The sequence below is a fragment of the Bacillus nakamurai genome (assembly GCF_001584325.1).
Classification (GTDB): domain Bacteria; phylum Bacillota; class Bacilli; order Bacillales; family Bacillaceae; genus Bacillus; species Bacillus nakamurai.
This window is the reverse complement of record NZ_LSAZ01000008.1, coordinates 1-57,671: the sequence shown is the minus strand read 5'-3', so window position 1 is coordinate 57,671 and position 57,671 is coordinate 1. Positions and strand designations below refer to the sequence as shown.

The window sequence follows — 57,671 nt, the reverse complement described above, 5'->3', positions numbered from 1 at the left end:
TCTTTATTCACTTGCATTCATGTAAGATAAAAAGATTTAGATCATTTAGCATATATAGAGAAGAAAGATATCGAGAACGAATAATACCAAATAAAGGTTTACCATAATAAAAAACGTTGGTCAACAAAAAGTTTCATTTTGTTAAACATTCTACAAAGGAATTATTTTTTCCTTTCTTCACACCTTTTCACACAGTTTCCATTTTAACGCAACGCATATTGAAAAAAAAGACCGGAACGTGCCGGGATATGTTCAAAATAAAAAAACGGCAAAAAGAACATTCACATGTTTAATATAGACAAAACTAAGGAAACATATAGGCAAAACTTTTAAAAAATAGGAAGTGATATTTATGGGTTTTATCGTATCTCTGATTGTCGCCATTATAATTGGCTGGCTCGGAAGTTTATTTGTAAAAGGAAATATGCCCGGAGGAATTATCGGTTCAATGATCGCCGGTTTGATCGGCGCATGGATCGGACACGGCCTGCTGGGCACATGGGGGCCTCACCTCGCCGGCTTTGCCATCATTCCGGCAGTTATCGGCGCGGCGATTGTGGTATTCCTGTTCAGCCTGCTCACCAGAAACAGAGGATAATTCAAAAAAGCCTCATCCCTTAAGGGATGAGGCTTTTTTCCGGTTTGGCGTCCAATCGGCTGATAAATCGGCGGAAAGCTGCCCTGCCGTCGGCCGTCTGTTTAAAAACGCCGGCGTGCTCCAATATCTGCGCAAAGATATGGCCGATCTCTTCCTTCAATACCCGGCCGGCATTTTCCTTTGTCACCGTCCGCTTTTGAAGCACACTGAGCGCCCATTCTTTGTGTTTTGCGGTGGATGAATGACTGGCTAAAGCCGCCTCGGGATCGGGAGAGCAAAGCGCTTCCGCCGTTTCCCTCATCTCGTGTTCCAGTCGTCCCGGCAAAATCGCAAGCCCCATCACCTCAATCAGACCGATATTTTCCTTTTTCAGATGATGGACTTCTTGATGAGGATGAAAGATTCCTGACGGATGCTCGTCTGAAGTGCGGTTATTTCTCAGGACGAGGTCTAATTCGAATAACCCGTTTTTCCGCCTTGCAATCGGTGTGATCGTATTGTGCGGAGTTTCCCCCGTATAGGCGATAATGTCTGCGGCTTCATCGGAATAGCCGCGCCACGCACGTAAAATGTAATCTGCTGCGCCAGATAGCTCAGCCGCGCTTCCGCCCTGAAGACGGAGGACCGACAGCGGCCACTTGACAATCCCCATCGTCACCTGCGGATAGTCCCGCAGCTTGTAACAGCTTTCTGTCTCCGCTTGCGCCATCGGAAAATCATGCTCTCCGCCTTGAAAATGATCGTGGCTTAAAATACTCCCGCCGACAATCGGCAAATCGGCATTGGAGCCGAGAAAATAGTGCGGATACTGGCTGACGAAGGACAGCAGCCTGTCAAATGTTTTTTTACTGATCTGCATCGGCTCGTGCCTGCCTTTTAAAACGATGCAATGCTCCCGGTAATAAACATAGGGGGAAAATTGCAGAAACCACTGCTCATCGCCGAGGATCACCGGAATGACGCGGAGATTTTGGCGTGCAGGATGATCCGGCCTGCCTTCGTAGCCGACATTTTCTTTACAGAGAACACAGCGCGGGTATTGGGACTGCGGATTTTCCTTGGCCGCCGCAATCGCTTTCGGATCTTTTTCCGGTTTTGAAAGGTTAATCGTCATTTCCAGCTTCCCATAAGCCGTATCAGCCTTCCACCCGATAATTTGTTTCATTCTGTCTGAACGGATATAATAGATATCTTCGGCAAACTGATAAAATGCCCTTGTCGCCTGCCGTGAGCCGCGAACGGCCTTTGTTTCTTCAAAGCGCCGGACAATCTCAGACGGCGGAGGGGCGAAGCAGCCCATCAGCTTAGCGCTCAAGAGGTCACGATAGGTGTCTGTATCGTCTGCCATCCGGCCTGTTTTTGCCGCCCACTCATAAATCGGGTTTAAAAGCTCCGGCAGCGGCTTTAACGGTTCATTTTCTTTGCAGTCAGCCGGCTCGGGATGTGTAATATGCAGCGCTTCATACAGCCTGTTTCTTATGTATTCAATATCAAGGAGTGAAATCAGTTCTTTTTGCAGGCCGTATCGGATCAAACGTTCCACATGTTCCTGAATCGCCATAATCATCCTCCTTCAGTTCTCTCGCTCCCGCTCCGATGTCCGCCGTATAAAAATCGGCTTTCCTCCCTGTCTGCTCCTTATACCGGGCTCCGGCTGTTTCAATAAAATCCTGAACCGCGTCTTCCTTTACGATACTGATCGTGCAGCCGCCAAAACCGGCTCCCGTCATTCTTGACCCGATAACCCCGCCGTGGCTCCAGGCCGCTTCTGCCAGCGCATCAAGCTCCGGGCTTGTCACCTCATAATCATGCCGTAACGAAAGATGAGACTCCCTCATCAGCTCACCGATTTGCCCGAGCTCATTTTTGCTGAACATTTCGGCTGTCTTTTTCGCGCGGTAATTTTCATAAACGGCGTGTTTCGCCCGCCGCCTGTTTGTTTCGTTCTGAATCAGCCCGGCGCGGGTGTCAAAAGCGGAAGGAGCGAGTTCTCCCAGTGATTGAATAGAAAGGTGCTTTTGCAGATCCTGAAGTGCTTCCCGGCATTCCTGCCGCCTCTTATTGTAGCCTGACCCTGCGAGAGAGCGTTTTTTGTTCGTATTCGCGATCACCAGAGACAGCCCCGACATATTGAGCTTCGCATATTCATAGGAAAGCGTGTCACAATCCAAGAGCATGGCATGATGTTTCTTCCCCATTCCGATTGCGAATTGATCCATAATTCCGCAGTTTACCCCGATAAAGGAATTTTCCGCCGCTTGGGCCATCTTCACCAAATCAAGCATGTCCGCCTGAAGATGATGGCTTTGATTAAAGATCACCGCCGTTACAAGCTCTATCGAGGCCGAGGATGACAGCCCGGCGCCGTTCGGAATGTTTCCCCAAAATACAATGTCAAAGCCGTGAGGAAGGGAGAAACCGCTGCCGAGGTATTCAGCCATTACGCCTTTCGGATAATTGGCCCACCCGTCTTCTTCTTTATAACGAATATCATCGAGACTGCATTCCTTTATGCCATCTTCCTTAAAATTCTCTGAATACATCCTGACGAGTCTGTCCCCTCTTTCTCTGACAGCCGCGTATGTACCGATTGTCAGCGCACATGGAAACACGTAGCCGCCGTTATAATCCGTATGCTCCCCGATAAGGTTCACCCTTCCCGGCGCAAAGAAAACACGGAGCTCCTCCGTTTTTCCAAACACATCAGAAAACGCTTTCTTTATATCTTGTCTCATACGCATCCCCTTCCCGTTTCTCATTCCCCCAGGGCGGCAAAAGAAATCCCTATGATACGCCTTCTTCCTTTGTTTTTCTGAATACGATCCACTTGCTCGCAACATAGTTGACGACTACGATAATCACGTTATCGGCAATTTTGGCCAATGTTTCATTCATATGAAATTGGCTGACTAAAAGAATCATCATGGCCAGATCAATACCGAGAGACAGTACGCGCACACTGAAAAAGGCAGCCAGTTCTTTCAGCAGGCTCCGCATTCCGGCTGTTTTTTGCTGAAATACATACAGTTTATTCGTGACATATGCAAATAGAACGGATAAAACCCAAGCGGCGACCGTTGCCATCTTATAATCCATTTGAAACGTTTCAGCCAGCACATAAAAACTCACGATGTTCACGATCGTCGTGAAGACACCCATAATGATATACATCATAATTTCTCTATAACGCATGTCAGTTCCTCGCTTTCTGAAAAACTTTTCTAAACCTTTTGTCAAATGAAGATGATCGTTAACCTGATTTTCTGTTACTGAAGAAAACAGAGAGCGCGTCAAACAGGCTGCGGAAGGTGACGGGGCGCCCCAGCACGTTTGATTGCTTAATTATGCCGTCAATGAGCGCGCACATCATTCTGGCGGTGTATTCCGTATCAATTTGTTCTTCTATTAAATTTCTCGATTTGAGCCAATTTATGTACAAGCAGCTTTCTTCAATCCATAGCTCGTAAAGACGGATATAGGCTTCATATTCCCGTACCACCTTGTAATTGGGCATGTGAAGGGCAAAGGATACGATGTTCCATGCTGGTTTGCTGTTAATAAGATGCATCAGCAAGTCAGCCGCGCTTCTTGCCGCTTCATAAAGTGTCAGCGGCCTGGCTGATTGCCGTTCTATTTCGTCGAGATAGCCGGTAATGATTCTTTTTTTGATCTGACGCCTGTCTAACAAATGCTTCAGGAAATCTTCTTTGCTTTCAAAATGAACGTAAAACGCACCTTTGCTAAAGCCCGCGGCTTTGCTGATTTCATCTATCGATACTGTATCGTAAGCTCGGTCAATTAACAAATGAAGGCCTGCGTCAATAAAACTTTCAAATGTTTCTTCTCTCTTAATTTGAAATTTGTTTTTTTTCATTTTTTACTCCAGCTATTTGATCTTCACTTTATCTTACACCGAATCATTCTTTAGCGGTATTTTTTCTGCAAAAAGATTGTGCTAGTCGGCGTTTAAAGGGTAAATCTTAATAGGTCGGATGATTTATTTTTATTTACATACTATCCAGTCAGTATTTATTTGTTTATTATTATATGTAAGAATTCTTGAAGGATTTTGGGTATTTCAGTAAGTTTTTTAGGGAATAGGTAGGTGAAAACATCTTCATTTTGGGATTACCGGGAAACTATGTGTGAAATTTGTTATACATTGCTGCTTATTGCTGGGCAAAACAATTTTTCAATTGGAGGTTCTTATGAAAACTCATGCACTGAAGGATGTAGATCAAGATTGGCATTTGTTGATTCAAGAAGCTAGAATCATGGGTTTACACATTGACGATGTGAGGCGATTTTTAAATGCTGAAAAAGCGGTGAAGAAAAAAACACTAATGAAAAACACCATCCGCCAGCCGTAATATTTGAGGCGGATCCTTTTAATTTATGCTTTTAACCGCCAGCCGCACCTGAGTTTTCACAAAAACCGCAGTCTCAGGGGAGACATCTGCACAGAGAACGCCGGACAGCCATTCCCGCCATATTCCGCTATCGAACGCCAAACATGGTTATACACGATCCCCCCGCTACATATCTTGTGTATTATGAGGTGATACACAGATGAATACGAATCCCTTTTATGATGAAAAGAAACAGCAATATTATGACGGCCTGAACCCTTATTTATTGAAAAAAATAAACGGAAGCTGGCAAACCGTGCTTGATGTCGGCTGCGGCGCGGGGAATTTAGGCGCAGCGCTTGAAGACCGGGGAATAACGGTTTACGGTATTGAGGCGTTTCCTGAAGCCGCTCAAAAAGCAGAAACAAAATTGAGCCATGTGCTTTGCGGAGATATTGAATCCGCCGTTCTGCCGTACAATGACGAGCAATTCGACTGCATTCTGTTCGGGGATGTGCTGGAGCATCTTGTCGATCCTTGGTCAGTGCTTAAAAAGCTTCGTCCCTATTTAAAAAAAGACGGCACAGTTCTCACATGCGTACCGAACGTCGGGCACATGTCAGTGGTGCTGAGCTTTTAGCCGGCAAATGGACATACAGAGACGCCGGTTTAATGGATCAAACCCACTTGCGTTTTTTTACCCGCGAAGAGCTCGTCTCGTTATTTAAAGCTGGCGGCTATGAGATAAAAAGCATTGAGGCCATTCGCGTTGACCACCCCTCCTATCAGCAGGCCATTTCTTCATTGCATGAAGTTTGTGTGCAGCTTGGCATAAGGCATGACTTTCTGACAGAAGCATCCGCCTATCAATATGTGATTGAGGCGGGAAGGAGCTTGTAATGGATCAATACTCGTTCCTGTTTGTCGTCTGTGTTAATGATGAATCGCTTTACAGCCGGTGCAAAATCCATATTATGCAGCTTACCGTTCCCCCTTCATACTCCCTTGACATTATGCCGATATATGATTCACAAAGCATGGCATCCTCTTATAACAAAGCATTGAAACGTCCTTCCACATATAAAATCTATTTACACCAGGATACATTTATTATTCATCGCGATTTTCTGTCTGACATGCTTCACATATTTCAATCCCATCCGGAGCTGGGGCTTCTCGGTGTGGCGGGCTGTGAGACACTGCCGGCGGGCGGCATATGGTGGGAAAGCGGTCAGCGGGCGGGAAAGGTCATTGAATATCGGGGTCATTCCTATCACACCCTTCAATTCGATCACGGCAGCGGGACAAACAGCCTGTTTACGCCTGCTGCAGCAGTAGACGGTTTATTAATGGCAACTCAATACGATGTGAAGTGGCGGGAGGATCTGTTTGGCGGCTTTCATTTTTACGATACGTCGCAATCTCTTGAATTTCAGCGCCGCGGCTATACCGTCGGAGTGGCATGCCAAAAAGATCCTTGGTGCCTTCACTTTTGCGGTGATTCATTTGACGCTGAGGCTTATGAAGCGGACAGACAAACATTTGTGAGGCACTATATCACACCCGGCTAAACGGAAAAGCCCTCTGCGTCAGAGGGCTTTTTGTTCGTTTATCGTTTATTCATTTCCTGCTCAATGATTTGTTCAAATGTTTCCTTGCTTGCGGCGCCCGGGACTTTTTCATCACCAATGACAAAAGTAGGCACTGCTGTGATGCCCGCTTCTTCATATGCATGGCGGAGCGCTTCCTGCTGTACATGCTTGTAGGCTCTCGTGTCGAGCGCCTCTTTGAATGCCTCGGCGTTTAGCCCTATTTCTTCTGCGAGCTTTGTCAAGACGGCAATGTCGCCGATATTTTGTTCTTCCTGAAAGAAAGCATGGAAAACCCGTGTATGGTATTCGCTGCCTTTCCCTTGTTCTTTCGCAAAATGAAATCCTTCAAAGGCCAAATCTGTGTACGGATGCGGTGATACGCGGGGAAACGTGATATCCACCCCTAAAGATTTTGCCATCGGTTCAATCGCGGTTTTCCACATCTGCTGCTTGGCGGGTTCATTTACGGGATCAAGCTTAGGCGACGGACTTGGGCGCAGCTCAAACGGCATCCATTCCACCTCCACGTCCTTTCCCTTTATCGCTTCCTCAAAAGCCGCTTTGCCGACGAAGCAAAACGGGCATACATAATCTGAATATACTTTTATCTGTATTGTCATACTCAATCTCCTTTCCTATCCTTTTCATCATAAGGTGTAACTTAAAAAGTTACAAGTGTTTTTTCAAAAAAAACACCCTCCATAGGGAAGGTGTTATGATTCCAGCAGCCGCTGGGCGATATATTCTCCTTTTTTACAGCCGCCGGGGCAGGCAAATAAGGCGGAGCCGATCGTCTGCGTGTATTCATTAAGCGCATCCTTTGCCGATAAAGCTTTCAGCATCGGAACAAATTGGCGGTCGGGGTCTTTTTGAAAGCTGATAAACAGCAGGCCTGCATCGACATAGCCAGTTTTCGGATCGATTCCGTCCGTGTAGGAGAACGCCCGCCGTAAAATCTGTCTGCCCGTTGATTTCGCAACGCTGACATGTGAGTCGGCGGGAATCTGGTTCAGCTTGACAGGGTCGGTTTCCTTTTTTTGTCCGAAAGGAGCGCCTGAACTTTTGATCCGTCCGAACGTATCCTCTTGATCTTTAAGAGAAGAACGGTCCCATATTTCCAGAAACATCTTGATTTTCCGATAGGCCATGTACGTGCCGCCCGTCATCCAGTCCGGCTCTCCAGATTGAACCCAAACAATGGAATTCATCAGATTCTCATCCTTGGTGCTTTGGTTGCCGGTGCCGTCCTTAAAGCCGAATAGGTTGCGCGGTGTTTCCCCGTTTTTGCCGCCGCTTAAAAAGCCTTTGTTCAAATAGCGCACTTCGCACACGCCGATTGATTGCTTAATCAGATTGCGCATCGCGTGGAACGCGGTCTGTTCATTATCGGCGCATACTTGAACGGAGATGTCTCCGCCTCCTTGTTTCTTATCAAGGTTGTCGTTAGGCATTGCCGGCAGGTCGGCGAGATGCTTCGGTTTCTTATCTTTCAGCCCGAAGCGGTCCTTTCCGTCCTTTTCGAAAAAACCCGGTCCGAAGCCGAATGTCACCGTTAAGTTAGCCGGTGCCAGATCCTGTGACTCTCCTGTATCCTGAGGAGGCATATATTTATTTTTCTGTTCGCCCGACAGAGTGGCGCCTGAGGTCAAGAGCTGCGTCAGGCTGGTCCAATTTCTGAAAAGGGAGATGACATCAGCTTTGTCGCTTGACGTCACATCCAGCGCCGCAAAGTACACATACGTTTGATGCGCTGTTGTAATGCCGGCCTGATGCTTCCCGTAAAAGGGCACGATTTGTTCATTTTTATCTTCACTCTGTTTCGAAGCAGTGGCCGCGGGCTTGAAGAGCGGCGCCAGACCTCCGAGGCCGCTCGCTCCGACCGCGACGGCCGCCCCTGCCACGGCGCCCCACTTTAGTACATCCCGTCTGTGAATCTGTTTATCCTTGTTTTGTTCATCGCTCATGCTGTGTCAAACTCCTTTTAAAGCACATCGGCAATCTTCGACATGGTTTCAGAAAGAGCCGTCAGCTTTGTGCTTATCTCTCTGATTTGGTCTTTACTTAATTTATCATAAGATGTATACGATTGATCGCCTGTTTTGTATTTCGACATCAAAACTTCAAATTCGCTGAATTCTGTATCAAGCTTTTCCGTTACGTCAGAATGATCTTTGACGAGCGCGCTTTTCACTGTTTCATAGACGGCTTTTGAACCTTCGACATTCGCAGCCAGATCCACTAAATCAATACGGGAGTAACGCTCTTCTTCCCCGGTGATTTTGGAAATGCCCGCTTCATTCAGAAGCTCCATGGCGCCCGCAACGATTTGTTCAGGCGTCAGTTTGAGAGAAGCGATAGAGCCGTCCAGCTCTTTTACATCTTTTAACAAGACAGCCGCTGTTTCTTTTTCGTCAGAAATCTTTTTGTCCTTCCATAAAGCTTTCTCCAGCTTGTGGAAGCCCGTCCATTTGTCTCCTTCTTCCACGTCGTTTTCTCTGGCGTCGATTTTCGGATCAAGCGTTCCGAGGCTTTCGGCGATCGGTTCAATTCTTTCGTAATAGACGCGCGCCTTCGGATAGAGTGCTTTTGCTTTATCTATGTCGCCGGTCTTAATGGCGTTTGTGAAAGCTTCAGTCGCCTTCACAAGCTGATCGCTTTGGTCTTTTACATAGGTTTTATATTCACCAGCTGCTTTTGTAAGCTGGTCACTGGCTTTTTTGCTGTCTTTTTTAGCGCCTGTCAGCTCCTCTAAAGAGGCTGTCAGCGATACGGATTCCGATTTGATTTTATTTGTATCAGGCTTATCTTTTTGCGCCTCTGTGTAAATCGGCTGCAAGTGCTTTTCGATTTCCGTATATTCAAACGGATAATCGGTGCGGATTTTGTTTTCAAATGAGAGCCAGTAGCTGTTTAATTCTTTCCCCTTTTTTTGAATGCCTTTTTGATCTTCTTTTTTGACGGACTCATTCAGTTTGGTCAGAATGTCTTCCATTTTGTCTACTGATGTTTTGATCTCCTGATTTACGCTGCTTTTTTCGGCTCCTTTATCAGCCGTTGACTGCTGCGCTCCGCAGCCCGAACATAGGGCGAGGAGCAGGCCGGCTGATACAGCCGCTTTTTGGATATGCTTCATTTTGCAACTTCCCTTCTATTTGATTTTAACTTGATGATTTCCATAACGAGTGCGATGGCTAAAAAGCCGAAGATGAACAGCTGCGGAATCGTGCTGTAAATCGACGGATAAATGCCGAGAAACGATACTGACGGCAGCCAGCTTTCTGTGTCAGACGGAAGAATATCCGCCAACTGAAGGCTGTGCACGCCCGTGCCGAGAAACTTCACGCACATATACAGCACGACGGCCATTGACAGTAAAAAGAACGGCTTTAACGGTATCCGCATTCCGAGCTTAATCATGAGAAAGCCGGCAGCCGCAAGAATCAGAAGACCTGCTGCCGTTCCCCCTATTAATTCCGTAAGAGACAGCTTTCCGACGAGGCCGATAAAAAAGATCACCGTCTCAAGCCCTTCCCTGACGACTGCCAGAAAGGCGATCAGCGCAAAGGAGAGCAAGCTTCCTTTTTTCAGCGCTTGCGCTTTTTGGGTGTTGATTTTTTCTCTCCATTTATCCATCGAAGCGTTTCGGTGAAGCCATACGCCTACATAGAGGAGCATAACTGCTGACAGAATGCCCGTCACGCCGCCGATCAGGAAATTGTTTTCTCCAAATACGTTTGAGGAAAACAAAAGTGTGACACCGATTCCCGCACAGAGAGAAACGAGCATGCCGAGAGACGCACCGCCCCAAATCCAAGCGGTCGAATGAGTGACGCGCGCTTTTTTTGTCATTGTCAGCAGCGCGCCAATGACAAGCAGCGCCTCCATTCCTTCCCGCACCGGAATGAGGGCGGCGTCCCACCAGCTGTAGCTGCTTGAAGCAATCGGCTCAAGGAGCTGAATCATTTCGTCAATATGCTTGATGGCCTGATCCGGGTGCATTTCGGCTTCCGCCTTCATCAGCGCCAGATTTTCCTCTGAGGTCGTGTACGCCGTTTTTGATTGGGAAACGACGTCACCTTCCACCGCCAGCCAATTCGTGACAAGCTGATCGATTTTTGCTGACGCCTCAGCGGTTTGACGGCTCTTTATGAGCTGTTTTGTTTCTTTTAAGCTTTGAATATAGGCTGAGAGTGAAAGCCTTGAGTTCCCATTGGCAGCGTCCTTTAACGTGACGGCCTGCCGGTAGGTTTCTAAATGGGAAGCAAGATCTGAAAGCTCCGCCTCTACTTTATTTGTGTCTTTATTAATCAGAGAAAGAGAAATCATTGCGATATTGGAGTTCATTTTCGAATAGGAAGAGGTATTTTCTTTTTTGATGTTCGGTTCTTCCTTTTTCCATACAGTTTTGAATTGCGAAAATGTTTTTTCGACAGAGTGTATGTCTCCGTCCTTTGCAGATTGAATCATTTGCTGATTCAGATTGATAAGTGAAGCGATGGGATCAGCGCCTTTCGCCACAGCTGAAGAGCTGAATATGACGAGCAGGCTGAATAACATGAAAGCAATCTTCCTCGCCATCATGCACCTCCTGTAGTTGAAAATGATTATCATTGTATATTATAATCATAGTCAGTTACAGGCCTTTGTCAATAGAAATTTGTGAACGCCGAATGGGGCTGTCCTGACAGAACAGCCCTTAACCCGCATGAGATCTAGCGTTTTGCTTTATGACGTTGAATTTCTTCATGAAATCCCCGGGCGGCGGCTTCCGGATCTTCGGCTTGGCTGACTGCGCTGATCATGCTGACGCCGTCTGCCCCGGCCTCAATGACGGGCGCCGCATTTGCAATCGTGATGCCGCCGATTCCTACAATCGGAATGGCGATGCCCTGCCTCCGAACCGCTTCAATCAATGAAACGCCCTGCACGGCTTGGGCATCCTTTTTCGTTTCTGTCGGATAGATGGGCCCAAGGCCGACGTAATCCGCTCCGTCTGCTTCCGCTTGCTTCACCTCGGATATGTTATGTGCAGAAACTCCGAGAATCATATCGCCGATTGCGGCTCTCGTTTCTGCTGCGTTTGCATCTTCTTGACCGATATGCACTCCGTCCGCTTCAAGTCGCAATGCCAATTCCACATCATCATTTATAATGAAAGGGATTCCCGCTTGTCTGCAAACGTCCTGCACTTCCTTCGCGAATACGAAACGGTCTTCTCCGTTTAAAGAACCGCTTCCCTTTTCGCGAAATTGAAATAGTGTAGCGCCGCCCTGTACGGCTTTTCGTACAACAGAAACGGGATCGGTGCTTGTATTATTTGACCCCATGATAAAGTAAACCGATAAAACATCCTTCATCATTTCCCGAGAAATACGCGTCATGCGTTTGTCACCCTTTCAATTGAAGCAAGCTCAGCCGCTTCTTTTTCTGATATGAATGAAAGCTTGTTCAAGAGTTCAATCTGAAAGCTGCCCGGCCCCTTGTGAGATGCGGCTGCGGCGGCAAGCTCAGCTGCGCTTCCATATACAGAAACGGCTGCGGCTGCGGCGCTGAGAGCGTCTTGTCCGACTGCGCAGAAGGCCCCTGCGACTGACGTCAGCAGACAGCCGGCGCCTGTTACTTTTGTCAGCATCTTGTCGCCGTTATGGATGGCATACGTCACGGTGCCGTCAGAGATAATGTCGGTTTTTCCTGTAATCGCAATCACCGTGTTCAGCTTGTTTGCAGCGGTCTTTGCCAGCTGAATGATGTCACCGCCTGCTCCAGCGGCATCCACACCTTTGATACTCCAATCGCCGGCGCCGACGATATTGGCAATTTCCGCGGCATTGCCGCGAATGACGGACAGATGGACCTCATCTATAATGCTGCGGGCTGATTCAATGCGAAACGGTGTAGCTCCGGCGCCTACCGGGTCAAAAATGACCGGAACGCCGTTTTCATTGGCTGATTTCCCGGCGGCGATCATCGCCTCAACGGAAGCTGCACTGAGCGTGCCTATATTCAGAACAAGCGCTCCGGCGATTTTTGCCATGTCGGCAGCCTCCTCTATCGCATAGGCCATGACTGGCGACGCGCCCAGCGCAAGCAGGCCGTTAGCGGTGAAATTCGTCACGACATTGTTGGTGATACAGTGAACGAGCGGGTTCTGCTCCCGGACTTTGCCTAAATATTGAGCTGCGGTTTGTGCGTCCATGCTTAATCATCCTTTTCTTTCTTTTTCGGATTCCATAAATACGATTTTGTATGTTCCAGCCATGCTCTGGCTGCAAACGACATATAGCGGTCCTTCCTCCAAATGATCGCAAGATGCCAAGGAATGACCGGATGAACGAGCGGAATCGTTTTGACTTTCTCAGGGTCAAGGCCGCGGCAGATGCGTTCCGGCAGAAGGCCGATGCCGAGATTGGCCGATACCATCTCGCTGATAAAGTCCCATTGTGACGTCTCGTAAATGACATGCGGGCTGAACCCCGCTTTCACGCATTCCGTCATAATTCGATTATGAAGGACAAAATCCTCCCTAAAGAAAATGAACGGCTCGTCTTTCAGTTCGTGCAGACTGCACTCTTGCTCATCCGCCAAACGATGTGACGGATGGACGACAAGCATAAGGGTTTCCTTTACAATAGTAAACGTATGAAAAATCTCTTCATTTGCGGGAAGAACAACAACGCCGATATCAAGCGAACCGTCCTCCACCCCTTCTTGCACTTTAATAGAGCCGTCCTCAACGAGCTGAAAGGTCACATCAGGATACGTGACACGGAAGTCACCGAGCACCCTCGGGAAAAAGCCCGACCCGATCATCGGCGGAAGGCCGATGCGGACGTGCCCTTTCTTCACCTCCATAATATCATTCAGCTCAGACGTCAGGTTTTGAAACGCCTTCGTGATCTCCTGGGCCTGCACATACATGCTCTGCCCGGCGTCAGTCAGCTCAACCTGCCTGCCATTGCGGTAAAACAGCTTAATCCCAAGCTCTGTTTCCAGGTTTTTTATCATCTTTGAAATGGTCGGCTGTGAGACATAAAGCGACTGGGAAGCCTTCGTGAAGCTTTTTAAACGGGCCACTTCTAAGAAATAAGTTAGGTGCCGAATGTCCATCTATTTCATCCTTTCTATAGACAAAAGGAATACATATTATTCTTAATATATATTTTACCTATAACAAAACCTTATGTACAATATAAATATAAGGGAGGCATCATGATGAAAAAATTGCTGCTTACCGTCATTCAAATCGCTCTGTTGTTTATATTCGCGCGTCTGATCAATTGGGTCACGGCGGCTCTTCATATAAATATTCCCGGCAGTATAATTGGGATTGTGATTCTTTTCACATTATTACACTTCAAAATCATCAAGCTCGAATGGATTGAGCTTGGCGCAGCATGGCTTCTCAGCGAGCTGCTGTTATTTTTTATCCCGTCTGCCGTCGGAGTGATTGAATACGGAGATATCATGTCTAAATTCGGCGTAAGCATATTACTTGTCGTCATCCTCAGCACATTTGTTGTGATGGTATCTACAGGTACGCTTACACAGCTTATAGCGAAAAGAAAGGAGAAAAAACAAACGTGTTCATCGGAATCTTAAGTTTGATCTTAACTGTTTTGGTGTATGTAGGCGCAAAAAAACTATATATGCGTTTTCCGCGGGTTTACACCTCGCCGCTTTTGATTACGCCGGCTGTTTTAGTCGGTCTGCTGCTGCTTGTCAATGTCCCGTATAAGACATACAATCTCGGCGGAGGAATGCTGACCGATATGCTTCAGCCGGCCACTGTGGCTTTTGCCATCCCGCTTTATAAATATTTCCCGATTTTAAAGAAATACGCCGTGGAAATTATTCTGAACGTGGCGGTCGGCTCATGCATCGCCATTCTTTCAACGGCATTTATCGCAAAATGGTTCCACCTTGGCAGCAGCTTAGTCGACAGCCTCGTGCCGAGATCCGTAACAACGCCGATTGCCATGAACGTATCGGAAATGATCGGCGGAATGCCTGCGGTGACAGCGGTTTTCGTCATTTTAACGGCATTATTCGGAACGATCATCGGGCCGATCGTGATCCGCTATTTCCGCATTGATAATGAAATTGCCAGAGGTGTGCTGCTCGGCACAAGCGCACACGGAGCGGGAACGTCTAAAGCATTCGAGCTCAGTTCCGTATCAGGGACGATTTCAAGCGTGTCCATGATTCTTGCTGCGATTATGACGCTATGCGCCGCGCCTATTTTAATTTCGTTTATGTAGCAACAGAGACCGCTCCTTTTGGGGGCGGTTTTTTAGTATTGAATTTATTGTAAATCAAAATACAATAGAAGGAGGAATTTAAAGGAGGAGCATACATGCAGCAATCACAGATTCGCGCCCATTATACAGCGTTAAGGGGTTTTTATTTATTCGCCTTTTTAGGAACCGGCAGCATCGTTCCTCTGCTCAGTATGTTTTTAACAAAAGAACAGCATTTGGACGGATCACAAGTTGGGCTGATTATGTCACTCGGTCCCATTGTAATGATTTTCTTTCAGCCGATTTGGGGGATGCTGAGCGACTATACACAGAAAACAAAAACCCTGCTGGCCTCATGTACGGCGCTGACGGGTATCATTGGACTGACTTACCTCGCAGCTGACCGTTTTCCTATGTTTATTGTCATTGCCGCTTGTTTCGCAGCTTTTCAGAGCACGATCATCCCTTTGTCAGACAGTATCTCACTGCGCTATACCCAACAGACGCAGGGCAATTACGGAGGCATCCGGCTGTTCGGTTCACTTGGTTTTGCGGTTGCCGTTTTGGCAATGGGACAAGTGACTGACAAGCTTTTTCCAATCCATGCAATCTTTCTGTTCGGATGCGCCTTTCTTTGTATTGCGGCAGGGCTTGCCGTACGGATGCCCGGTCAGCAAAAGGCGAAAATGAAGCTTAACCTTCGGGGCGGCTTCAGTGAATTAATGAAGAACAAAACCTTTCCCATTTTTATGATCATTACCTTCACCATCTTTGCTCCAAACTTAGCAAACAATACATACTTCAGTTTATTCCTGGATAAAAGCGGGGCTTCCCTTTCTGTCATCGGCCTCTTATTTTTTATTGCGGTCATGTTTGAAATACCGTTCATGAAATTTGCTCAGCGCTTTATCAATAAAATGGGCCTTCTCCGGGTCATTATGCTGTCGGGCATCGTCTCTCTTTGCCGCTGGCTGCTGTATTTTACGGGCCCGCCGATGTGGGTCATTTATGTTACTGTGTTTCTCCAAGGCGTGGCGATCGGTCTGTTCATTCCGGCTGCGCTGCAATATGTGAAAAAAATTACCCCGGGCCGCCTCGAAGCTACAGCCCTGACACTATACGCCGCCATCGGCAACGGTCTCGGCAACTGGTTTTGCACATTTGCCGGCGGCTACATCTTTGACTATGTGTCGATCTTTGCCGTCTATTTGCTCTTCGCCGCCTTGAGTGTCATCGGGGTGACGCTGACCGCATTTCTGCTGAAGGCAGAAAAAAGAGAGGCGCTGCGCAGGCCGGCAGCCGCTTTTCCATCCTCTCCTTCATAAAAGAAGAGATTCGCGATATGATAAGACTGTCACAAATAAAAAACAGAAGAACGGATGTGTCATATGAACGGCCAACAGCGAAGCAGCATCTCCAAAGGTCTTGAGGTAGATATCGTCCTGAAGGCGGATCAGCGGACAGGAAAGCTGACAAGGGGCATAGTGAAAGATATTTTGACAAACTCAAGCTTTCATCCCCGCGGGATCAAGGTTCGCCTTGAAGATGGGCGAATCGGCCGGGTGCAGCAGATCATTACATAAAAAAGAGGCCGGGATTACACGCCCGTGCCTCTTTTTTCACATTATTTTTTTTGCAGAAAGACGACTTTTAAATAATTGCCTTCTTTAAAGGCAGGAATCGTTTTAAAATCCTCCGGCAGTGTAAATTCTTCCAAGATGGTGTAGCGTTCGTTCGTTTCTTTAAACGCCGCGTCTATAAAGCCTTTGAATTTCTTCATGTTGAAGGCGCTGCTGTTTGTGGATGCTGCGATGACCCCGTTTTTTGCGGTGATCGCGATCGTTTCCTTCAGCAGATTTTTGTAGTCCTTTGCCGCGCTGAAGGTGCGTTTTTTTGTGCGGGCGAAGGAAGGCGGATCAAGAATAATCAGATCAAACTGCAATCCTTTTTTCGCCGCGTAACCGAAGTATTTGAACACATCCATGACTTTGATGTCATGGGCCTCGTAATCAATTCCGTTGGCGCTGAACTGCTCAATGGTTTTCGCGAGGCTGCGGTTGGCGACATCGACACTTGTCGTTTTTTCAGCTCCTCCAAGCGCCGCCGCAACGGAAAATGCCCCTGTATAAGAAAACGTATTCAGCACATGTTTCCCTTTGGCGTATCGGTCCCGAATCGTTTTGCGCACTTGGCGCTGGTCTAAGAAAATTCCTGTCATCGCGCCGTCATTCAAATCAACCGCGTAATGTATCCCGTTTTCCAGGACAATAACAGGGAAGTCTCCTCTTTCGCCTTTGACAAAATCGTCATCCTCCACATATTGGCCCGCGGTATCAAAACGCTTCTTTTCATATATCGCCTTGTACGGCATCTCCAGTCCGTCAAGCGCCTCCATCAGGCTGTCTTTATATGTATAGATGCCTTGGCTGTACCATTGAACCAGCAGATAACCGTCATAATAATCAATGGTGACGCCGCCAACGCCGTCGCCCTCACCGTTGAACAGACGGAACGCGGTTGTATCAGGCGCCTTGAACAGATGATCTCTTTCTTCAGCCGCTTTTTTGAGCTTGTCCAGAAAGAACCGACCGTCAATTTGTTCATGCCGGCTGCGTGACAGCACCCAGCCCACTCCTTTATTTTGCAATCCGTAATAGCCTTTTCCGAGAAACTCGCCCTTCTCGGTTTTCACATCAAAAAGGTCGCCTTCCTTCAAATGGCCGGCGCTTCCGGACAAGGCGTCTTTTTCAATCAAGGGAAACCCTTTTTTCAGCTTTCCGGCAAATGTATCTTTTACTGTAAGTAGCTTCATTGTGCATTCCTCTTTCGTTTTGCTTTCTCTTATCGTACCATAAAACATGATCATCACCGCATTGTCCGCGAAATTCAAAATAGGGGGAAAAACCATGGCTGCAAAAAGAATCGACCACACAGGCATTATGGTCAAAGATATGGAAAAATCCATCGCATTTTACCAAGACGTTCTCGGCATGACATTAAAGGACCGTATCACACATACAAACGGCGTCATCGAGCTCGCCTTTCTCGGTTTTCAGGAAGGACCGGAAACAGAGATTGAATTGATTCAAGGGTACAGCAGCGAGCTTCCTGTTGAAGGAAAGGTGCACCACATCGCCTTATTGACAGAAGATATCGCGGCCGAATTCACGCATGCGAAACGAATGGGCGCTGTATTTATTGATGAAGACATCACGACACTGCCGAACGGATACCGCTATTTTTACATTGAAGGTCCTGACGGCGAATGGATTGAGTTTTTCCAGCGTTAAAAAAACGGGCGAAAGCGCCCGTTTTTTTATGTTTCTTCTGTGATATTCTTTTCAGCCTCCCGTTCCTCCCTCCATTTTTGCAGATCCCATATTCTGAAAAACGGATAATAAATGATAAACGTAATCAGAAGGTTGATCAGCTGCATAACCGAACCGGAAATTTTCCCGCCTGTCGCAAGATACCCCGAAATCAGCGGCGGCATCGTCCACGGAACGGCGATCCCGGCCGGCTTTGCCACCATTCCTGTACTCATTCCGATATATGTCGCCGTGATCGTCAATAGCGGCGCAATGATAAAAGGCACGATTAACAGCGGATTCATGACGAGCGGCATTCCGAAAATAATCGGCTCATTGATATTAAACAGCGCAGGACCTATACCGAGCCGGCCGAGCTGTTTCATCTGTTTGCTTCTGGAGCGCACAAGCATGGTCAGCACAAGTGCAAGCGTCGCCCCGCTCCCGCCGACATTGATCCATATTTGAAAGAACTGCGTGGTAAAAATGCTCGGCAGCGCTTCTCCCGCTTGAAAAGCCAAACGGTTGGCGTCCATCGCCCCGTACCAGATCGGCGACATCACCCCGCCGATAATGGAAGCGCCGTGGATGCCGCATGACCAGAGAAGCATTTGCACAAACTCAGCGACGAGGCTGCCGCCCAAGCTCCCGCCGAGAATAGAAAGCGGCGTCCCCAATAAGTCACCGACGACATTATGAAGGCTTTCAAAAGGGGTCATTTCAATAAAAAGACGCGCCAGCCATACCAACGTAATAATAATAAAACCCGGGATCAGCGCGACGAATGATTTACTGACAGCGGGCGGCACCCCGTCAGGCATCTTAATGACGATATTTCTTTGAATGATAAACCGGTACACTTCCGTGGACAACATCGCAATAATCATAGCAACAAACAGGCCCTTGCTCCCGAGCAGCGTGATCGGGATGCCGCCTCCCACCATAACCTCTTTTCCCGCCCCGTCAGGCATAAACGGAATCTGAAACGGTGTCGCCAATAAAAAAGCGGCAAGCGCAATGGCTCCTGATGACAGCGCATCTACCTCATAGCTTTCCGCCAGCCGATAGGCAATCCCAAAAGCGGCGACGAGCGCCATAATGTCAAATGAAGCATTGACCGGATATCCGAGCTTATCAGCCCATTGTTCTCCGAATAGATTTGCCATAAAGTCGGCATAACCGGGAATGGGAAGGCTCGTCAGGATTAAGAAAACCGATCCGATAATAATAAGCGGCATAGACAGAATAATCCCGTCACGCAAAGCTCTTAAATGCCTTTGTCCGGCAATTTTCCCGGCCACAGGCATAATTTTTTCTTCCATAACCCGATTGAACGTACTCATCTATCAAAAACCCCCTTTTTGAGTTCAATGTGCAACTGCCTTAAAACATTTTCTTCATCATATTTTGAAAACGCTTACAATTGCATATAGAAATTTTCCTCTTCCTTTAGGAAAAAAAGAATTTCATCTTACCGATATATAAAGAAAAAAGGGGTTTTTCATGATGCATTTCAACTTAAAACCAGTAATGGCCCTTACGCTGTGTTTCAGCCTGTTCTCCGCTGCCCCGCTCGTGCGCGCGGAAACGCCGGATCAAGACGTTATCGTTGTGTATAAAAATCAAAGCGGCAAGGAATCAGCGATAGACAGCGGAGCAGATGTCGAACAGACGTACAAGCATCTTCCGGCCGTTGCCATGTCGGCCGATTCACAAACCGTGAAAGAACTGCAGCATGACCCTGACATCTTATATGTTGAAGACAATGTTTCATTTCAAGCTGCGGGCGGCTCAGATATGCACCTGTTATCAACAGCCGCAAGCGGTTATTCCGAACTGTCTCAATGGAATTTAGAACCGACTCAGGTCAAGCAGGCTTGGAAGGAAGGATTGACGGGAAAAAATGTGAAAGTAGCTGTCATTGACAGCGGCATTTTTCCCCACGACGACCTCTCAATTGCGGGAGGTTACTCTGCGGTCAGTTATACATCCTCATATAAAGATGACAACGGCCACGGTACACATGTCGCAGGAATCATCGCGGCTAAGCATGACGGATATGGGATTGACGGCATCGCGCCAGGTGTTCGGCTATATGCGGTTAAAGCATTGGATCAAAAGGGTTCGGGGGATCTTAAGAGCCTTCTCAAAGCGATCGACTGGTCTATCGCCAATAAAATGGACATCATCAATATGAGCCTCGGAACAAATGCCGACAGCCAAATCCTTCATGACGCGGTCGACAGAGCATACAAAAACGGAATCGTTATCGTGGCCGCCGCAGGCAACGACGGCAACAAAAAGCCCGTCAATTATCCGGGAGCCTACAGCAGTGTGACGGCAGTCTCTGCGGCAACCGAAAAAAATCAGCTCGCGGCTTTTTCGACCACCGGGAAGCAAATAGAATTTTCAGCTCCCGGCACAAACATCACAAGCACCTATCTGAATCAGCTGTATGCAATCGCTGACGGCACATCCCAGGCTGCACCGCACGTCACAGGCATGTTTGCGCTGCTCAAGCAGAAATATCCGCAGGAAACAAATGCACAGCTCAGAAAACAGATGCAGCAAAATATCAAAGACTTAGGCGCTCCGGGGCGTGATAACCAATTCGGATACGGATTAATCCAATATCACACGAATCAAAAGGATTTTGCCGAACAAGCCGTCATCAAAGCGGAAAAAACAAAAAAACAGACTGATATTAACCAAGCAAAAACAGCGGTAGGCAAGCTCCCGAAGTCAAAGGAGAAATCCTCACTTGAGGCGCGGATCAATAAAGCGCAGGCCGCTCGAAACGTGACAGACGCCAGAGACAAGGTCAAGACGGCCGAGAAGCAGAAGAAAAAAACCGCCGTCGATGCGGCAGAAAGCGCCACCCGCAAATTACCAGCCGGATCAGAGAAAAAAGCGCTGCAAAAGCGCCTGGACGGCGTCAATGCCGGCTTGCTGAAAACAGCTAAAACTGCCGTCACACAAGCAGAAAAAAAGGCCGATGACGCAAACGCCGCGAAAGCCCAAAAAGCAGTCAGCGAGCTCCAGCCGGGAAAAGATAAAACCGCGCTGCAAAAGCGGCTGGATAAAGTAAAGGACAAAATCAATCAGAAAAAAATCATTCAAGCGAGAACGAAAGTGAAAACAGCGGAGACATACAAAACAAAGAAGACAAAATCTGCAGCGCAAGCGGCTGTAAATCAGCTGAAGCCTTCTGCCGAAAAGACGAAGCTTCAAAAACGAGTGCGTGCGGTCCGGGTCAAACATTAAAAAAACGCTTAGGAGCCGTCTAACGGCTTCATAAGCGTTTACATCACCCTATTGGTTAATGGCAGGCCGGCTTGCCGGACGCCATTTCGTAAATGACATATAACGGAAATATTGATCGCGGTAAGGATGGGACGTACCTGAATTCCATGGCTTGTCTCCCCCGCAAAAGTGAACAATTGCCGGTTCTGTCCTCGTTTCTCTATAGCGTATCCGGTCTGTCAGTGTCGGAGGCGTTTTTTCATTCAACATGATATGGGTCTGCGCGTTCCACCGCGGATGCAGTTCATGCCATTGATCATATAATATGGCATTAAGCGCGTCCTGATCATGAAAAACGAGAAAATCCTCCGAACTATTGTCATTAATAAACTGAATCACCTTTTCAGAAATATTTTGTTCTCTCCAAGGTTCAAAATCAATCATCATAATACCGGAATTAAAATATTTGGCGGTATCACTGATGTTCATTTTTTTCAGTCTTTCGTGCTGTCCGGCATCCTCAACCGCAGCGACAATTGCCGGGGAAATATCCATATCCCATAAGGTTGAAATATCCTCCATCACGATCGCGTCGCAGTCGATATAAATCATCCGCTTTACACTTTCATCCTCTATTAAATCCGGAATGGAAATACGGTAATAAGCGGCTTTTGTAATATGGCTGCTTTCAACGGCATGTTCGTATTGATCGGCGTCAACCTCTAGAAATTCAACAGGCGTCCCGAATGACATCGTCGTTTGCTCCAGCTTTTTCTTGTTTTCGGCTGTAATCCCGCCGTCTATCACATATAATTTTACTTCTCTTGTTTTGTCCTTATTCATCAATAAAGAAGCGAACATCCCACCCAAATGACAAGCATAATGATCATCGGCACATGATACGATATGCATAGTTTCATTCTTTCCCACTGATATTCATCTCCCTTTTTGTTGTACAGGTTTCATTCCCTTTTTTAAAAAATTTAAACCGTTTTTTGCTGATAGAATGTGCTGTCTTTTTTCAGAGGATGGTGTTAAGGGATATAAAAAAAGCTGCCGGAGAGCCCGGCAGCGAAACGGAGTCTGCCCCCGTCAATCCACTTCTTTCTTAATCCCGAGCATCTTTTCGTCTAAATAATGCGCGATTTCCGCCGCTTCCTTCAGCTCGTCCGTCAGCTGCTTGGGGACTTCGTTATTTAATTTGTAGTAGATTTTATGCTCAAGGCTCGCCCAAAAATCCATGGCGATGGTGCGGATTTGAATTTCCGCTTTTACATATTCCACCCGATTCGTTAAATAGACGGGAATCTCAATGATCAAATGCAGGCTGCGGTAGCCGTTCGGCTTTGGCTGTTTAATATAATCCTTCACCTTCACAATCTTCAAATCCTTATGCTGCTTAAGGACCTCCGCGATATTATAAATATCAGAAATAAAGGAACAGATAATCCGCACACCCGCAATATCATGGATATGTTCTTTCATCTCCTGCGTCGTCACATCGCACCCTTTGCGCATCAGCTTATTGACGATGCTTTCAAAGCTTTTCACACGCGATTTTGTATGTTCGATCGGGTTATGCCCGTGAATCAGATTATATTCCTGGCTGATAATAGAAAACTTCGTATCCAGCTCATCTAATGCAAATTTATAAACTAATAATTCATTTTTCCAATCTTCCATGACCGTTTTTAAATCATCCATATGGGTCGTTGACAAATCCATTTTTTTCATCTCCTTGCTTTGCTGTCCATGTATTAGACGGGGCGGTTTGCTGTGAGGTTCTTTACAAAATCGTGAAGTTTATTTCATTGTCAGCGGGATCATCAATAAAAAAAAGCAAATGCCGCAGTTATGACATTTGCTTTTTCTTCATTTCGTCAGCGGAAATAGCTGATCAGGAGTCCGATTGAAAGCAGGAATCCAAAGAATGTATTCGTTTGAGCCGTTGATTTCATCGCGATAATCATGTTCATCGGCATTTCGTTTTTCACAAAGCCCTTAATCGCCTGAACGGGCTTCGGCACGCTCAGAAAGACGAGAAACAGCCATGGGCTTGTATACCCCATCAGAACCAGACCGACGATCCAGATGTAAGCAATCGCAAATGATGCGGCCAAGATGATGACGGCTCCCTTATGCCCCATCAAAATCGCCAATGTTTTGCGTCCGCCTTTTTTATCTTCCTCAATATCGCGAATGTTGTTGGACAAGTTAATTGCACCGACTAGAATCGCAATCGGGATGGAGATCAAAATGCTTTGTTTATTAATCATATCCGTTTGAATGAAAAAAGAGATAAGGACAAAAACAGACCCCATGCAGATGCCGGAAAACAATTCACCGAACGGCGTATACGCGATCGGCAGCGGCCCGCCTGTATACAGGTAGCCGATCAGCATGCCGACAAGTCCGATTGCCGCGAGCCACCAGCTGCTGCTCATGCAAATATACACACCGAGTACAATCGCAATGGCATAAGAGCCGAGCGCCAACTGCAAAATCGTTTTCGGCTTCATGCCGTGGCGGACGATCGCTCCGCCGATTCCCACTGAATCCTCCGTATCTAAACCGCGTTTAAAATCGTAATATTCATTGAATAAGTTCGTGGCAATCTGAATCCATAGGCAGGAAAACAGCATGGCCAGAAACAGCAGGAAATCAACCTTTACATAAAACATCGCCAAAACGGTGCCGAGCAATACAGGCACAAACGATGCCGTCAATGTATGAGGGCGGGTTAATTGCCATAAAATACGGCCCATGCTTTCCTTTTCAGGCGTCTTTTGGCTGCCTCCCATATTGTTTTGATTCATTTTCCTCTTCCTTTCTATTAAAAGGCTTTCACAGTCAGCCGATAACAGTAGTGTTGAATTGGGGTTTTCATGTTTCTGCTACCTTATCTATCATAATAATTTCTTCCTCATTTCACAAGATGCGAGGCTTTAGGACAAGCGTTCTTCTTTCTTGTCTGTAAACGGCTTTATCCCCTTCTCCCTTGGGTTTTATCAGAACCTGGAGAAAGAAAAGGCCGCGAAAAATTTTTTACCTCATTTATATTTGCGATAAGTTAAAAATCCCGCCTCCACTGCGCTTTTTTATTATGGTCATTTGTCTTTTATAGATGCGCTGTTTTCCAGTCTTTTGTTTCCCGATCATTTTTAAGGAAAATTTAAGCTTAGGATATTAGACATATTTTGAAACTTTTTGTTAATCTAATCGTCATATACTGGTGTAATTATTGAATAATCGGGGAAGGAATTTTGAACATGATGCGAATATTAAAACGTGCTTATGAAAATACATTGATAAAATGGACGTTTCATACGGGCTTTTATTTTCTAATACTAGTATTGCTCTTTTGGATGTACGGATTTCACACAGCAAATACCGGCACCTATATTTACAACGACTTCTAATCGGGGAGGATTACTATGAAACTACTTGATGCTATAAAAAAATACGCGGACACCAAGCCGCAAGCCGATGCGTTTCGTTCCTTGGATGATTCCCTCACTTATCGGGAATTATGGGATATGTCGGAACGGACTGCGTCTGCCATTCAAACACACACACCTGACGGTTCAAAAACACCCGTCGTGGTATACGGACATATGGAGCCGAATATGCTCGTTTCCTTTTTGGGCTGCGTAAAAGCAGGGCGCCCTTACATCCCTGTCGATGTCTCCATTCCGGCGGAACGGATTGTCAAAATCATTGAAAGCTCAGGCGCAGAGCTATTCATTAACGTATCTGGCGATGCAGTCGATACGGGAAGCAATCTGATTAAAACCGTTACGCCTGAAGAGCTTGCTGCAGACGGTGATGCGAACGTCAGCCGTGAGCACTGGGTGAAAGAACAAGACACCTTTTATATTATTTACACGTCCGGCAGCACAGGAAATCCAAAGGGCGTGCAGATTTCATCCGATAACCTGCAAAGCTTTACAGACTGGATTTGCAGAGATTTTCCTGTGGGCGAGGGAAAAACATTCTTAAACCAAGCACCGTTTTCTTTTGATTTATCCGTCATGGACATCTTCCCGTCACTTCAAACGGGCGGCACGCTGCACTGCGTGACAAAAGATAAGATCAATAAACCGAAAGTATTGTTTGAAGAGCTGGAGAAATCCAGCCTTAACGTCTGGACATCAACACCGTCATTCGTCCAAATGTGCCTGATGGATCCCGGCTTTACGCAAGAACTGCTGCCAGGCGCAGAAGTGTTTATGTTTTGCGGAGAAGCGCTTCCCGTTGCGGTTGCACAGGAGCTTTTGAACCGTTTCCCGAAGGCCCGCTTATTCAACACATACGGCCCGACTGAAACAACGGTTGCGGTAACCTCCGTAGAAATCACGCAGCAGATCATTGATGAAAATGAGTCCCTGCCGGTCGGTTTTGCAAAACCCGATATGAACATCTGCATCATGGATGAAAACGGGAATAAGCTTCCGGACGGAGAAAAAGGGGAAATCATCATCGCCGGCCCAAGCGTGAGCAAAGGCTATCTCGGAGAACCGTCACTGACTGAAAAAGCGTTTTTTTCTTTTGACGGACAGTGGGCATACCGTACGGGCGACGCCGGTTATGCTCAAGACGGTCAGATTTTCTGCCAAGGACGCCTTGATTTCCAAATTAAGCTGCACGGCTACCGCATGGAGCTTGAAGAAATTGAAGTTCACGTAAGGCAGTCTCAATATGTGCGCTCAGCGGTTGTCATCCCGTATCAGCCTAACGGACCTGTCGAATATCTTATCGCCGCAATCGTACCTGAAAAACATGACTTTGAAAAAGAATTTCAGCTGACAAGCGCCATTAAGAAAGAATTAGCCGCTTCACTTCCGGCCTATATGATCCCGAGAAAATTCATTTATCAGGATCAGATTCAAATGACTGCGAACGGCAAGATTGACCGTAAACGCATTGGTGAAGAGGTTATTGTATGACGCCTTACAGCTCGTTTTTCTTCTTTATTTTACTTGGAATCCTTCTCTTGCCGACGATCATTTTAGGGCTGAACGGCAAGAGATTCCAAGGATACAACATGTTTATTTCTATCATCATATTGGCTTTGATTTTTTCACACGATCTGCACGGCGTCATTGCATTGTGCTTGTTTACGCTATGGCAGGTGCTTTTAATCAGGGGGTATCTCGCTTACAGGCTGAAGGCAAACAGCGGCTTTGTCTTCAGTATGGCCGTGATTGCGTCCATTTTACCCCTGTTTTTATCTAAGTTATGGCCGTTTTTCTTTATGCCGGAGCCTCATCATCCGCCGGTTCATAACCTGATCAGCTTTTTAGGAATTTCCTATCTGACCTTCAAAGGCGTCCAGCTGATCATGGAAACGAGAGACGGATTAATCAAAGAAAAGCTGCCTCTGCATCGTCTTCTGTATTTTATTATGTTTTTCCCGACCATCTCCTCCGGTCCGATCGACAGGTACCGCAGATTTGCAAAGGATGAACAGAAAATATGGACAAAAGAGGAATACGCAGACTTATTGTATACCGGCATTCATAAAATTTTTATCGGTTTCTTATACAAATTCATTATCGGATATGCGATTAACACCTATTTCATTATGAATCTGCCGCACATCACCCACAATAAGCTGCTGGGTAATGTGCTGTATATGTACGGTTACAGCATGTACCTGTTTTTCGATTTTGCGGGTTACACGATGTTTGCCGTCGGTGTCAGTTATATCATGGGAATCAGATCACCGGAAAACTTTAACCTGCCGTTTATCAGCAGAAACATTAAAGACTTCTGGAACCGCTGGCATATGTCGCTTTCCTTCTGGTTCAGAGACTACGTATTTATGCGCTTTGTCTTCTGGATGACAAAGAAAAAATGGATTAAGAACCGAATGGCCGTCTCGAACATCGGGTATTTCCTGCTGTTCATGCTGATGGGTGTTTGGCATGGGCTCGCCCTGCAATACATTGTGTACGGCCTGTATCACGCCGTTTTAATGACGGGGTATAACTTTTTTGAGAAATGGAATAAAAAATATAAGTGGCTGCCGTCCAATCGTTTCACAACGATATTAGCCATCGTGATTACGTTCCATTTCGTATGCTTCGGATTTTATATTTTCTCAGGAAAACCATTTCATCATCATTAAAGGAGATTGAAAACACATGGAATTTAAACAAGAGGTATTAGACGTATTAGCTGAAGTTTGTCAGGAGGATGTTGTAAAGGAAAATCCTGATATCGATATTTTTGAAGAAGGACTGCTTGATTCTTTCGGAACTGTAGAACTGCTTGTTGCCATCGAAAACCGTTTCGGCATTACTGTGCCCATCACTGAATTTGACCGTGATGAATGGAATACGCCAAACAACATTGTAAACAAACTGACTGAGTTGAAGTAAATGAAAAAGCGTTTCTTTGGCCCAATTATTTTAGCGTTTGTCCTGTTTGCCGGAGCCATTGCCGTTCCGGCTTCATGGCTTACGCGCTTCATTCCGGAAAAACGTGTCGAAGAGTCGGCAGCAGCCTTAAGCCCGAATATGTTCCAAGGGCTCTATCTGCAAAACAAAATGTTCGAAGACCCGAAGTATATGCCGATATTCGGTTCTTCCGAGCTTTCCAGACTGGATGAGTTTCATCCGTCTAACTATTTCAAGGTGAATAATCAAGGATTCACGCCTTATCTTGTCGGAAAAGGCGGTTCGCAATCATTAATTCATGCCATTAACTTTGCCGCCCACGCTGATCAGCTCAAGGGCAAAAAAATGGTTTTCATTGTTTCGCCGCAATGGTTTACTAAGCATGGTTCGAACGAACAGCATTTCGCACCCAATTTCTCGTCATTGCAAGCACTTCACTTGGCTTTTAATAATGATATTGAGCCGGGTTTAAAAAAACAATTAATACAACGTATGCTGCACTACAAAGTCGTTCAGCATGATGCCGTACTTTCTGAACTGTTTAAAGCCATTCTCAAAGGCCAGACTTGGAAGGTTAACGCATTAACGCCGGCCGCGAAACTTTATTACAATATTTTAGAAAAGAAAGACCTATACTACTCTATTGAAGAGCCGCAGGGACCGAAACGATCCATTAACGAAAACCTTAAAGGAAAGTCATGGTCTGCACTTGAAAAGCTGGCCTCTCAATACGGAAAAGAACACTCCCGGACCAATCAATTTTTTATAGACGACTCAGTTTATAAAAATATCAAGAATAAAGTGCCAAAAGCAAAAGGTTCCAACAAAGGGAGAACATACGCTTATAAAAAATCGTTGGAATACAGTGATTTTGAAGATATGCTCGATATCCTGAAGGATGCCGGGGCTAAACCGATGTTCGTTGTCATTCCGGTAAACGGTAAGTTTTACGACTACACCGGCTTCCCGAAAAAAGGCCGCACCGATTACTATAAAAAAGTCACAAAGCAAATTAAAGCCAAGGGCTTCCAAGTTGCAGACTTATCGGGGCACGAACATGATCCGTACTTTATGAAAGACACCATCCATATTGCCTGGAAGGGCTGGGTATATGTCGATAAAGCGATGGAGCAGTTTTATAAAACCGGCAAGGTGACGGTTCACTAAGCACGGTGATGATCGAACACAGAAAAAACGAACACGCAGGGGGGCCATTTTCTCCCCTGCTTTTTGTTTGATTTGATTTTTTCACAAATTTGAGGAAAACTATTGCGAATATTTGTTGAAGGTATACAATAGAATATAAATTATTTTCAAATAAGTTTGACAATAACATCAATAGGGAGACAGACCACTATGAAACAAGACATTCGTGTTGAATTGACATCAGCCAAAAAACCAAAACCGGATCCCCATGACCTTTCATTTGGCAGAATTTTTACCGACCATATGTTTGTCATGGATTACGATGCCGATCAAGGCTGGTACGATCCCAGAATCATTCCTTACCAGCCTATCTCAATGGACCCTGCGGCCATGGTGTATCACTACGGCCAAACCGTATTCGAAGGGCTTAAGGCTTACGTAACGAAGGATGAAGAGGTGCTGCTGTTCAGACCTGATAAAAATATGGAGCGCCTGAATCAGTCAAATGACCGCCTCTGCATACCGCAAATTGATGAAGAGCTTGTCCTCAAAGGCCTGAAGCAGCTCGTGGCCCTTGATAAAGACTGGATTCCGAAAGCGGAAGGCACCTCTCTTTATATCCGTCCGTTTATCATTGCGACCGAGCCTTTCCTCGGTGTGGCGGCATCCCATACGTACAAGCTTTTTATCATTTTGTCGCCGGTCGGCTCTTACTACAAAGAAGGCATTAAACCGGTCAAAATTGCGGTGGAAAACGAATTCGTCCGCGCCGTAAAAGGCGGTACGGGAAACGCGAAAACGGCCGGAAACTACGCCTCAAGCTTAAAGGCGCAGCAGGTCGCTGAGGAAAAGGGCTTTTCTCAAGTTCTTTGGCTGGACGGCATCGAGAAAAAGTATATCGAAGAAGTCGGCAGTATGAACATCTTCTTCAAAATCAACGGCGAGATTGTGACGCCGCAGCTGAACGGAAGCATTCTTGAAGGCATCACGAGAAACTCGGTCATCACCCTTTTGAAACACTGGGGCCTTCCTGTTTCCGAGCGTAAAATTTCCATTGATGAAGTCATTCAGGCGCATCGTGACGGCCTTTTGGAAGAAGCATTCGGAACAGGCACCGCGGCGGTCATTTCTCCGGTCGGCGAACTGATCTGGCAAGATAAAAACCTTGTGATTCATAACGGTGAGACTGGAGAAATATCAAAAAAATTGTACGATACCATTACAGGCATTCAAAAAGGCGCCGAAGCTGACGTATTCGGATGGACGACAGAAGTCGCCTCCCTCAGCAAATCAAAATAACGATAAAAAAACCCGGATACGCCTCCGGGTTTTTTTGTGCATGTTACGCTTCAATCGATTTAAAGAAATGCGGCAAATGCTCTTCATGCGCTTCAAGCATTTCATCCAAAATGGCTTTTGCTACGGAGTCTGACGGCACGAGCGGATTAATCGTCATCGCGAGAAGCGCCGTTTGATAATCACCAGTGACGGCAGCTTCGGCGGCGACACGCTCAAATGATTTGATCTGCTGCACGAGGCCTCTGACCGATACCGGCAAGTCGCCGACTGCGATCGGCTTCGGACCGTTTTTCGTCATAACACAGTTCACTTCAACAGCCGAATCATTCGGGATGCTGGCAATCGTCCCGTTGTTTACAGTATTGACAGGCTGAATGTCGTGTTTGTCATTATAGATGGAGCTGATCAGATTACATGCCGCGTCACTGTAGTACGCGCCTCCCCGTTTCTCAAGCTGCGGCGGCTTGATGGCGAGGTTCGGATCTTTGTACAGTTCGAACAGTTCTTTTTCTACCTTTTGCACCACCTCGGCGCGGGTTCCTTCTGTTTGTGACGCTTCAATCTCATGCTCAAGCATTTCTTTCGTTTTGAAATAGTAGCGGTGATAGCCGCAAGGAATCAGATCGAGCGCCTTCAGAAATTCAGGCTCCCACTCTGCTCCTGAAATGTTTTTCATCGTCATGGCATTTTTCGGATCCCCCATGGCTTCAATGACCTTATCTTTTACACTGACTCCATCTAAGAAGACATCAAGTCCGAAGACCATGTGGTTCAATCCGGCAAATTGCACCTCTATCCTGCTGACGTCGACATCCAATGCTTTCGCAACGCCCATTTTGATGCCGATCGGCACATTACAAAGACCGACGACTTTTGTCAGATTGGAGTAGCGGAGCAGGGCTTCGGTGACCATGCCGGCCGGGTTTGTAAAGTTTACAAGCCATGCGTTCGGGCAAAGCTCTTCAATGTCTTTGGCAATGTCCAGCATGACCGGGATGGTGCGCAGTCCTTTAAACAATCCGCCGGGACCGTTTGTTTCCTGGCCGATAACGCCGTATTTCAAAGGAATCCGTTCATCCTTGGCGCGCGCCTCAAGGAGACCGACACGGAACTGAGTGGTCACAAAGTCGGCGTCTTTCAGCGCCTCTCTGCGATCGAGCGTCAAGTGAATGTCAATCGGAACACCGGCTTTTTCAACCATGCGCTTTGCGAGTGTGCCGACGATGTTCAGCTTTTTCTCGCCTGCGGGAATGTCGACAAGCCACAATTCTCTGACAGGCAGTTCATCGTACCGTTTAATCAAACCTTCCACAAGCTCCGGTGTATAGCTTGATCCTCCGCCAATCGTTACAATCTTAATTCCTTTTGTCATATTTTTGCTCCCCCTTGTACACTCACTTTTCCGTAAAGCTCGACTAACTCTGCGGCCATATCCTTTACGGTCATAGCGTTCATTAAATGATCTTGAGCGTGAACCATCAGCAGCGTCATCTCTGTTTTTTCTCCGCCTGCCTCATTTTGGATGAGTTCTGTTTGGTAATGGTGGGCTTCTGTCAGTTCCCTTGCGGCTTCCTGAAGTTTCTGCTCTGCCAGGACGCTGTCTCCCCGCTTTGCGGCGGCGATAGCTTCCATTGAGGCGCTTCTGCCATTGCCGCCATGAAGGATGATCTGAAAAATGGTTTGTTCCATTTTCTCATTCAAGTGTTTCACTCCCTTTCTCTACAGCACGGCTTTTTCGTCTTCTTGTACGGCTGCTGTTTGTGATTGTTCAAGCTCGTTTTCTTCTCTCAGCTTTTGTGTGTCCCACATTCTGAAGAACGGATAGTACACGACAAAGGCCACGATGATGTTGATCGCCTGCATCACAGCTCCTGAGATTTTGCCGCCGGTGGCAAGATACCCCGAGAAAATCGGCGGCATTGTCCATGGGACGGCAATGCCGGCAGGTTTGGCGACGAGGCCGGTGCTCATGCCAATGTAGGTCAGCGTCAGTGTGACAAGCGGCGTAATGATAAATGGAATGAGGAGCATCGGGTTCATGACGATCGGCATTCCGAAAATAATCGGTTCATTAATATTAAAGATCGCCGGCCCGATGGCAAGTTTCCCAAGCTGCTTCATCTGTTTGCTTCGGGCGCGGAGAAACATGGTGACGACAAGCGCGAGCGTCGCGCCGCTTCCGCCGATGTTTATCCAAATCTCGAAGAATTGCTGCGTAAAAATATTCGGAAGTGCATCGCCCGCCTGAAATGCGACCCGGTTGGCATCCATCGCTCCGTACCAGATCGGCGCCATAACGCCGCCGACGATATTAGCCCCGTGTAATCCGCACGCCCATAAGAGCATTTGGACCGCCTCAGCGACAAGGCTTCCGCCGAGACTTCCGCCGAGAATTGAGAGCGGCGTCCCCAGTAAAACGCTTACAACATTATGAAGACTTTCAAACGGCGTCGCTTCGACGATTAAACGCGCGCCCCAGATCAAGAAGATGACGGCAAAGCCGGGAATTAAAGCGATAAATGATTTGCTGACTGCCGGCGGCACGCCGTCCGGCATTTTAAACACAAGATTCCGCTGAATGATCAGGCGGTAAATTTCTGTAGATACCATCGCGGTAATCATGGCGACAAACAGCCCTTTGCTTCCCATGAGAGAAAGCGGGATGCCGCCGGTAACCATAATTTCCTCCTTGGCCCCGGAAGGCAGAAACGGCACTTTGTACGGTGTCGCCAAGAGAAATGCCGCGAGTGATATCGCACCGGCCGATAAGGCGTCTACTCCGTATTTTTCGGCCAGGCGATAGGCAATTCCGAAGGCGGCGACAAGCCCCATGATTTCGAAGGTCGCATCAACCGGATAGGCCAGCTTCTGAGACCATGCGCTGCCGAATGTTTTTGCCATGAAATCCGCATAACCAGGAATCGGCAGGTTGCCGATGATGAGAAAAAACGAACCGATGATGATAAGCGGCATCGTCAGAATGATACCGTCACGCAGTGCTTGGAGATGCCGCTGCGAGGCAATTTTTCCGGCAATCGGCATAACTTTTTCTTCTAAGAACTGGTTCACTTTATTCACACGGCCCGCCCCTCTCTATGATGCGTTTCCGAGCTGTTCTGCTGATTTCAGAACCTCCGCTCCGTTGCAAGTGCCGTAATGAACGGTATTGATGACATCAACCGGCACACCTTTTGATTCGCCTAATTTTTTCAGCTGCGGAAGTAAATAACGGACTTGAGGCCCAAGCAGCAATACGTCCGCTTTATCAATATGCTGCTTGACAGAATCGCCTGATACCGCCCAGATTGTATATTCTTTTCCTTGTTCCTTTGCGCTTTTTTCCATTTTGGTAACAAGTAAGCTTGTTGACATGCCTGCTGCACAAACGAGTAATATATTCATGTAAAAGACCTCCTGTGAGTTTGATATTTTGTATGTCTCGCTGCTAGTCATATCATATTATGAAATCGCTTTCATAACTACTCAGGGTTTTTCCGCTGCTAACGGAAAAAAGGTGTATGCCGGCCACTATCCGATGGTTTTTCTTCCGAAAACGCGCATGATATCCTGATAGGTTTTGCACTTTAGAAGACGGCTCACCGCTGCCTGATCGTCCAGAATGCCGCCGAGCCGTTTATACATATGCTGGAGGTCGGCTTTGTTTTCTTTTTCCACACAAAGCAGGCAGACAAATTGGACGCGCTTATTCGCCCAGTCAATCGGTTTTTTCAAGGTGCATACAGCCCAGAACGTTGTGTTTGTCTGCGGGATGAGCGGATGCGGAATGGCGGTGAGATTGCCGAAGCTCGTAGGAGAAATGGCTTCCCTCTCAAAGATAGAATCGATCAGTGAAGGACCCGCCAAACCGGAATCCACAACCTTTTGCCCTAAAAACCGGATGACGTCTTCTTTTGTCTCCAAGTCCTGCTGTAAAAACACCAGTTCCGGCTTCAGAAAATGCGTTTGTTCTCCCTTTTCTTCGAGCATTGAATCTATTTTTGTAAAATCACCGCCGCCCAATATCGTATTGACCTTTAACACAGGCACGGGCAATTCTTTTTTGATCGGCACTGTGCTGACCACAAAATCTATCGAATCGAAAGCAAGCTGGTCGAGACTGTAGTATTCCGCCGTGCCGACTATCTCAAGGCGTTTTCCGAAATGAGAACGCAGCTTTTCTCTCAGGAGCTGCGCGCTGCCGGCGCCCGAAGCGCACACGATCATGCACCGCTTAGGCGTCCGTTCCGTTTTCCGCCTTTCTATGGCTGCGCCGAAGTGAAGCGCCAAATAACCGATCTCATTTTCATGAATCTCAATTCCGGTCTGCTCCTTGATAACCATTCCCGCGATGACACCCGCTTCAAAAGCGAGCGGATAATTTTCTTTAATCGCGGCAAGCATCGGATTTCTCAGGTTCATGCCGTATCGGTTGCGGTTAATGGCCGGCTTTACATGGAGCGCAAGCCCTGTTTTCAGCTCACGGTCTTCCGTGATTCCGAGCTCCAGCTCCCTTTCAATGGCTTCAATCATGGCTTCTGTTAATTGGCTGGTCTGCGGATCTATCAGTCCCGTAAGCTCTTTCCCTTCAACCTGTGATTGTGTCATGCGTTTTGTCCCGAGCAAATGGATCGCAATATACGCTGTTTCGTGTTCGGGAAATGTGACGGAGAGCGCTGATTCAAGCTCTTTTACGATCGCTTCCGCTGACTTATATTCTTTTTCAAGCTTAATGTCTTGAAGATCTTCCGGGAAGAGAGACACATAGTTTTCCGTCCGTATTCTCTTGCAGGCAATGGCGATGTGGATGATGAGATTGTTCAGGCCGAAAAAAGAAAGCGGAATCTGTTCATTCCGGATCTGCTTCAAAATGGCTGTGCGGATCACATGAATGTCGTCTTTCGGTAAAATATCGGCTTTTTCATTCAATAGATCCGGTTCAGGCTCCCGATCGTCCACTAAATATTCCGCCATACAATAGCGGCGGCGGACCTCTTTGCCGCGCAGCTTAAAGCCGTAATTCGGCCGTGTTTCCAAAATGATATCGTAGGGGTGAAGCCGTTTTTTTACTTCTTTTATATCGGATTGAAGTGTGGATTTGCTGATGAACAGCTCTTCTGCCAAATCATCCAGCTTGAGGAAGCCGTCTGTCAGGAGCAGCCTTTTCATGAGATAATTGATCCGTTCATCGGGAAAAATCGGCAGGCCGCGGTTTTGCTGAAAATTGTCTTGCAGCCAATTTTTAAACGGCTGCTCATCCCGGATCGACAGCTTGTAGCCGCTTCCTCTGACAGATTGGATAGAAGCGCCGTGTTTTTCTAAAATGGTTTGCAATTCCTTTATGTCATTGCGGACCGTCCTCGTCGTTACTTTTACATTCGCAGCGATGACTGAGCTTGTCACCGGTGATTCAGCAGCTAAAAGCAAGCGCAGAAGTTCACGAAGTCGCCCATGAAGCATGAGAAAAACCTCCTATCAGATCAGATGCAGACGTAAAAAATGGGCAGAAAGGATGAGGAAGGAGTAAATGTATGTAAATTCTATAATGGTGAGGATATCAAGTCAATGAAACAATTTAAGGGGAACATGCATAAAAAAACAGCCGGATCAGCCAGCTGTTCAGGATGCAGACATATGTTTCCGCTTAGATGCTTTCCGTTCTTTTACGATCTTTAGAATGACCGGATAGATGACAGGCGCCCACTTGATAATGGTTTTGAAAAATTTTTTCAATGTTTCATGTCCCCTTTCTTCTTTACTTGTCTTTGCCCGGATTTCAGCGCCCGTAAACATGGTCAGCGTGAGACATACCGATTCCCCGTCACCCAAAAGCGCCACGGATAATCCCGCGCCTCTCCGCTGTTTTCAATCCCGATTCGCGGGCCTGTTGATATGTGTTCCGGCGTGAAGCCCTCTGTGATAAACAGCGGCGGCTCCGTGATCATGCGGCCGTAGTCATTCATGGATACGCCCAATGCCTTCGTCAGTTTCCCCGGCCCGTTTGTCCACTCTCTCGGGCTCCTCCCCGTCCTTCGCCGCTCCATCATGAATTGGCCTTCGTGAGGCTCTACCGCCCGTATTAACACGGCCTGCGGAATATTGATGTCCGCGGCGACGACGTTCATTAATGTATGGGTGTGCATGACGTATGTATAGACACGGCCCGCCTCCCGAAACATGATCTCGGTCCGCTTCGTGCGGCGATTGCCGAAGCTGTGCGCCGCACGGTCTTCAGCTCCCATATAGGCTTCGGTTTCGACGATAAACCCTGATGCCGTTCCTTCATCTGTTTCCTTTACCAAGAGACAGCCAAGCAATGAAGGAGCGAGCTCCAATGACGTTCTTTGATAAAATTCAATCGGCAAAGGCTTTCGTTCCGCCGCCATCTGTCTGCCTCCTTTCCTATTGAAACCAGTTCCTCTTTCACGTTTTTCACTTCTTTTATAAAATGTAAACATGAAGAACTCTATTGCGTTTTGAAAAGTTGCTAGTATATAATATGAACGTTCAAATGAAAATGATTATCATGTTCAATAAATATCGGACAATCATCATAAAAGTAGGTGAATTAATTTTTGGGCGATTCTGTCACATCTGCAAACCGTCTGTTCATCGTCTTGAAAAACGGGTTCTTTTTTCTGGCTGCGGTGATCGGGCTGCTTGTTTCTATTTTTTTCGCCGTTTCATTTGGCGCAAAAGACATTACTTTACATACGGTTTGGTCTGCCATTTTTCATTATAACCCGAACATAACCGGGCAGCAGATTATCCATGAATTGAGACTGCCGAGAGTGCTCGGGGCCGCGGCTGTAGGGGCTGCGTTTGCAGCAGCAGGCGCCTTGATGCAGGGCGTCACGAGAAATCCTCTGGCTGATGCGGGCGTTCTGGGGGTTAACGCGGGTGCGATGTTTGTTGTCGCCCTTAGCTTTGCTTTTTTCCCTCATTTGTCTTACGCCCTTCTGATGGTGCTGTCATTTCTCGGCGCGATGGCAAGCACATGCCTTATTTTTTTAATCAGCGCCGCCGGAAAAGGCGGTATGACGCCATTACGTATCACTCTTGCCGGAGCTGTCGTGGCTGCTCTTTTACATGCACTCAGCACGGGAGTGGCGATTTATTTTGATTTAAGTCAGGATTTGGCTTTCTGGTACGCGGGCGGGGTGGCCGGCATCAAATGGGCCCATTTAAAAGTGCTCGTTCCGGTGATTCTTGTCTTTATTATTCTCGCGACATCGATGGGCCGATCTGTTACCCTTCTTTCAATGGGAAATGATGTTGCTTCGAATTTAGGTGTAAACACAACCCTGACGCGTGCCGCCGGATTGATGATCGCCGTCGTCCTGGCCGGTGTTTCTGTATCGGCTGCCGGTTCCATCGGCTTTGTCGGACTCGTCATTCCCCATATTTCCCGAAAGATTGTCGGCGTTACATATAAGCTGATTATTCCGATGTCCGCGTTATTGGGCGCGATCCTGCTGATCTTGGCCGACTTAGCCTCGCGGACAGTCAGCCCTCCCAGAGAGTTGGCGATAGGCATTATGGTGGCACTTGTAGGTGTTCCTTTCTTTCTTTATATCGCCCGCAAGGAAGGGAGAGAACTGTAAATGAAAGTGCAAAAGGAAACGAAAAAAGCTGCTGCGGCAGGATTCATTCTGCTGCTCATTGCAGCAGGCATTATTCTGATAGGATTAAATACCGGCTCGTTCCGCCTCACTCCTCTTACAGTGGGAAAAACACTGTTCGGATACGGCACGTTTCAGAGCACCACCGTTTTATTTGATTATCGGCTGCCGCGGATTCTGGTTACAATGATGGCCGGGATCGGCTTAGGGGTATCTGGCGCTATTTTGCAGGGAGTATCCCGAAATGCTCTTGCCGATCCGGGAATCCTGGGTCTGCACGCAGGTGCTTCATTCGGACTGATGATCTATATTACTTTTTTTCATTCTCTGGATGCTAAAGCATCGGTATTTATCCCTCTATTTACGTTTGCGGGCGGCACACTGGCTGCCCTGATGATTGTACTGCTTACATATGACAAGCTTAATGGCTTTTTAACGATTCGCATGCTTTTAGTCGGCATTGCCGTTTCTGCGGGTTTTAGCGCCGTTACGCTGTTTATGTCACTCCGGCTTAATGAAGAAACCTATACATTTGCTTCCCGCTGGCTGGTCGGAAATGTGTGGGGAAGAGATTGGATTCATGTATGGTCGCTATTGCCATGGATCGGCATCCTCGCACCGATTGCGTGGCTGCAGTCACGGTCATTGAATATTTTAATGCTTGGTGATCAGGCGGCGGCAGGGCTCGGCGCGCACGTGCAGAGAAAGAGGATTGTGCTGATCGCCATAGCCGTCGGCTTGTCCTGTGCAAGCGTCGCAATGGCGGGCGGAATCGGCTTTATCGGCTTCGCCGCCCCTCACTTAGCCAGACGGCTTGTCGGCACCATGCATCAGCATATCATCCCGATTGCGGGGTTGATCGGACTTGTCATCCTAGTGGCAGCTGACACCATCGGCAGATCTTTGTTTCAGCCGAACGCCATTCCGGCCGGAGTGGTTGCAGCCGCGATCGGCGCGCCCTATTTTCTCTATTTGGTCATGAAAATAAAATCATAAACAAGGAGTTTTCCCATGAAAAAGTTATTTATGCTCGTGAGTTTCATTAGTATTTTGGTATTGGCTGCATGCCAATCAGATTCATCGCAAGCAGAAACAAAAAAGAAATCCGGGGATCATAAAATCGCCTCAATGTCCATTCACCTGACAAATGATTTACTTGCTTTAGGCATCACTCCGGCAGGTTCCGTCGTGGGCGGAGAACTGAAGGATTTTCTGCCTCATGTGAAAGATCAGCTGAAAGACACGAAGAAATTAGGTCCGGCTACAGATCCTGACATGGAAGCTTTGCTTGAGCTGAATCCTGATAACATTTATCTTGATAAAGAATTCGCAGGGAAAGATGTCTCCAAATACAAAAAAATCGGAAACACGCACGTTTTCGATCTTGATAAAGGAACATGGCGCGACCATTTAAAGGACATCGGTAAAATCGTGAACCGTGAAAAAGAAGCAAAAACCTTTATTCAGCAGTATGAAAATGAAACAAAACAGGTCAAAACAATGATCAATAATGAATTGGGTAAAAACGCAAAAGTCATGGCGATCCGAGTGAATGCAAAAGAACTTCGTGTGTTCAGCACACGCCGCCCGATGGGTCCGATTCTTTTTGATGATCTGAAGCTGAAACCGGCTGACGGCATTAAAGACATGGACACTTCCCGCCCTTATGAAGTCATTTCTCAAGAAGTCCTGCCTGATTACAACGCAGATGCTATTTTCGTCGTCGTCAACAGAGACGACAAGTCGCAGCAAGCCTTTAAAGAATTGCAAAAAAGCGCTGTATGGAAAGGGTTAAAAGCGGTTAAAGCAAACCATGTTTACAAAATTGCCGATCAGCCTTGGCTGGACTATTCAGCATTGGGAAATAAATTAGCAATGGATGAAGCAAAAAAACTATTTCAAAAATAAGCACGAGCCGGTTTTGCAGCATGCAAAACCGGCTTTTTATATATTATGATTGGATTATATAAACATACCCTTATATAATGATATGAAAAAGGAGGAAAGACATGGAACGACAACATTCCTCTGCACGGATCAGCGGCTGTCTCAAACTTCTCAGCGATCAGACAAGGCTTCTGATGATGAAGCTTATGCAGCATAAAGAATACTGCGTCTGCGAGTTTACAGAAATATTTGAAACGAGCCAGCCGGGCATCAGCCAGCATTTGCGAAAATTAAAGAATGCCGGGCTTGTGAATGAAAGACGGCAGGGTCAATGGCGGTTTTATTCAATCAATTCGTCCCGTCCGGAATATGCGCTGATTGAATCCATTCTTCAGCAGATTGATGAAAAAGACGAAGAATTACAAGCATTACGGCAAAAAGAATCTCGTATTTCGTGCCGGTAGGAGGGTTATTTTTAGGAATTGCGGTTTTAGCGGCACTTATTTTTGTACTGACTCTTGTGTTTGTCATTGGGTCGACATCGGAGAAGGGCAAAACCCTCATGTCAATTATGAGCCATCCGTCATGGGCGGGTTGAAAGAAGCACCGAAGCAAGCAAAAGACCATACGCCCCATGTCGAAGGTGACGTGAAGCGGGAAGCGATAGACAGGACGAATAACTTCGGCCAGGCCGGAGAAACATACCGCCGCTTTACGGAATTTGAACGCAGCGAGCTCATTCACAACCTTGTGAACACCTTATCAACATGCCGCAAAGAAATACAGGAGCAAATGATTGAAAACTTTACGAAAGCTGACCCCGACTACGGCAGACGGGTCGCTGAAGGTCTGAAAATGGAACAAGGCAAAAACAGCAGCGGACCGATCGGCACAACCGATTCAGAGAAGGCCGTGAAGCAGGCCGAAGAGGAAAGCCATCCGTCTGACTCGTATTAAACAAAAAAACAGGACCCCAGCGTCCTGTTTTTTTGAATATCGCTAATTAAGCTCTTGAATGTTCTCCTCCGCCTTAGCCGAAAACACTTTCGGTTCAGGACGGTCAAGGTCTTCGTGAAATAAACATACTTTCTGAATTTGACGGTTGTCATAGAGGTGAAAGTAATAATTCCCCGTGTCATTGCACATTACCGACGTATACTGCGTATAATCGATTTCATTATCCTCGGTAATCACCGCTCCTTTTGGAATATTCATATTGGCCAGAACGTGAAAAGCGGATGTGACACCCTCCGTTTCAGCGGCAGCCTGCTTCAAATGCTCTTTCAGAAAAGCGGCTCTGATAAAACGTGAAGGCGGCGTGTAATCACCGGGCAGCCCTGTTGTTCCTGATCCTTGGCCGAATGCGGACAGCGTCATTCCGCCCATTACTTTGCTTTCTAATTGATTCGGTCTGACTCCGATATAATGGCGCAAGTTGGTCACATGCCATGGAAATTCAGGGCTATTGGTCATCACCCCCGGCTTGTTGTTATAGACTTGTATGCCATCTGCTGTAGGTTCAACGACAAGGCAGCTTCCCGAGCGGTCCGTTAAAATCCAGTGAAGCGGCAGCACCGTATCTAATAAAGCTAATTTCTTTTGCACGATTGTCAATGAGGCAAGCCTTTCTTTTACCTCTTCCAAAGATTCGCAGTTTGATAATACCCATGTAACGAACTCATGGGGCGCAATATGACAGGTGCCTTCCCGTCCCGCTTCCGCGTATTCCGCATAACCCGGAAAATAAAGAGTCGCACACGATACCCCTTTTTCATTCACCCCGTCTGCAAATAATATGTTTCCGAGATTTCTCCCCATTCCGATAAATGCGTATTTCGTCTCATGCAGCTTGCCGTCGGCTTCACTTCTCCAGCTATAATGTCGCGGATAAAGCATCACTTCTGTGCCAAGCTGAAATGCAAAATCCATCGTTCTGGCTAATAAATGGTTCCCGTCAGCCGTTTTCAATGTAAGACTTGTACACATAAAATCAATCCCCTTTTTATTGAGTTAATGTTCGTTAAATCTACACTAAGTAAACTATTGTTTAAGCTTAACGAAAATCAGAGCCATTCGTCAAAAGATAGACACATTTCTTTTTCATACATATTAGCTCACAATCACAACAATACCTTCTAAGCTCTATATAAATAGTTATCTTATCGATTTTGGCCTGCGTTTGGCTGTTCGGTCGGGAGGTCCGCAAGTTCCAATTGGACTTTACGTATGCACATCGTCTGCAACCTGTTTTTTCTGTTTTTTTGGCCATCGTGATACAGACGTGTCGCAATAGAGATCAGCCATGTGGAAAAAGCGGTAAACATATCCCTTCAGAAAGTTTTCCTGAACCAGGTCTTCACTTACATCATAATGCAGCGAAATTGAATAACTACTGAATTGCAGTCCATTTCGTTTATCAAATATCGAGATCAAAACCTCAGAGCGGCTGTCGGACAGGTGTTGCGATACAGGAATTTGTAAACGGTAAGCCAATCTGTTAAGCTATGACTTTATGTGAAAGAAGAACATACGGAGGAGATTATCTATTGAAAGTAGAAAGGCGAACGATTGAACACATTCCGCATCATGAAAGACATGGAAAGGCTAGAGATTTATTTCCCGTTTGGTTCGGGGCGAATATGCATATTACGACGTTAGTCACCGGCACACTGCCCGTTACGATGGGGCTTGATCTTTTTTGGAGTATCGCGGCAATTATTATCGGAACCTTTATCGGCGCAATCTTTATGGCCTCTCATTCCGCACAAGGACCTCAGCTCGGCATCCCGCAAATGATTCAAAGCCGCGCTCAATTTGGCGTGATCGGAGCGATTCTGCCCCTCTTTTTGGTCATGTTTATCTACCTGGGCTTCTTTGCGAGCAGTACGATTCTCGCAGCCGGTACATTAAGCAGCTTTGTCCCGATTCCGGCTTCATGGTGTATTATCGGCTTAAGCGCCATCTGTTTTTTACTCACGATTTACGGTCATGATCTGATTCACAACATGCAAAAAATCCTCTCTTGGACCTCCTTTGCCGTTTTTCTCGCTGCAACGATTCTTATCTTTCAACTGCCGATCCCCTCAGGAAGCTGGGTGCCCGGCTCATTAGATTTGCCTGTTTTCTTAGTAGCGATCAGTGCGGTGGCCACATGGCAGCTGGCATACGCGCCATATGTCGCAGATTACTCCCGCTATCTGCCGGTCAAAACACCGGCATCGCATACCTTCTGGTACAGCTATGCAGGTACATCAGTCAGTTCCATATGGATGATGGTTCTCGGCGCCTTTATGACGACGGCGATCCCGGACTTTACCGCCAATGCAGGAAATCAGATGGTCCAATTGTTCGGTCCGTTTTCCTTCATTATGCTTATCATCGTCTTGTTCGGACAAATGGCGATCAATGTCTTTAATTTATACGGGGCCTTTATGTCAACGACGACCACCTTGGAGCCGTTTTTGAAACTGAAGGTGACGCCGAAAACAAGAGTGGTGATGATCCTTTGTGTCACAGCAGCGGGTACTGTGTTAAGCCTCTTAGGGCAAAGCAACTTCATGGAACTGTTTTTACATTTTATCTTTTTCATCAGTTATTTCTTAATCCCATGGACAGCGATCAACCTCGTGGATTACTACTTTATCCGCCGCGGGAAATACCACGTCAAATCGATGTTTGACGTAAACGGACAATACGGCAGGGTCAATTGGATCACAACGGCCGCCTTCGTTTCGTCGATTTTATTAGAAATCCCATTCATCAATACATCCTTTTACATCGGTCCGCTCGCAGAAATCTTTGGCGGCGGCGACATTGCCTGGATCGTCGGCCTAGCCGTACCGTCGCTGCTTTATTATGTACTGATGAAATCAAGGGTAAAACAAAAAGAGCTGTCTTCACTATAAAGACAGCTCTTCTTTATTCATACTGCTTCCACACCCTCGGCAGCAGCTCTGAAAGCTCGTGTGCCAATAAGGTATGGGCGGAGTGCTCCTCCGTCCACAGCTCCGCGCAGGCGCCGTGGAGGCGGACAGCGTTTAACACGGCGTGCTTCGGTTCCTTGTGGCAGCAGAGCATGCCGAGGATCATTCCCGTCAGCGTGTCTCCGGTCCCGCCTTTTGCAAGCGCGCCGTTTCCGGTTGTGTTTCTTCGGCACTCCCCGTCGGGAAAGGCAATGATGGTTTCATTTCCTTTCAGCACTATCGTCACATTGAGCCGTTTCGACCATTCCGCGGCGTATTCAGCTCTGTGCTGCTGCAGCTCTTTGATCGGAATGCCCGTCATTCTTGAGAATTCACCGGGATGCGGCGTCAGGATCGTCGGAGCTTTTCTTGCCGGATACGACCGCTTCGTAATGGCGCCCGCGTCAAGGACAACAGGGCAATCGCCTTGCAGCAGGTGATCCGCCGCCCGCTGCACCTCTTCTGTTTGGGGGAGGCCCGGCCCGATAGCAGCGGCCCGATATGTTTCTTCGGGCTGCCCAGCCGCAGCTTTTTCCCAGCCGTCACGCCAATACGTCGCCTCAGGCAAAACCGGAACGATGAGCGGGATGACGCCGGCCGATGTTCCAATGACAAGCTTGCCGACCCCGCTCCGCATCGCCCCCAGCCCGGCATGTCGTCGCTCCCCGCCAGTAATAGCGCCGTCCCGAACATTCCTTTATGGCTGGCAGCGTCCCGTTTTGGCAATGTATCTTTTACATCCTTTTCAGTCCAATCAAGAATCTTCATCCATATACCTCCTCTTCTGTCTTCTATTTATATTCCAAATACAGCAGAGTTTTAAACAGTACGGTCAACACAAAAAAACAGCCGCTTCATTGCGGCTGCTTACATTCTGACCGGAACATCAAGATGGTAAAGCTTGCGGTACCGTTCATTTCCTGCAAGCAATTCTTCATGAGTTCCTTCCATTTCTGTTTTTCCGTTTTCTAAAAAGACGATTTTATCAGCGGTTTCCACACCGGCTAAATGGTGTGTAATCCATAAGATCGTTTTTTCTTTAAACACGTCAAAGATCGTATCGAGCAGTTCCCGTTCCGTTACCGCATCAAGGCCGACCGTCGGCTCATCGAGAATAATGATCGGCGTATCTTGAAGAAGGATGCGGGCAAGGGCGATCCGCTGACGCTCCCCGCCGGAAAAACGAATCCCCGTCTCCTGCACGGACGTGTCATAGCCTTCAGGCAGCGATTCAATATAATCGTGCAGCTTCACTTGCCGTGCCGCGCGCCTTACATCTTCGTCACTGGCCTTTCCGTTCCCAAGCCGGATATTGTTCATAATGCTCGTATTAAACAGATGTGGCTTTTGATTCAAGACGGCCACCGCTGAGGAAAGCTGCTCCTGTACGGCGGCAGTTTCCAGACCATTTAACGTCACCTTGCCTGAATCGGGAATTAAGGCGCCTTCAATCAAAGCGAGTGACGTGGACTTTCCTGAACCGCTCCTGCCGAGCAGCGCCATTTTTTCGCCTTGCCGGAGGGTGAAAGAAAATCGGTTCAGCACATGGCTGTGTTCATCATAAGAAAATGTCACGTCATCAAACCGCAGCGTAACATCGGAAACATCCAGCTTCTCCTTTGTCTGTTCAATCTCCGGCCCCTTCAGCTCCGGAGCCGCCTTGCTCATTCTGCTGATCGAATCCTGATAAGAAGGCACTTCTGTCAGCGCATCAGAAAGGGGCAAAAAAGCTTCCGTCAACGGAAATACAACAAGAACAAATGCCGCGATCATCGTGTTGGCCATCTTGCCGTCTGCATACTGGCCCGCTGTCCAGACCAGCATCATCAAAATGAAGCCGCCGACAAGACATTGCGCCGCCAGATCACGCCACCTCGTAAACTGCTGCCGTTTGCTTTCCAGCTCAAACCATGCCTTTTCCTTTTCTTCATAAGAAGCAATAAAGGTTGCCTGGCGCCCTGAAAACATCCAGTCGCTTACGCCTAACACGGCGTCTGTCAGCCGGCTGTAAAGCGAGTTGCGGCCGCTTTTCAGCCTCATATTTTTCGCTCTCGTCACAAGAAGTGACACAATCGGAAACAATACAACCAAAACAAACAGGTAAATCGCCGCGATGGCAGCAAACGGCCAAGAGAAACAGCCAAGCCCGATAATAGCCGCCACATACAGCAGCAAGGCGGATACGGCCGGGAAAATCGTTTTTAAAAACGCATCCTGCAAATGCTCAATATCCTCAGCCAAAATGCCGAGCATGTCACCCGTCCGAAAACGGGAGGTCAGCATTAATGAAGCCGGCTCCAGCATATTGTAAAGCCGGACCCGCATGTCAGACACGATTTTCAGAATGATGTGATGCCCTGTCAGGCGCTCGGCGTACCGGGATACGGAACGCGCAATTCCGAAAGTGCGCACGGCGACGATCGGAACGTACACAAGCAGGATATTCTCAGGCCTTGTTGCCGACTTTGATATCAAATAACCGGAAGTGAACATGAGAAAGGCCGCCGAAAAGATGGTAACCGCACCCAAAAAAACAACAAGAACAAACAAACGGGCATTTTGCTTTATATACGGCAGAATCCATTGTTCTTTCATCATGTTCTTTCCCCCAATTGGGCCTTTACAAGTTTGGCGTACACGCCCTGTTTCGCTATCAATTCATCGTGGGTGCCGATTTCCGCCACCGCGCCGTGATCAAGCACGATCATTTCGTCCATCTCAAGCATCCAGTGAAGACGGTGAGTAGCGAGAAAAACGAGCTTATCCTCAAACAAAAGATTCATTGTTTCTTTTATTTCATATTCTGTTTCAATATCAAGGTGAGCGGTCGGCTCATCCAAAAGGAGAATCGGACGGTTCCCTAAAAAGGCCCGTGCCAGCGCGACACGCTGAGCCTGCCCTCCGCTGAGCGCCCGTCCGCCTTCTCCGATTCGGCCGTCAAGGCCTTCAGGCAGATCATTGATCAGCTCAGAAAGACCAGCCGAAGCTGCAGCCCGGGCCGTTTCCTCGCGGGATGCCTCCGGATGATAAAACCGAATATTATTCATTAACGTATCATCAAAAATATACGGATGCTGCGGAATATACAGAAGCTGCTTCTGCCAGCCGTCCGTCTGCAAATGGGAGCGGGATACTCCGTTTACCTTGATCTCACCGGATTCAGGCTCTAAAAAGCCGCCCAGCACATCAATGAGAGTGGATTTTCCCGCGCCGCTTTCACCGATAATCCCGATTTTTTTCTTCCCTTTAAAGGACAGATTAAATTCAGACATCGTTTCCCGGACGGACAGATGTGCAAGCTCCAGTTCGTCTTTGTCAGACCATGTGTCAAGCTGGAGCGGTTTTTCTTCTTTAAAGCCGGGCTGCTCCAATATCGCTTGAATAGTCTTCCCCGCCTCCTGCCCGTTTAACGTGGCATGGTAATCGTTCCCCACCTCACGCACCGGGAGAAAATATTCAGGCGCGAGAATCAGAGCGGTGAGGGCGGGCCCGAGAAGAATGTGTCCGTCAATCAGCCGCAAGCCAAGGAACACCGCCACTGTCGCCACCGACAGCATCGTAAAGAAATCGAGGGCGAATGAAGACAAAAACGCTACCCGGAGCGTGCTCATTGTCGCCTTGCGGTATCTCTCGCTGACATGAAAAATATTTTTGCTGTGTGATTTACTTAGTCCTAAAAACCGTAATGTCTCCAACCCGCGAAGCGAATCGACGAAATGATTCGAAAGCGTCTGATAAGACTTCCATTGCCGATCGGCTTTTTTCTGTGCGACAAGTCCGAGAAGGATCATAAAAACAATCAAAATCGGGAGCGCGAGAACCAGAATCAAAGCCGATGTTTTATCCTGAAAAAACACAAAAATAACAACGGCGGCCGGCACAATCGCCATGCTGACCATTTTCGGAAGAAAGAGCTCAAGATAGCGGCGGAACTGGCTGATGCCCTCCATCGCCAGCGTCACCATCTGCCCGGTCCCCTCTTTTCTCGCAAAGCGGGGGCCGAGGCGAAACAACTGCTCAAGAAATCTTTTTCTGAGATCAGCTCCGGTTTGCGCGGCATACTGATAAACGATTTTTTGGCGAACCATTGTGACAGCGTGCCTGACCAAAAACGCAAGCAGGAAAAAACCAATAACCGGATAAAGAGAAGCAATCCGCTTCCCGTTAAACAGTCCGGTTACCGCCTGGCTCAGCCATTCCGCCTGCATGATGATGGCGGCTGTCTGAATCATCGTTAATCCTGTAATGATTGTGAGAATCCGCTTCATTCCTTTATAAAGAAACAGGTCTTTTCCCATTAATAAGTCATAGGCTCCTTATGGCTGACGCGCTTCCGGAATACATAATAGCTCCAGATCTGACTGCCGATGACAAACGGCAAAAGAGTTAATGCAGCAATTGTCATGACCTTAAGCGAATAATCACCGGAAGACGCATTAGCTACTGTTAAGTCGTACGCGCTTTTAAGCGAGCTGACCATGACGCGCGGGAACAATGAGATGAAAATCATTGCGACTGTTAACGCAAGTCCCGCACCGGTCATACCGAATGCCCAGCCGTCCTTTTTCTTGCTCATAAACAGAACGGCAAGCAAGTTGCAGATGACAATCAGCACGAACACAGGGATCGTGATGTTTGCCCGGCGTGTAAACATATCTGTATCGTATGCAGACATCGCAAAGAACGCGAGCACAAAAAGAAAAATAACGCCGATCACCCGTTTTGCCATTCTTCTCGCCCGATCCTGCAAATCGCCGATCGTGCGCAGTGTGACAAACATTAAACCATGCAGGAAAGCAAGAAGTGTGACGGTTACACCGCCAAGAACGGAATATCCGTTAATAAAATCAGAGAATCCGGCATGGATATTCATGTTTCCGTCAATCGGCATGCCGCGGAATAAGCTTGTGAAAATAACGCCAAACACAAACGGCGGGATGAGACTTCCGAAGAAAATGACCCAGTCCCATGCTTTGACCCATTTCAGGTTATCCACTTTTCCGCGGAATTCAAAGGCAACCCCCCTGCCCATTAAAGCAAGAAGAATAATGATAAACGGAATGTAATACCCGCTCAGCATCGTCGCGTACCAGTTCGGGAATGCCGCGAAAATCGCTCCCGTACCCGTCAAGAGCCATACTTCATTCGCATCCCAGAACGGGCCGATCGTGTTGATCAGCACTCTGCGTTCTAATTCATTATGGCCAAGAAATCGGGTCGAAATGCCGACACCGAAATCAAACCCTTCTAAAAAGAAAAATCCGACAAACAATAAAGCAACGAGTATAAACCAAAGATCATGAAGTGACGCCATGGTAGACCTCCTGACTGAACGGATCTGTTGATACAGGAACATCCTTGTGATCATCATGGTCCGCACCTTTTTTAATTTCACGAACGAAAAGGAAGACAAGCAGCGTGCCGAGAATCAAGTACATGACGCCGAAGCCGATAATGGAAAACAGCAGAGATCCCGTCGTTACGTTAGGCGAAACGGATTGTGCGGTCGTCATTTGTCCCATGACCGTCCATGGCTGGCGGCCGATTTCAGTCATAATCCAGCCTGCTGAGTTCGCAATAAACGGAAACGCAATCAGCGCGACCATACCGCGTAAATACCACTTGCTCGTGTGGAGTTTTTTGCGGCGGTTCAGGAAAAAGCCGATAATGGCAGCAAAAATCATAAGTCCGCCTGCTCCCGCCATAATGCGGAAACTCCAGAACGTTGTTTTAACAGGCGGGATATAATCCCCTTTTCCATACATTTTTTCGTATTCTTTTTGAAGTGTTTTCATCCCTTTCACACTGCCGCTGAACTTCTGGTAAGCCAAGTAGCTCAATGCGTAAGGAATTGAAATTTCAGATGTGTTTTTTTCTTTATTCGTGTCGATTTTGGCAAAAGCCGTCCATGCAGCAGGATCACCGCTGTCATCCCAAAGCGCTTCACTGGCAGCCATTTTCATCGGCTGTGACTCCATTAAGTGCTCAGCCTGCATATGTCCGCTGAAGGCGACGCCGATACCGGCAATCAAACCGACAACCATAGAAAGCTTGAATGATTTATGAAAGAAAGGCACTTCTTTTTTCTTCAATAACTTAAATGCGCTGACGCCGGCGATAAAGAAAGCGCCTGTCGCAAGCGCGCCGAAAATGACGTGAGGGAATTCAACCCACAGCTGAGGGTTTGTAAGCAGCGCCCCGAAATCATTCATTTCCGCACGGCCGTTTTTAATCGTAAAGCCGACCGGCTCCTGCATGAAGGAGTTCGCTGTCAAAATCCAGAAAGATGACATAATCGTTCCGAAGGATACAAGCCAAATGCAAAGCAAATGGACTTTTTTAGATAAACGATCCCAGCCGAAAATCCATAATCCGATAAAAATAGACTCCATAAAAAACGCCAAAAGCGCCTCAATCGCAAGCGGAGCCCCAAACACGTCTCCGACAAATCGGGAATAATCAGACCAGTTCAAACCGAACTGAAATTCCTGAAGTATCCCTGTGACGACGCCGACAGCGAAATTGATTAAAAAGAGATGGCCCCAAAATTTAGCCATTTTGAGATAGGTCTCTTGCTTTTTCACAACGTAAAGCGTCTCCATCAAAGCAACCATAAATACAAGCCCGATAGACATAGGCACGAACAAGAAATGGAACAATGTTGTTGATGCAAATTGAATGCGGGCTAAAACCAACTCACTCATGATGTTTCCTCCAATCTGGTAATTGCTCAACATTTCACAAATAAGACAAAAAGTATGCTCGGTATTTCACAAAAAGGGATCTATTTGTTCAACGTTTCACAAATTTGTCAAAAAGTAATGTGTAATCAGCCAAAATGACCTAGGGTGAATGGCTGTCTTTTAAATGATTCAATATCATTACTTTACAACGATTCAGCCTAAAAAAAAAGATCAATATACCTAAAAAAAGGCTGAATTTGTGACCGATTATTGTCCAATTTGTATATGTTTTATGTCAACACCTAGGACATTTGTCCCTTTCATATCGTACATCTTTTTTTTTCGCGTTGCGAACAAAATGCTTTTTCCGCTTACAAACCGCACCGCACAGCCATTTTGGAACCGTACATCGATATAAAAAAACACTCTCTCTAGTAAATTCATAATATATAAACAATTTAAATTTTTTAGTATACTTAAATAGGAATTATTTTTATTACATAACGACTGGGGGAAAAAGCATGGGAGAACTTCAAACAAATTTGGAAACGAATTCAATCCAAAAAGAGGAACAGACTGAAAACTGGTTCGCTAAAGCAATGAATATAAGAATCGGCATTATACCGCTTCCTATATATGTCCTGCTATTCATATTAATTACTGTGTTTGTCATGAGCCACGATGTAAAAAGCGACATGCTGACGGCGATTGCCGTCATGGGCTTCTTCGGCTTCACCTTTGCCCAAATCGGAAAATCCATTCCGATCGTGCGTTCCATCGGCGGCCCTGCGATCCTCGCAACCTTTATTCCGTCCGCTGTCGTCTACTACCACCTGCTTCCGAAAGACATTGTAAAATCGACAACAGAATTCACAAACAACTCCAACTTTCTCTATTTGTTTATTGCCGGTATTGTCGTCGGCAGTATTCTCGGGATGAAGAGAGAAACGTTAATTAAGGCTTTCGCAAAGATTTTTATTCCGCTTATTGCGGGTTCTATAGCCGCGGCGATTGTCGGCTTATGCGTAGGCACTCTGCTCGGGCTCGGCTTCCAGTACACGCTGCTTTATATTGTCGTGCCGATTATGGCGGGAGGCGTCGGAGAAGGCGCGATTCCTTTATCGATCGGATATTCCGATATTATGCCGATGTCTCAGGGAGATGCATTTGCGCTTGTGCTGCCGTCCATCATGCTCGGAAGCCTGTGTGCCATTATTTTATCGGGGTCGCTCAATGTCATCGGAAAAAGAAAGCCGGAATGGACGGGCAATGGGAAGGTTGATAAATCCGATCACTCCGCTCTGTCACTTGAACAGCCTCAAAATGACCAGGATTTCAATTTGTCCCTTTTTGCTTCAGGGGGGATTTTAGCGGTTTCGTTATATTTGGTCGGCATGCTGGCCCATGATTTCTTTCAGCTCCCGGCACCTGTCGTGATGCTCGTCCTTGCCGTGCTTATCAAACTGTTCAGGCTGGCTCCCGCCTCTCTTGAAAACGGGGCCTTCGGCGTATCACGATTTTTCTCCACAGCCGTCACCTACCCGCTCTTATTTGCGATCGGGGTATCAATGACACCGTGGGATAAGCTGATTGCGGCTTTTAACATCAGCAACATCATTACCATTTTATCGATCGTCGTTACGATGATGGCCGTCGGTTTTTTCACCGGAAAATGGCTTAATCTGTATCCGATTGAAACGGCGATCATTAACGCATGCCATTCCGGCCAAGGCGGCACCGGAGACGTCGCCATTTTGAGCGCAGCTGAACGGCTTGAGCTTATGCCCTTTGCCCAAGTATCGACGAGAATCGGCGGAGCGATCACAGTGAGTGTCACGCTATTGCTGCTTCATCAATTCTATTAAACAAAACAGCCTCCGCTAAACGCGGAGGCATTGTTAATTCATCACATTTTTTATATAGGCGCCAAACGCCTCACCCGACATTCCCGGCGACACACGTACACGGTGGAGGGCGTATAATCCCTGCTCTCTTGATGCCGCGCCCGGCTCTGTCGTGACCGCCATACGGTAGCCCGTTCCGGCTGCCGCCTTCAATGTTTCGGCGTTATACCGCCCGACGGGATAGCTGATCATAGCTGTATGCTGCCGGAACATATGGTCAAACAGCTGCTTTGAATCCTCCATCTCGCTGTGCTGCCGCTTTGGCGTCAGTCCGTTCAATTCGAGATGATTCATCGTATGGCTTTGAATGGATATGCCGTTTTTCACCATCTCCTTCATTTGCTCCTCTGTCAGATGATGTTTATGTCCGATTAATGTTCCGATCATAAATATTGTCGCTTTCATATTGTATTTCTTTAAAATAGGATACGCTTCCTTATAATTATCGGTATAGCCGTCATCAAACGTGATCAATACACATTTTTCACTCGGCTGCTTATCCTCCGTCAGCATCAGATACGCCTCTTCCGGGGTCATCGTATAATAGCCGTTATCGTGAAGCCACTTCATCTGGTCACGGAATTCCTCCTTCGGCACACGGAGGCTGTTTCCTTTGGAAATACTGTGATACATCAAAATCGGCAGCTTTGCCGCTCCTTTCGTTTTGACCCACGCGGACGTATCCGGCTCCTTTTTCTTTGGCTGGCCCGCGGGAGTTTTTTCTTTTGGCGCTGCGGCTTTCGGAACACTCTGCTCGGCATTTGCCTCATGGCCGGAGCAAGCGGCAAGCGTAAACACAACGGCCAAAAGGCACATACTTAAGGTCATGCGTTTCATTGTTTTCCTGCTTTCTGTCTATTTTTTACTCTTTATATCGGATATGTATGACAAGAATGTTAATGAAAAAAAGCCGGACCTCCCCAGCGGTCCGGCTTTCAGCTTTATGAGCGGATTCTGATTTCTGTGTCACCGTCAAAAAAGTGGGCTTTATTCATATCGAATGCAACGGTCAGCTCCTCACCGGCATGGATATGATGGCGGGCATCGATTCGGGCGATAAAGTCTTGATCCCCGATCTGTGAATAGACCATAATTTCTGATCCGAGCAGTTCAGCCACATTGATTTTCGCTTTAATAGAAGAGTTCTTATAGGATTCTACCACAATCAGTTCGTCATGTATGTCTTCGGGGCGGATGCCGAAGATGACCTCTTTTCCGGCATACCCCTTTTCCCGGAGCATTTTCATTTTCCCCTCCGGCACACTGAGAGCGGCAGATCCGAGATGAATGGCGCCGTCTGTCAGCCTTCCTTTAAAAAAGTTCATCGCGGGCGAGCCGATGAAACCGCCCACAAATACGTTTTCCGGGTTTTCATAGACCTCTTTCGGGGTGCCGATCTGCTGAATTTTTCCGTCCTTCATCACAACGATGCGTGTCGCCATCGTCAGTGCCTCCGTTTGGTCATGCGTCACGTATATCGTTGTGGTCTGCAGTCTTTGGTGCAGCTTAATGATCTCCGCTCTCATCTGCACCCGAAGCTTCGCATCCAGATTCGACAGCGGCTCATCCATTAAAAATACTTTGGCGTCCCTGACAATCGCCCGCCCTAATGCGACCCGCTGCCGCTGGCCGCCGGAAAGCGCCTTCGGTTTGCGGTGCAAATATTCCTCAAGCCCCAGCATTTTCGCAGCTTCCTCAACCCGTTTTTTAATCTCCGGCTTAGGCATCTTTCTAAGCTTCAGCCCAAACGCGATATTATCATAGACGGTCATATGCGGATACAAAGCGTAGTTTTGGAACACCATGGCGATATCCCGGTCCTTCGGAGCGATGTCATTGACTCTCTTTTCGCCGATATAAAAGTCGCCTTTCGTGATTTCTTCCAATCCGGCAACCATACGCAAGGTTGTCGACTTTCCGCATCCCGACGGCCCGACAAACACGATAAACTCTTTATCTTTAATATGAAGATTAAAATCATCCACAGCCGCTTCCTTTTGATCGTAATACTTATAAATATGCTCCATCCGAAGTTCCGCCATTTGATTTCCCCCTCTTATGTAAACGCTTTCTTACATAGGATTGTATCAGCGTTTGCAGGCTGCGGGTATAGGCAACATTCATAAAATAGGCTCTCTTTCTTTGTGCACTTTTCCCATTTAATGTGATTTTTCATATTGCAGGCATATAAAATACGCTAATAACGCGCCGCGATATGTTTTGATATCGATGCCCGAACGCTCGGCAAATTTATCAATCCGATATTGAAGACTGTTGCGGTGCAAATGCAGTTTCTTTGATGTGAGTGACATATTTGAGTTATGTTCAATAAAAGTTTGAATGGTGTGCTTCAGCTCCGGTTCTTTTTGAAATAATAAAGCAGCCTCCTCCTGCAGCAGTGATGCCAGCTTTTCCTTGCTTTCTTCTGTCAGCATCGCCGGGAACACCGCTTCCGCTGTCAGCGTGCTCAGCTGCGGCATATGCCTCTTTCCGATATCAAAATAGCGGCGCTCTCTTCGATAATGATGGCGCAAACATTCCTCAGCCTCATAATATCTCCCTAAGAAAAAACGGACACTGAAATAGAAATCTCCTTCAAGAATCTTCACAAATGACTCGAAATCATCCTTACCTGCCGCCTCCAGCTTCTCTTCCTCCACAATCACGCCTTGATCTGCACCCGTTCGGACAACCGTATAAGAAATCGGCCAGAAATGCCGCACCGCTTCCTTAAAAGAAGCCCAGTCCCGTTCCCCCAATAAGTGAAAGTGGACAAAACGCACACGCTTTTCCTTGACGTCAGGCATCAGACCGTCCGACTGCAGAAAACGGAGCCACCCCTTTTCTTCCGCCGTCTGAGGAAAAAAAGCGCCTTTTTCTTCCGCAGGTATCAAAAAAGATTCCAGCAGCTGCCTCTCCTTTCGGGTCATATCCTCCTTCGGGATTGAGACATAGACCCGGCTTTTCTCATCATAGAAACAAAAAACATCTTCCGCCGCGCAAAACGTTTCAGACAACACAGCCCTCGGGTAAATTACCAATAACGGATTCATAAGCGCCCCTCTCTAGTGATCTATCATAATGCCAGTATAAAACGTCCGGCAGATTGTATCCACTCGGAAGCGGGCATGATACTTCTTATATATAACTCAAACCGTATAAGTATTTTCTTTTAAGGAAATCTAAGCTTGATTCGCCATGAGGGGGTATGAGTAATGGATCAATTTCAGGACGGAAACAAAAGCTTTATCAACGGAGCATGGACTGAAGGTGAAACAGGAAAAACCATAGATACAGTCAATCCCTTTGACCGATCAGTGATCGCAACGCTTTCGCTGGCATCAGCGAAGCAGCTTGAGGATGCCTTTGACATTGCGGCAAAAGCCCAAAAAGAATGGGCAAAAAGCTCAGCAGAGGACAGAAAGGCAGTTTTGACGAAAGCTAAAGAATATCTGGAAAGGAACCGCGAGGACATCATCCTGACTATTTCCCGGGAAACGGGCGGAACGATCATCAAAGCGAATATTGAGCTGGATGCCGCCATCGCAATTTTAGCAGAGGCCATTACATATACAGGAGAGCTCGGCTCAATCAGAGAAGTACCTTCAGATATCGAAGGCAAAATCAATCATATATACCGGCTTCCGCTCGGAGTCATTTCGTCAATCTCACCATTTAATTTTCCGCTGAACCTGTCGATGAGAACGATCGCGCCTGCCATAGCACTCGGAAACAGCGTTGTTCATAAGCCGGATGTCCAAACGGCGCTGTCCGGCGGCTCCGTCATTGCCAAAGCGTTTGAGTACGCCGGATTGCCTGCCGGAGTGCTAAACGTCATTTTTGCTGATATAGAAGAAATCAAAGACGGCATGCTGACTCATCCGATTCCTCGTCTCATCAGCTTTACAGGATCAACCGCCGTGGGGCGCCATATCGGAGAAATCGCAGGGCGCAATTTCAAACGCATGGCTCTTGAGCTTGGCGGAAACAACCCATTTGCCGTCCTCTCTGATGCGGATACAGACCGCGCCGTCGACGCCGCCATTTTCGAGAAGTTCATCCATCAGGGCCAAACTGCATGATCATTAACAGGATTATCGTACATCAGGATCTGTACGACGAGTTTGTGAGAAAATTCGCCGAACGTGTCAAACAGCTTCCATACGGCGACCAAACCGATCCAAAAACCGTGATCGGCCCGCTCATTAACGAACGGCAGCTGGAAAAGGCGCTTGACGTGATTGAACAGGCGAAGCAGGACGGAATCGAGCTTATCGTTGAAGGAAAACGGGTCGGCAACGTGCTGACGCCGTTTGTGTTCGCAGGTGCGGACAATAACAGCAAGCTCGCCCAAACTGAATTGTTCGCGCCGATTGCCGTGATCATGAAAGCATCCACAGACCAGGAAGCCATCGACATGGCGAACGATACAGAATACGGATTGAGCTCCGCCGTCTTTACGTCCGATTTAGAAAAAGGCGAGCAATTCGCACTTCAAATCGACAGCGGCATGACACATGTCAACGATCAATCCGTCAATGACTCCCCGAATATTGCCTTCGGCGGAAACAAAGCCAGCGGCGTCGGGCGTTTCGGGAATCCATGGGTCGTAGAAGAATTTACGGTTACCAAATGGGTTTCCATACAGAAGCAATACCGCAGCTATCCGTTTTAATAAAAAACATCCCTCCGCGCCGGCAGAGGGATGTTTTTATTTTGAAATATCGACGAATCCTTCACCAAACACATCACGCACATCATGTACGATAACAAACGCCTTCGTATCACAGCTTTTAATAATTTTCTTCAGCATGGACAGCTCCTGCTTCTGAATGACGATATATAAAATTTCTTTCGATTGCCCCGTGTAATTCCCTTTACCCGATAACAGCGTAACACCTCTGTCCATAAGCGTATTGACCTGTTCAGCGATTTCATGTTTATGCTCAGATATAATCGTCACCGCTTTTTTCGTATTCAGACCCTCGATGATAAAGTCCATCACCTTTGTGCCGATGTACAGCATGACAATCGTAAACATCATTTTCTCCGCACCGATGATGAAATAAGAACTGAAGACCACAATCAAATCAAAGAACAACAGCGCGTAGCTGACGTTCCAATCCAGATATTTGTTCGCAATTCTCGCCAAAATGGCCGATCCGGCAGTCGTACCGCCGACACGAATGATCATTCCGATCCCGATTCCGGCAAACACACCCGCGAAAATCGTATTAATAATCAGTTCATTTGACGGCGTGTGCCATCCGTGAGTCAAATGCAGGAAAAGCGAATTGGCGACAACGGCAATAATCGTATACAGCGTCGTTTTCCCGTCTAAAAATTTATATCCGATCAAAAGCAAAATCCCGTTCAAAATAATATTGGTAACCCCGGGCGACCATTCAAACACATAGTATAAGATCAAGGTAAGCCCCGTTAC

Annotated in this window: 52 protein-coding genes and 6 pseudogenes; 24 read left to right on the top strand and 34 right to left on the bottom strand. The window is 47.1% G+C overall.

Going from position 1 to position 57,671, the window contains the following annotated elements; translation table 11 throughout:
• Positions 1–352: 352 nt before the first annotated feature.
• Positions 353–598: a GlsB/YeaQ/YmgE family stress response membrane protein gene (locus AXI59_RS05275; protein WP_061522427.1), complete on the top strand. Its 246-nt coding sequence runs from the start codon at positions 353–355 to the stop codon at positions 596–598.
• Positions 599–617: 19 nt separating this feature from the next.
• On the opposite strand, the gene galT is transcribed toward AXI59_RS05275, so the two are convergent.
• From galT to AXI59_RS05255, 4 genes and pseudogenes are all read right to left on the bottom strand, one after another.
• Entirely contained in the window at positions 618–2,159 is a 1,542-nt protein-coding gene (gene galT, locus AXI59_RS05270) for a UDP-glucose--hexose-1-phosphate uridylyltransferase (protein WP_061527595.1), read from the bottom strand.
• Positions 2,160–2,169: 10 nt separating this feature from the next.
• Positions 2,170–3,333, bottom strand: a pseudogene (locus AXI59_RS05265) (galactokinase); the annotation flags it as partial.
• Positions 3,334–3,382: 49 nt separating this feature from the next.
• Positions 3,383–3,769, bottom strand: coding sequence for a GtrA family protein (locus AXI59_RS05260; protein ID WP_061523222.1), 387 nt, complete (start codon positions 3,767–3,769; stop codon positions 3,383–3,385).
• Positions 3,770–3,848: 79 nt separating this feature from the next.
• Positions 3,849–4,472, bottom strand: coding sequence for a TetR/AcrR family transcriptional regulator (locus AXI59_RS05255; protein ID WP_061523223.1), 624 nt, complete (start codon positions 4,470–4,472; stop codon positions 3,849–3,851).
• A gap of 334 nt (positions 4,473–4,806) precedes the next feature.
• Here AXI59_RS05255 and AXI59_RS05250 point away from each other — a divergent pair, with 334 nt between their 5' ends.
• The 3 genes and pseudogenes from AXI59_RS05250 to AXI59_RS05240 all read left to right on the top strand — a co-directional run bounded on the left by AXI59_RS05250 (position 4,807) and on the right by AXI59_RS05240 (position 6,518).
• The gene (locus AXI59_RS05250) at positions 4,807–4,968 is read left to right on the top strand and encodes an anti-repressor SinI family protein (RefSeq protein WP_061523224.1); all 162 of its coding nucleotides are present in this window, start codon (positions 4,807–4,809) and stop codon (positions 4,966–4,968) included.
• A gap of 199 nt (positions 4,969–5,167) precedes the next feature.
• Positions 5,168–5,847 (top strand): annotated as a pseudogene (locus AXI59_RS05245) (class I SAM-dependent methyltransferase).
• On the top strand, positions 5,847–6,518 hold the full coding sequence (locus tag AXI59_RS05240) for a glycosyltransferase family protein (protein ID WP_061527594.1): 672 nt from the start codon (positions 5,847–5,849) through the stop codon (positions 6,516–6,518). The pseudogene AXI59_RS05245 and the gene AXI59_RS05240 overlap by 1 nt, the downstream one beginning before the upstream one ends.
• 38 nt (positions 6,519–6,556) lie before the next feature.
• Here AXI59_RS05240 and AXI59_RS05235 read toward each other — a convergent pair whose 3' ends face one another.
• The 7 genes from AXI59_RS05235 to cidR form a co-directional block, all read right to left on the bottom strand.
• Complete coding sequence (locus tag AXI59_RS05235; protein ID WP_061527593.1) at positions 6,557–7,159, bottom strand: DsbA family oxidoreductase; 603 nt, start codon at positions 7,157–7,159, stop codon at positions 6,557–6,559.
• Between the two features lie 93 nt (positions 7,160–7,252).
• Positions 7,253–8,503 carry an iron uptake transporter deferrochelatase/peroxidase subunit gene (gene efeB, locus AXI59_RS05230; RefSeq protein WP_061527592.1) on the bottom strand — a complete coding sequence of 417 codons (1,251 nt, stop codon included), beginning with the start codon at positions 8,501–8,503 and terminating at the stop codon, positions 7,253–7,255.
• A gap of 17 nt (positions 8,504–8,520) precedes the next feature.
• Positions 8,521–9,672 (bottom strand): iron uptake system protein EfeO, encoded by a 1,152-nt coding sequence (gene efeO / locus AXI59_RS05225; RefSeq protein ID WP_061527591.1) that lies wholly within the window; start codon positions 9,670–9,672, stop codon positions 8,521–8,523.
• Positions 9,669–11,117, bottom strand: coding sequence for an FTR1 family protein (locus AXI59_RS05220; RefSeq protein ID WP_061527590.1), 1,449 nt, complete (start codon positions 11,115–11,117; stop codon positions 9,669–9,671). Before AXI59_RS05220 ends, efeO begins: the two co-directional genes overlap by 4 nt.
• A 134-nt stretch (positions 11,118–11,251) precedes the next feature.
• Complete coding sequence (gene thiE, locus AXI59_RS05215) at positions 11,252–11,920, bottom strand: thiamine phosphate synthase (protein ID WP_061527589.1); 669 nt, start codon at positions 11,918–11,920, stop codon at positions 11,252–11,254.
• Positions 11,917–12,735, bottom strand: a complete 819-nt coding sequence (thiM, locus tag AXI59_RS05210) for a hydroxyethylthiazole kinase (RefSeq protein ID WP_061527588.1) — start codon at positions 12,733–12,735, stop codon at positions 11,917–11,919. The genes thiE and thiM overlap by 4 nt, the downstream gene beginning before the upstream one ends.
• A gap of 2 nt (positions 12,736–12,737) precedes the next feature.
• Positions 12,738–13,646, bottom strand: a complete 909-nt coding sequence (gene cidR / locus AXI59_RS05205; RefSeq protein WP_061527587.1) for a cidABC operon transcriptional activator CidR — start codon at positions 13,644–13,646, stop codon at positions 12,738–12,740.
• A gap of 105 nt (positions 13,647–13,751) precedes the next feature.
• Between cidR and AXI59_RS05200 the strand changes: the two genes are divergently transcribed.
• The 4 genes from AXI59_RS05200 (at position 13,752) to AXI59_RS05185 (ending at position 16,359) form a co-directional block, all read left to right on the top strand.
• The gene (locus AXI59_RS05200; RefSeq protein WP_061523233.1) at positions 13,752–14,138 is read left to right on the top strand and encodes a CidA/LrgA family holin-like protein; all 387 of its coding nucleotides are present in this window, start codon (positions 13,752–13,754) and stop codon (positions 14,136–14,138) included.
• Entirely contained in the window at positions 14,120–14,797 is a 678-nt protein-coding gene (locus AXI59_RS05195; RefSeq protein ID WP_061523234.1) for a CidB/LrgB family autolysis modulator, read from the top strand. Before AXI59_RS05200 ends, AXI59_RS05195 begins: the two co-directional genes overlap by 19 nt.
• Positions 14,798–14,892: 95 nt before the next feature.
• On the top strand, positions 14,893–16,101 hold the full coding sequence (locus AXI59_RS05190) for an MFS transporter (RefSeq protein ID WP_061527586.1): 1,209 nt from the start codon (positions 14,893–14,895) through the stop codon (positions 16,099–16,101).
• A gap of 63 nt (positions 16,102–16,164) precedes the next feature.
• Positions 16,165–16,359, top strand: coding sequence for a YwbE family protein (locus tag AXI59_RS05185; protein WP_061523242.1), 195 nt, complete (start codon positions 16,165–16,167; stop codon positions 16,357–16,359).
• A gap of 41 nt (positions 16,360–16,400) precedes the next feature.
• On the opposite strand, the gene AXI59_RS05180 is transcribed toward AXI59_RS05185, so the two are convergent.
• A complete protein-coding gene (locus tag AXI59_RS05180) occupies positions 16,401–17,588 on the bottom strand; it encodes a class I SAM-dependent rRNA methyltransferase (protein ID WP_061527585.1) in 1,188 nt (395 codons plus the stop codon).
• 94 nt (positions 17,589–17,682) lie between these two features.
• On the opposite strand from AXI59_RS05180, the gene AXI59_RS05175 reads away from it, so the two are divergent.
• Complete coding sequence (locus tag AXI59_RS05175; RefSeq protein ID WP_061527584.1) at positions 17,683–18,066, top strand: VOC family protein; 384 nt, start codon at positions 17,683–17,685, stop codon at positions 18,064–18,066.
• Positions 18,067–18,092: 26 nt separating this feature from the next.
• Here AXI59_RS05175 and celB read toward each other — a convergent pair whose 3' ends face one another.
• Complete coding sequence (celB, locus tag AXI59_RS05170; protein WP_061527583.1) at positions 18,093–19,427, bottom strand: PTS cellobiose transporter subunit IIC; 1,335 nt, start codon at positions 19,425–19,427, stop codon at positions 18,093–18,095.
• A gap of 163 nt (positions 19,428–19,590) precedes the next feature.
• On the opposite strand from celB, the gene AXI59_RS05165 reads away from it, so the two are divergent.
• A complete protein-coding gene (locus AXI59_RS05165; protein WP_082791731.1) occupies positions 19,591–21,348 on the top strand; it encodes a S8 family peptidase in 1,758 nt (585 codons plus the stop codon).
• A 48-nt stretch (positions 21,349–21,396) separates the two neighbouring features.
• Here the strand turns inward: AXI59_RS05165 and AXI59_RS05160 are convergent, their stop codons facing one another.
• The 3 genes from AXI59_RS05160 to AXI59_RS05150 all read right to left on the bottom strand — a co-directional run bounded on the left by AXI59_RS05160 (position 21,397) and on the right by AXI59_RS05150 (position 24,143).
• Positions 21,397–22,257 carry a glycosyltransferase family 8 protein gene (locus AXI59_RS05160; RefSeq protein WP_061527581.1) on the bottom strand — a complete coding sequence of 287 codons (861 nt, stop codon included), beginning with the start codon at positions 22,255–22,257 and terminating at the stop codon, positions 21,397–21,399.
• Between the two features lie 162 nt (positions 22,258–22,419).
• Positions 22,420–23,052, bottom strand: a complete 633-nt coding sequence (gene ywaC / locus AXI59_RS05155) for a GTP pyrophosphokinase YwaC (protein ID WP_061523248.1) — start codon at positions 23,050–23,052, stop codon at positions 22,420–22,422.
• 155 nt (positions 23,053–23,207) lie between these two features.
• Complete coding sequence (locus AXI59_RS05150) at positions 23,208–24,143, bottom strand: 1,4-dihydroxy-2-naphthoate polyprenyltransferase (protein WP_061523249.1); 936 nt, start codon at positions 24,141–24,143, stop codon at positions 23,208–23,210.
• Positions 24,144–24,596: 453 nt separating this feature from the next.
• Between AXI59_RS05150 and AXI59_RS19195 the strand changes: the two genes are divergently transcribed.
• From AXI59_RS19195 to AXI59_RS05125, 6 genes are all read left to right on the top strand, one after another.
• Positions 24,597–24,746, top strand: coding sequence for a teichoic acid D-Ala incorporation-associated protein DltX (locus tag AXI59_RS19195; RefSeq protein ID WP_082791730.1), 150 nt, complete (start codon positions 24,597–24,599; stop codon positions 24,744–24,746).
• 15 nt (positions 24,747–24,761) lie between these two features.
• On the top strand, positions 24,762–26,273 hold the full coding sequence (gene dltA, locus AXI59_RS05145) for a D-alanine--poly(phosphoribitol) ligase subunit DltA (protein WP_061527580.1): 1,512 nt from the start codon (positions 24,762–24,764) through the stop codon (positions 26,271–26,273).
• On the top strand, positions 26,270–27,457 hold the full coding sequence (gene dltB, locus AXI59_RS05140; protein ID WP_061523251.1) for a D-alanyl-lipoteichoic acid biosynthesis protein DltB: 1,188 nt from the start codon (positions 26,270–26,272) through the stop codon (positions 27,455–27,457). The genes dltA and dltB overlap by 4 nt, the downstream gene beginning before the upstream one ends.
• 16 nt (positions 27,458–27,473) lie before the next feature.
• Complete coding sequence (dltC, locus tag AXI59_RS05135; RefSeq protein ID WP_061523252.1) at positions 27,474–27,710, top strand: D-alanine--poly(phosphoribitol) ligase subunit 2; 237 nt, start codon at positions 27,474–27,476, stop codon at positions 27,708–27,710.
• Positions 27,711–28,895 (top strand): D-alanyl-lipoteichoic acid biosynthesis protein DltD, encoded by a 1,185-nt coding sequence (gene dltD, locus AXI59_RS05130; protein WP_061527579.1) that lies wholly within the window; start codon positions 27,711–27,713, stop codon positions 28,893–28,895.
• A gap of 189 nt (positions 28,896–29,084) precedes the next feature.
• Positions 29,085–30,173, top strand: a complete 1,089-nt coding sequence (locus AXI59_RS05125) for a branched-chain amino acid aminotransferase (RefSeq protein WP_061527578.1) — start codon at positions 29,085–29,087, stop codon at positions 30,171–30,173.
• A 43-nt stretch (positions 30,174–30,216) separates the two neighbouring features.
• On the opposite strand, the gene licH is transcribed toward AXI59_RS05125, so the two are convergent.
• From licH to AXI59_RS05095, 7 genes are all read right to left on the bottom strand, one after another.
• Positions 30,217–31,545: a 6-phospho-beta-glucosidase LicH gene (gene licH / locus AXI59_RS05120; RefSeq protein WP_061527577.1), complete on the bottom strand. Its 1,329-nt coding sequence runs from the start codon at positions 31,543–31,545 to the stop codon at positions 30,217–30,219.
• Positions 31,542–31,874, bottom strand: coding sequence for a PTS lichenan transporter subunit IIA (gene licA, locus AXI59_RS05115; RefSeq protein ID WP_061523256.1), 333 nt, complete (start codon positions 31,872–31,874; stop codon positions 31,542–31,544). The genes licH and licA overlap by 4 nt, the downstream gene beginning before the upstream one ends.
• Positions 31,875–31,892: 18 nt before the next feature.
• Complete coding sequence (gene licC / locus AXI59_RS05110) at positions 31,893–33,251, bottom strand: PTS lichenan transporter subunit IIC (RefSeq protein WP_061527576.1); 1,359 nt, start codon at positions 33,249–33,251, stop codon at positions 31,893–31,895.
• A 15-nt stretch (positions 33,252–33,266) separates the two neighbouring features.
• Entirely contained in the window at positions 33,267–33,626 is a 360-nt protein-coding gene (locus AXI59_RS05105; protein WP_082791729.1) for a PTS sugar transporter subunit IIB, read from the bottom strand.
• A gap of 75 nt (positions 33,627–33,701) precedes the next feature.
• Positions 33,702–35,630: a transcriptional regulator LicR gene (gene licR, locus AXI59_RS05100; protein ID WP_061527575.1), complete on the bottom strand. Its 1,929-nt coding sequence runs from the start codon at positions 35,628–35,630 to the stop codon at positions 33,702–33,704.
• 159 nt (positions 35,631–35,789) lie between these two features.
• Positions 35,790–35,903 carry a hypothetical protein gene (locus tag AXI59_RS20300; RefSeq protein WP_240491489.1) on the bottom strand — a complete coding sequence of 38 codons (114 nt, stop codon included), beginning with the start codon at positions 35,901–35,903 and terminating at the stop codon, positions 35,790–35,792.
• Between the two features lie 62 nt (positions 35,904–35,965).
• Positions 35,966–36,556, bottom strand: a complete 591-nt coding sequence (locus tag AXI59_RS05095; RefSeq protein WP_061527574.1) for a DNA-3-methyladenine glycosylase — start codon at positions 36,554–36,556, stop codon at positions 35,966–35,968.
• A gap of 219 nt (positions 36,557–36,775) precedes the next feature.
• Between AXI59_RS05095 and AXI59_RS05090 the strand changes: the two genes are divergently transcribed.
• The 5 genes and pseudogenes from AXI59_RS05090 to AXI59_RS05070 all read left to right on the top strand — a co-directional run.
• Positions 36,776–37,774, top strand: coding sequence for a FecCD family ABC transporter permease (locus AXI59_RS05090; protein ID WP_240491491.1), 999 nt, complete (start codon positions 36,776–36,778; stop codon positions 37,772–37,774).
• Positions 37,775–38,788: a FecCD family ABC transporter permease gene (locus tag AXI59_RS05085; protein ID WP_061523262.1), complete on the top strand. Its 1,014-nt coding sequence runs from the start codon at positions 37,775–37,777 to the stop codon at positions 38,786–38,788.
• Positions 38,789–38,803: 15 nt separating this feature from the next.
• Positions 38,804–39,700 (top strand): ABC transporter substrate-binding protein, encoded by an 897-nt coding sequence (locus AXI59_RS05080; RefSeq protein WP_061523263.1) that lies wholly within the window; start codon positions 38,804–38,806, stop codon positions 39,698–39,700.
• 101 nt (positions 39,701–39,801) lie between these two features.
• Positions 39,802–40,143 carry an ArsR/SmtB family transcription factor gene (locus tag AXI59_RS05075; RefSeq protein WP_061523264.1) on the top strand — a complete coding sequence of 114 codons (342 nt, stop codon included), beginning with the start codon at positions 39,802–39,804 and terminating at the stop codon, positions 40,141–40,143.
• A 70-nt stretch (positions 40,144–40,213) separates the two neighbouring features.
• Positions 40,214–40,636: pseudogene (locus AXI59_RS05070) on the top strand (catalase-related domain-containing protein); the annotation flags it as partial.
• A 42-nt stretch (positions 40,637–40,678) separates the two neighbouring features.
• On the opposite strand, the gene AXI59_RS05065 reads toward AXI59_RS05070, so the two are convergent.
• A complete protein-coding gene (locus AXI59_RS05065; protein WP_061523266.1) occupies positions 40,679–41,665 on the bottom strand; it encodes a choloylglycine hydrolase family protein in 987 nt (328 codons plus the stop codon).
• Between the two features lie 215 nt (positions 41,666–41,880).
• A pseudogene (locus AXI59_RS20835) lies at positions 41,881–42,061 on the bottom strand (RNA polymerase sigma factor SigY); the annotation flags it as partial.
• 164 nt (positions 42,062–42,225) lie between these two features.
• Between AXI59_RS20835 and AXI59_RS05060 the strand changes: the two are divergent.
• A complete protein-coding gene (locus AXI59_RS05060) occupies positions 42,226–43,584 on the top strand; it encodes a purine-cytosine permease family protein (RefSeq protein ID WP_061527571.1) in 1,359 nt (452 codons plus the stop codon).
• Positions 43,585–43,597: 13 nt separating this feature from the next.
• Here AXI59_RS05060 and AXI59_RS05055 read toward each other — a convergent pair.
• From AXI59_RS05055 to AXI59_RS05035, 5 genes and pseudogenes are all read right to left on the bottom strand, one after another.
• Positions 43,598–44,409 (bottom strand): annotated as a pseudogene (locus tag AXI59_RS05055) (NAD(P)H-hydrate dehydratase).
• A 99-nt stretch (positions 44,410–44,508) separates the two neighbouring features.
• Positions 44,509–46,239 carry a thiol reductant ABC exporter subunit CydC gene (cydC, locus tag AXI59_RS05050; RefSeq protein ID WP_061527570.1) on the bottom strand — a complete coding sequence of 577 codons (1,731 nt, stop codon included), beginning with the start codon at positions 46,237–46,239 and terminating at the stop codon, positions 44,509–44,511.
• Entirely contained in the window at positions 46,236–47,939 is a 1,704-nt protein-coding gene (gene cydD / locus AXI59_RS05045) for a thiol reductant ABC exporter subunit CydD (protein WP_061527569.1), read from the bottom strand. Before cydD ends, cydC begins: the two co-directional genes overlap by 4 nt.
• On the bottom strand, positions 47,939–48,955 hold the full coding sequence (cydB, locus tag AXI59_RS05040) for a cytochrome d ubiquinol oxidase subunit II (protein ID WP_061527568.1): 1,017 nt from the start codon (positions 48,953–48,955) through the stop codon (positions 47,939–47,941). Before cydB ends, cydD begins: the two co-directional genes overlap by 1 nt.
• On the bottom strand, positions 48,939–50,345 hold the full coding sequence (locus AXI59_RS05035; protein ID WP_061527567.1) for a cytochrome ubiquinol oxidase subunit I: 1,407 nt from the start codon (positions 50,343–50,345) through the stop codon (positions 48,939–48,941). Before AXI59_RS05035 ends, cydB begins: the two co-directional genes overlap by 17 nt.
• A gap of 500 nt (positions 50,346–50,845) precedes the next feature.
• Between AXI59_RS05035 and cimH the strand changes: the two genes are divergently transcribed.
• The gene (gene cimH / locus AXI59_RS05030; RefSeq protein ID WP_061527566.1) at positions 50,846–52,189 is read left to right on the top strand and encodes a citrate/malate transporter CimH; all 1,344 of its coding nucleotides are present in this window, start codon (positions 50,846–50,848) and stop codon (positions 52,187–52,189) included.
• 33 nt (positions 52,190–52,222) lie between these two features.
• On the opposite strand, the gene AXI59_RS05025 is transcribed toward cimH, so the two are convergent.
• The 3 genes from AXI59_RS05025 to AXI59_RS05015 all read right to left on the bottom strand — a co-directional run bounded on the left by AXI59_RS05025 (position 52,223) and on the right by AXI59_RS05015 (position 55,281).
• The gene (locus AXI59_RS05025; protein ID WP_061527565.1) at positions 52,223–53,065 is read right to left on the bottom strand and encodes a polysaccharide deacetylase family protein; all 843 of its coding nucleotides are present in this window, start codon (positions 53,063–53,065) and stop codon (positions 52,223–52,225) included.
• Between the two features lie 104 nt (positions 53,066–53,169).
• Complete coding sequence (locus AXI59_RS05020) at positions 53,170–54,270, bottom strand: ABC transporter ATP-binding protein (protein ID WP_061523275.1); 1,101 nt, start codon at positions 54,268–54,270, stop codon at positions 53,170–53,172.
• A gap of 117 nt (positions 54,271–54,387) precedes the next feature.
• On the bottom strand, positions 54,388–55,281 hold the full coding sequence (locus AXI59_RS05015) for a PucR family transcriptional regulator (protein WP_061527564.1): 894 nt from the start codon (positions 55,279–55,281) through the stop codon (positions 54,388–54,390).
• Positions 55,282–55,443: 162 nt separating this feature from the next.
• Here AXI59_RS05015 and AXI59_RS05010 point away from each other — a divergent pair.
• Positions 55,444–56,903, top strand: a pseudogene (locus AXI59_RS05010) (aldehyde dehydrogenase family protein).
• 36 nt (positions 56,904–56,939) lie between these two features.
• Here AXI59_RS05010 and AXI59_RS05005 read toward each other — a convergent pair.
• On the bottom strand, positions 56,940–57,671 hold a 732-nt coding region (locus tag AXI59_RS05005), incomplete at its 5' end, for a YitT family protein (protein WP_061527563.1).

Bases quoted from the DNA above. Each gene is read 5' to 3' on its own strand.
- AXI59_RS05080 (WP_061523263.1), top strand. From the start codon at position 38,804: ATGAAAAAGTTATTTATGCTCGTGAGTTTCATTAGTATTTTGGTATTG.
- AXI59_RS05095 (WP_061527574.1), bottom strand. From the start codon at position 36,556: ATGGCGGCGGAACGAAAGCCTTTGCCGATTGAATTTTATCAAAGAACG.
- thiE (WP_061527589.1), bottom strand. From the start codon at position 11,920: ATGACGCGTATTTCTCGGGAAATGATGAAGGATGTTTTATCGGTTTAC.
- dltD (WP_061527579.1), top strand. From the start codon at position 27,711: ATGAAAAAGCGTTTCTTTGGCCCAATTATTTTAGCGTTTGTCCTGTTT.
- AXI59_RS05240 (WP_061527594.1), top strand. From the start codon at position 5,847: ATGGATCAATACTCGTTCCTGTTTGTCGTCTGTGTTAATGATGAATCG.
- AXI59_RS05255 (WP_061523223.1), bottom strand. From the start codon at position 4,472: ATGAAAAAAAACAAATTTCAAATTAAGAGAGAAGAAACATTTGAAAGT.
- cydC (WP_061527570.1), bottom strand. From the start codon at position 46,239: ATGATGAAAGAACAATGGATTCTGCCGTATATAAAGCAAAATGCCCGT.
- cidR (WP_061527587.1), bottom strand. From the start codon at position 13,646: ATGGACATTCGGCACCTAACTTATTTCTTAGAAGTGGCCCGTTTAAAA.
- AXI59_RS05185 (WP_061523242.1), top strand. From the start codon at position 16,165: ATGAACGGCCAACAGCGAAGCAGCATCTCCAAAGGTCTTGAGGTAGAT.
- cydD (WP_061527569.1), bottom strand. From the start codon at position 47,939: ATGGGAAAAGACCTGTTTCTTTATAAAGGAATGAAGCGGATTCTCACA.
- AXI59_RS05125 (WP_061527578.1), top strand. From the start codon at position 29,085: ATGAAACAAGACATTCGTGTTGAATTGACATCAGCCAAAAAACCAAAA.
- efeB (WP_061527592.1), bottom strand. From the start codon at position 8,503: ATGAGCGATGAACAAAACAAGGATAAACAGATTCACAGACGGGATGTA.
- thiM (WP_061527588.1), bottom strand. From the start codon at position 12,735: ATGGACGCACAAACCGCAGCTCAATATTTAGGCAAAGTCCGGGAGCAG.
- AXI59_RS05085 (WP_061523262.1), top strand. From the start codon at position 37,775: ATGAAAGTGCAAAAGGAAACGAAAAAAGCTGCTGCGGCAGGATTCATT.
- cimH (WP_061527566.1), top strand. From the start codon at position 50,846: ATGGGAGAACTTCAAACAAATTTGGAAACGAATTCAATCCAAAAAGAG.
- AXI59_RS05075 (WP_061523264.1), top strand. From the start codon at position 39,802: ATGGAACGACAACATTCCTCTGCACGGATCAGCGGCTGTCTCAAACTT.
- AXI59_RS05025 (WP_061527565.1), bottom strand. From the start codon at position 53,065: ATGAAACGCATGACCTTAAGTATGTGCCTTTTGGCCGTTGTGTTTACG.
- AXI59_RS05150 (WP_061523249.1), bottom strand. From the start codon at position 24,143: ATGAATCAAAACAATATGGGAGGCAGCCAAAAGACGCCTGAAAAGGAA.
- AXI59_RS05020 (WP_061523275.1), bottom strand. From the start codon at position 54,270: ATGGCGGAACTTCGGATGGAGCATATTTATAAGTATTACGATCAAAAG.
- AXI59_RS05065 (WP_061523266.1), bottom strand. From the start codon at position 41,665: ATGTGTACAAGTCTTACATTGAAAACGGCTGACGGGAACCATTTATTA.
- AXI59_RS05015 (WP_061527564.1), bottom strand. From the start codon at position 55,281: ATGAATCCGTTATTGGTAATTTACCCGAGGGCTGTGTTGTCTGAAACG.
- ywaC (WP_061523248.1), bottom strand. From the start codon at position 23,052: ATGGATTTGTCAACGACCCATATGGATGATTTAAAAACGGTCATGGAA.
- cydB (WP_061527568.1), bottom strand. From the start codon at position 48,955: ATGGCGTCACTTCATGATCTTTGGTTTATACTCGTTGCTTTATTGTTT.
- dltB (WP_061523251.1), top strand. From the start codon at position 26,270: ATGACGCCTTACAGCTCGTTTTTCTTCTTTATTTTACTTGGAATCCTT.
- dltC (WP_061523252.1), top strand. From the start codon at position 27,474: ATGGAATTTAAACAAGAGGTATTAGACGTATTAGCTGAAGTTTGTCAG.
- AXI59_RS05260 (WP_061523222.1), bottom strand. From the start codon at position 3,769: ATGTATATCATTATGGGTGTCTTCACGACGATCGTGAACATCGTGAGT.
- licR (WP_061527575.1), bottom strand. From the start codon at position 35,630: ATGCTTCATGGGCGACTTCGTGAACTTCTGCGCTTGCTTTTAGCTGCT.
- AXI59_RS05190 (WP_061527586.1), top strand. From the start codon at position 14,893: ATGCAGCAATCACAGATTCGCGCCCATTATACAGCGTTAAGGGGTTTT.
- AXI59_RS05175 (WP_061527584.1), top strand. From the start codon at position 17,683: ATGGCTGCAAAAAGAATCGACCACACAGGCATTATGGTCAAAGATATG.
- AXI59_RS05105 (WP_082791729.1), bottom strand. From the start codon at position 33,626: ATGACTAGCAGCGAGACATACAAAATATCAAACTCACAGGAGGTCTTT.
- AXI59_RS05250 (WP_061523224.1), top strand. From the start codon at position 4,807: ATGAAAACTCATGCACTGAAGGATGTAGATCAAGATTGGCATTTGTTG.
- licH (WP_061527577.1), bottom strand. From the start codon at position 31,545: ATGACAAAAGGAATTAAGATTGTAACGATTGGCGGAGGATCAAGCTAT.
- celB (WP_061527583.1), bottom strand. From the start codon at position 19,427: ATGAGTACGTTCAATCGGGTTATGGAAGAAAAAATTATGCCTGTGGCC.
- AXI59_RS05220 (WP_061527590.1), bottom strand. From the start codon at position 11,117: ATGGCGAGGAAGATTGCTTTCATGTTATTCAGCCTGCTCGTCATATTC.
- AXI59_RS05275 (WP_061522427.1), top strand. From the start codon at position 353: ATGGGTTTTATCGTATCTCTGATTGTCGCCATTATAATTGGCTGGCTC.
- AXI59_RS19195 (WP_082791730.1), top strand. From the start codon at position 24,597: ATGATGCGAATATTAAAACGTGCTTATGAAAATACATTGATAAAATGG.
- AXI59_RS05200 (WP_061523233.1), top strand. From the start codon at position 13,752: ATGAAAAAATTGCTGCTTACCGTCATTCAAATCGCTCTGTTGTTTATA.
- AXI59_RS05180 (WP_061527585.1), bottom strand. From the start codon at position 17,588: ATGAAGCTACTTACAGTAAAAGATACATTTGCCGGAAAGCTGAAAAAA.
- efeO (WP_061527591.1), bottom strand. From the start codon at position 9,672: ATGAAGCATATCCAAAAAGCGGCTGTATCAGCCGGCCTGCTCCTCGCC.
- AXI59_RS05235 (WP_061527593.1), bottom strand. From the start codon at position 7,159: ATGACAATACAGATAAAAGTATATTCAGATTATGTATGCCCGTTTTGC.
- dltA (WP_061527580.1), top strand. From the start codon at position 24,762: ATGAAACTACTTGATGCTATAAAAAAATACGCGGACACCAAGCCGCAA.
- AXI59_RS05035 (WP_061527567.1), bottom strand. From the start codon at position 50,345: ATGAGTGAGTTGGTTTTAGCCCGCATTCAATTTGCATCAACAACATTG.
- AXI59_RS05165 (WP_082791731.1), top strand. From the start codon at position 19,591: ATGCATTTCAACTTAAAACCAGTAATGGCCCTTACGCTGTGTTTCAGC.
- galT (WP_061527595.1), bottom strand. From the start codon at position 2,159: ATGGCGATTCAGGAACATGTGGAACGTTTGATCCGATACGGCCTGCAA.